Source organism: Geomicrobium sp. JCM 19039 (genome assembly GCF_000698145.1).
Taxonomy (GTDB): Bacteria; Bacillota; Bacilli; order Bacillales; family Marinococcaceae; genus Geomicrobium_A.
Genome location: NZ_BAXB01000018.1, coordinates 1 through 57,671 on the forward strand (window position 1 = coordinate 1; position 57,671 = coordinate 57,671).

Annotated in this window: 56 protein-coding genes, 1 tRNA gene, 1 rRNA gene, 8 pseudogenes and 2 riboswitches (1 of these 68 running past the window's edge); of the genes and pseudogenes, 53 read left to right on the plus strand and 13 right to left on the minus strand. The window is 43.5% G+C overall.

What is annotated here, in order from left to right; genetic code table 11:
* Window positions 1–751: 751 nt before the first annotated feature.
* The 24 genes and pseudogenes from JCM19039_RS26905 to JCM19039_RS22410 all read left to right on the plus strand — a co-directional run bounded on the left by JCM19039_RS26905 (window position 752) and on the right by JCM19039_RS22410 (window position 19,647).
* Window positions 752–1,882: a collagen-like protein gene (locus JCM19039_RS26905; protein WP_052398861.1), complete on the plus strand. Its 1,131-nt coding sequence runs from the start codon at window positions 752–754 to the stop codon at window positions 1,880–1,882.
* A 198-nt stretch (window positions 1,883–2,080) separates the two neighbouring features.
* Window positions 2,081–3,262, plus strand: coding sequence for a PD40 domain-containing protein (locus JCM19039_RS22400; RefSeq protein ID WP_193744266.1), 1,182 nt, complete (start codon window positions 2,081–2,083; stop codon window positions 3,260–3,262).
* Complete coding sequence (locus JCM19039_RS22405) at window positions 3,249–3,818, plus strand: S9 family peptidase (RefSeq protein ID WP_052398863.1); 570 nt, start codon at window positions 3,249–3,251, stop codon at window positions 3,816–3,818. The genes JCM19039_RS22400 and JCM19039_RS22405 overlap by 14 nt, the downstream gene beginning before the upstream one ends.
* A 123-nt stretch (window positions 3,819–3,941) precedes the next feature.
* Window positions 3,942–4,538: a TetR/AcrR family transcriptional regulator gene (locus tag JCM19039_RS15465; RefSeq protein WP_042428860.1), complete on the plus strand. Its 597-nt coding sequence runs from the start codon at window positions 3,942–3,944 to the stop codon at window positions 4,536–4,538.
* Window positions 4,539–4,720: 182 nt separating this feature from the next.
* On the plus strand, window positions 4,721–5,218 hold the full coding sequence (locus JCM19039_RS15470) for a small multi-drug export protein (protein WP_042428862.1): 498 nt from the start codon (window positions 4,721–4,723) through the stop codon (window positions 5,216–5,218).
* A gap of 318 nt (window positions 5,219–5,536) precedes the next feature.
* Entirely contained in the window at window positions 5,537–6,214 is a 678-nt protein-coding gene (locus JCM19039_RS15475; RefSeq protein ID WP_042428864.1) for a hypothetical protein, read from the plus strand.
* Between the two features lies 1 nt (window position 6,215).
* Complete coding sequence (locus tag JCM19039_RS15480) at window positions 6,216–7,412, plus strand: efflux RND transporter periplasmic adaptor subunit (protein WP_042428865.1); 1,197 nt, start codon at window positions 6,216–6,218, stop codon at window positions 7,410–7,412.
* Window positions 7,390–8,079: an ABC transporter ATP-binding protein gene (locus JCM19039_RS15485; RefSeq protein ID WP_042402806.1), complete on the plus strand. Its 690-nt coding sequence runs from the start codon at window positions 7,390–7,392 to the stop codon at window positions 8,077–8,079. Before JCM19039_RS15480 ends, JCM19039_RS15485 begins: the two co-directional genes overlap by 23 nt.
* A gap of 58 nt (window positions 8,080–8,137) precedes the next feature.
* A pseudogene (locus JCM19039_RS25825) lies at window positions 8,138–8,712 on the plus strand (ABC transporter permease); the annotation flags it as partial.
* A gap of 237 nt (window positions 8,713–8,949) precedes the next feature.
* Window positions 8,950–9,264, plus strand: coding sequence for an ABC transporter permease (locus JCM19039_RS28085; protein WP_373901073.1), 315 nt, complete (start codon window positions 8,950–8,952; stop codon window positions 9,262–9,264).
* 78 nt (window positions 9,265–9,342) lie between these two features.
* Window positions 9,343–9,501 carry a DUF1540 domain-containing protein gene (locus JCM19039_RS23305; RefSeq protein ID WP_081829352.1) on the plus strand — a complete coding sequence of 53 codons (159 nt, stop codon included), beginning with the start codon at window positions 9,343–9,345 and terminating at the stop codon, window positions 9,499–9,501.
* A gap of 191 nt (window positions 9,502–9,692) precedes the next feature.
* A riboswitch (FMN riboswitch) is annotated at window positions 9,693–9,841 on the plus strand.
* A gap of 166 nt (window positions 9,842–10,007) precedes the next feature.
* Window positions 10,008–11,099 (plus strand): bifunctional diaminohydroxyphosphoribosylaminopyrimidine deaminase/5-amino-6-(5-phosphoribosylamino)uracil reductase RibD, encoded by a 1,092-nt coding sequence (gene ribD / locus JCM19039_RS15495; RefSeq protein ID WP_042428867.1) that lies wholly within the window; start codon window positions 10,008–10,010, stop codon window positions 11,097–11,099.
* A complete protein-coding gene (locus JCM19039_RS15500) occupies window positions 11,080–11,685 on the plus strand; it encodes a riboflavin synthase (protein ID WP_042428868.1) in 606 nt (201 codons plus the stop codon). Before ribD ends, JCM19039_RS15500 begins: the two co-directional genes overlap by 20 nt.
* Window positions 11,669–12,856 (plus strand): bifunctional 3,4-dihydroxy-2-butanone-4-phosphate synthase/GTP cyclohydrolase II, encoded by a 1,188-nt coding sequence (locus JCM19039_RS15505; RefSeq protein ID WP_042428871.1) that lies wholly within the window; start codon window positions 11,669–11,671, stop codon window positions 12,854–12,856. The genes JCM19039_RS15500 and JCM19039_RS15505 overlap by 17 nt, the downstream gene beginning before the upstream one ends.
* 12 nt (window positions 12,857–12,868) lie before the next feature.
* Window positions 12,869–13,327 (plus strand): 6,7-dimethyl-8-ribityllumazine synthase, encoded by a 459-nt coding sequence (ribH, locus tag JCM19039_RS15510; RefSeq protein ID WP_042428874.1) that lies wholly within the window; start codon window positions 12,869–12,871, stop codon window positions 13,325–13,327.
* 153 nt (window positions 13,328–13,480) lie between these two features.
* A pseudogene (locus JCM19039_RS15515) lies at window positions 13,481–14,617 on the plus strand (PLP-dependent aspartate aminotransferase family protein).
* 85 nt (window positions 14,618–14,702) lie between these two features.
* Window positions 14,703–14,819, plus strand: a 5S ribosomal RNA gene (rrf, locus tag JCM19039_RS15520).
* 10 nt (window positions 14,820–14,829) lie between these two features.
* Window positions 14,830–14,906: transfer RNA gene (locus JCM19039_RS15525), tRNA-Met, on the plus strand.
* Window positions 14,907–15,503: 597 nt separating this feature from the next.
* Window positions 15,504–16,475: a thiamine-phosphate kinase gene (gene thiL / locus JCM19039_RS15530; protein WP_042428875.1), complete on the plus strand. Its 972-nt coding sequence runs from the start codon at window positions 15,504–15,506 to the stop codon at window positions 16,473–16,475.
* A gap of 14 nt (window positions 16,476–16,489) precedes the next feature.
* Entirely contained in the window at window positions 16,490–16,945 is a 456-nt protein-coding gene (tsaE, locus tag JCM19039_RS15535; RefSeq protein WP_042428878.1) for a tRNA (adenosine(37)-N6)-threonylcarbamoyltransferase complex ATPase subunit type 1 TsaE, read from the plus strand.
* Window positions 16,942–17,643 (plus strand): tRNA (adenosine(37)-N6)-threonylcarbamoyltransferase complex dimerization subunit type 1 TsaB, encoded by a 702-nt coding sequence (gene tsaB / locus JCM19039_RS15540; RefSeq protein WP_042428881.1) that lies wholly within the window; start codon window positions 16,942–16,944, stop codon window positions 17,641–17,643. The genes tsaE and tsaB overlap by 4 nt, the downstream gene beginning before the upstream one ends.
* Window positions 17,633–18,106: a ribosomal protein S18-alanine N-acetyltransferase gene (gene rimI, locus JCM19039_RS15545; protein ID WP_042428883.1), complete on the plus strand. Its 474-nt coding sequence runs from the start codon at window positions 17,633–17,635 to the stop codon at window positions 18,104–18,106. Before tsaB ends, rimI begins: the two co-directional genes overlap by 11 nt.
* Window positions 18,107–18,122: 16 nt before the next feature.
* Window positions 18,123–19,142 carry a tRNA (adenosine(37)-N6)-threonylcarbamoyltransferase complex transferase subunit TsaD gene (gene tsaD, locus JCM19039_RS15550; protein ID WP_042428963.1) on the plus strand — a complete coding sequence of 340 codons (1,020 nt, stop codon included), beginning with the start codon at window positions 18,123–18,125 and terminating at the stop codon, window positions 19,140–19,142.
* Between the two features lie 7 nt (window positions 19,143–19,149).
* Window positions 19,150–19,647, plus strand: coding sequence for a DUF1722 domain-containing protein (locus JCM19039_RS22410; RefSeq protein ID WP_052398864.1), 498 nt, complete (start codon window positions 19,150–19,152; stop codon window positions 19,645–19,647).
* Window positions 19,648–19,688: 41 nt separating this feature from the next.
* Here JCM19039_RS22410 and JCM19039_RS15560 read toward each other — a convergent pair.
* Together JCM19039_RS15560 and abc-f are read right to left on the minus strand one after the other, a co-directional pair.
* A pseudogene (locus JCM19039_RS15560) lies at window positions 19,689–20,863 on the minus strand (MFS transporter).
* Between the two features lie 78 nt (window positions 20,864–20,941).
* Window positions 20,942–21,041, minus strand: a riboswitch (purine riboswitch).
* 23 nt (window positions 21,042–21,064) lie between these two features.
* A complete protein-coding gene (abc-f, locus tag JCM19039_RS15565; protein ID WP_042428886.1) occupies window positions 21,065–23,008 on the minus strand; it encodes a ribosomal protection-like ABC-F family protein in 1,944 nt (647 codons plus the stop codon).
* A 145-nt stretch (window positions 23,009–23,153) separates the two neighbouring features.
* On the opposite strand from abc-f, the gene JCM19039_RS15570 reads away from it, so the two are divergent.
* From JCM19039_RS15570 to tatC, 3 genes are read left to right on the plus strand one after another with little or no spacing between them, the layout of a single operon-like run.
* The gene (locus tag JCM19039_RS15570; RefSeq protein WP_042428888.1) at window positions 23,154–23,795 is read left to right on the plus strand and encodes a redox-sensing transcriptional repressor Rex; all 642 of its coding nucleotides are present in this window, start codon (window positions 23,154–23,156) and stop codon (window positions 23,793–23,795) included.
* Between the two features lie 17 nt (window positions 23,796–23,812).
* Entirely contained in the window at window positions 23,813–23,974 is a 162-nt protein-coding gene (locus tag JCM19039_RS23310; protein WP_081829355.1) for a twin-arginine translocase TatA/TatE family subunit, read from the plus strand.
* Window positions 23,975–24,018: 44 nt separating this feature from the next.
* Window positions 24,019–24,789, plus strand: coding sequence for a twin-arginine translocase subunit TatC (tatC, locus tag JCM19039_RS15575; protein WP_042428890.1), 771 nt, complete (start codon window positions 24,019–24,021; stop codon window positions 24,787–24,789).
* A 139-nt stretch (window positions 24,790–24,928) separates the two neighbouring features.
* Here tatC and JCM19039_RS15580 read toward each other — a convergent pair whose 3' ends face one another.
* Together JCM19039_RS15580 and JCM19039_RS15585 are read right to left on the minus strand one after the other, a co-directional pair.
* Window positions 24,929–25,117 carry a DUF4305 domain-containing protein gene (locus JCM19039_RS15580; RefSeq protein ID WP_042428893.1) on the minus strand — a complete coding sequence of 63 codons (189 nt, stop codon included), beginning with the start codon at window positions 25,115–25,117 and terminating at the stop codon, window positions 24,929–24,931.
* Entirely contained in the window at window positions 25,114–25,857 is a 744-nt protein-coding gene (locus JCM19039_RS15585; RefSeq protein ID WP_042428896.1) for a CPBP family intramembrane glutamic endopeptidase, read from the minus strand. Before JCM19039_RS15585 ends, JCM19039_RS15580 begins: the two co-directional genes overlap by 4 nt.
* Before the next feature lie 263 nt (window positions 25,858–26,120).
* On the opposite strand from JCM19039_RS15585, the gene groES reads away from it, so the two are divergent.
* From groES to JCM19039_RS15615, 7 genes are all read left to right on the plus strand, one after another.
* Window positions 26,121–26,405, plus strand: coding sequence for a co-chaperone GroES (gene groES / locus JCM19039_RS15590; RefSeq protein ID WP_042402835.1), 285 nt, complete (start codon window positions 26,121–26,123; stop codon window positions 26,403–26,405).
* A 54-nt stretch (window positions 26,406–26,459) separates the two neighbouring features.
* On the plus strand, window positions 26,460–28,097 hold the full coding sequence (gene groL / locus JCM19039_RS15595; protein WP_042428898.1) for a chaperonin GroEL: 1,638 nt from the start codon (window positions 26,460–26,462) through the stop codon (window positions 28,095–28,097).
* Window positions 28,098–28,525: 428 nt separating this feature from the next.
* Window positions 28,526–28,657, plus strand: coding sequence for a hypothetical protein (locus JCM19039_RS26665; RefSeq protein WP_255343678.1), 132 nt, complete (start codon window positions 28,526–28,528; stop codon window positions 28,655–28,657).
* A gap of 17 nt (window positions 28,658–28,674) precedes the next feature.
* Complete coding sequence (locus tag JCM19039_RS15600; protein WP_152550237.1) at window positions 28,675–29,544, plus strand: glycerophosphodiester phosphodiesterase; 870 nt, start codon at window positions 28,675–28,677, stop codon at window positions 29,542–29,544.
* Window positions 29,545–29,753: 209 nt separating this feature from the next.
* Window positions 29,754–30,359 carry a poly-gamma-glutamate hydrolase family protein gene (locus JCM19039_RS15605; RefSeq protein ID WP_042428901.1) on the plus strand — a complete coding sequence of 202 codons (606 nt, stop codon included), beginning with the start codon at window positions 29,754–29,756 and terminating at the stop codon, window positions 30,357–30,359.
* A gap of 141 nt (window positions 30,360–30,500) precedes the next feature.
* Window positions 30,501–31,952, plus strand: coding sequence for an LVIVD repeat-containing protein (locus JCM19039_RS15610; protein ID WP_152550238.1), 1,452 nt, complete (start codon window positions 30,501–30,503; stop codon window positions 31,950–31,952).
* A 412-nt stretch (window positions 31,953–32,364) separates the two neighbouring features.
* Complete coding sequence (locus tag JCM19039_RS15615; protein ID WP_042428907.1) at window positions 32,365–32,568, plus strand: DUF3888 domain-containing protein; 204 nt, start codon at window positions 32,365–32,367, stop codon at window positions 32,566–32,568.
* A gap of 42 nt (window positions 32,569–32,610) precedes the next feature.
* On the opposite strand, the gene JCM19039_RS23315 is transcribed toward JCM19039_RS15615, so the two are convergent.
* Window positions 32,611–32,787, minus strand: coding sequence for a YfhD family protein (locus JCM19039_RS23315; RefSeq protein WP_081834569.1), 177 nt, complete (start codon window positions 32,785–32,787; stop codon window positions 32,611–32,613).
* A 203-nt stretch (window positions 32,788–32,990) separates the two neighbouring features.
* On the opposite strand from JCM19039_RS23315, the gene JCM19039_RS15620 reads away from it, so the two are divergent.
* From JCM19039_RS15620 to JCM19039_RS15680, 16 genes and pseudogenes are all read left to right on the plus strand, one after another.
* Window positions 32,991–33,665 carry a TrkA family potassium uptake protein gene (locus JCM19039_RS15620; RefSeq protein ID WP_042428910.1) on the plus strand — a complete coding sequence of 225 codons (675 nt, stop codon included), beginning with the start codon at window positions 32,991–32,993 and terminating at the stop codon, window positions 33,663–33,665.
* A gap of 54 nt (window positions 33,666–33,719) precedes the next feature.
* On the plus strand, window positions 33,720–34,292 hold the full coding sequence (locus JCM19039_RS26670) for a potassium transporter TrkG (RefSeq protein ID WP_255343679.1): 573 nt from the start codon (window positions 33,720–33,722) through the stop codon (window positions 34,290–34,292).
* Window positions 34,208–35,017, plus strand: coding sequence for a potassium transporter TrkG (locus JCM19039_RS26675; RefSeq protein WP_255343680.1), 810 nt, complete (start codon window positions 34,208–34,210; stop codon window positions 35,015–35,017). Before JCM19039_RS26670 ends, JCM19039_RS26675 begins: the two co-directional genes overlap by 85 nt.
* Window positions 35,018–35,210: 193 nt before the next feature.
* Window positions 35,211–36,213, plus strand: a pseudogene (locus JCM19039_RS28090) (substrate-binding domain-containing protein).
* A gap of 19 nt (window positions 36,214–36,232) precedes the next feature.
* Window positions 36,233–37,234, plus strand: coding sequence for a TRAP transporter substrate-binding protein (locus tag JCM19039_RS15635; protein WP_042428912.1), 1,002 nt, complete (start codon window positions 36,233–36,235; stop codon window positions 37,232–37,234).
* Between the two features lie 12 nt (window positions 37,235–37,246).
* Entirely contained in the window at window positions 37,247–37,741 is a 495-nt protein-coding gene (locus JCM19039_RS15640; protein ID WP_042428915.1) for a TRAP transporter small permease, read from the plus strand.
* A pseudogene (locus tag JCM19039_RS15645) lies at window positions 37,738–39,014 on the plus strand (TRAP transporter large permease). The gene JCM19039_RS15640 and the pseudogene JCM19039_RS15645 overlap by 4 nt, the downstream one beginning before the upstream one ends.
* A 21-nt stretch (window positions 39,015–39,035) precedes the next feature.
* Window positions 39,036–39,587 (plus strand): 6-phospho-3-hexuloisomerase, encoded by a 552-nt coding sequence (hxlB, locus tag JCM19039_RS15650; RefSeq protein WP_042428917.1) that lies wholly within the window; start codon window positions 39,036–39,038, stop codon window positions 39,585–39,587.
* Between the two features lie 20 nt (window positions 39,588–39,607).
* The gene (locus tag JCM19039_RS15655) at window positions 39,608–40,540 is read left to right on the plus strand and encodes a sugar kinase (RefSeq protein WP_042428918.1); all 933 of its coding nucleotides are present in this window, start codon (window positions 39,608–39,610) and stop codon (window positions 40,538–40,540) included.
* Between the two features lie 28 nt (window positions 40,541–40,568).
* A complete protein-coding gene (gene hxlA / locus JCM19039_RS15660) occupies window positions 40,569–41,201 on the plus strand; it encodes a 3-hexulose-6-phosphate synthase (protein WP_042428921.1) in 633 nt (210 codons plus the stop codon).
* The gene (locus JCM19039_RS26680) at window positions 41,194–41,436 is read left to right on the plus strand and encodes a hypothetical protein (protein WP_255343681.1); all 243 of its coding nucleotides are present in this window, start codon (window positions 41,194–41,196) and stop codon (window positions 41,434–41,436) included. Before hxlA ends, JCM19039_RS26680 begins: the two co-directional genes overlap by 8 nt.
* Window positions 41,437–41,492: 56 nt before the next feature.
* Window positions 41,493–41,824, plus strand: a pseudogene (locus tag JCM19039_RS26685) (bifunctional 4-hydroxy-2-oxoglutarate aldolase/2-dehydro-3-deoxy-phosphogluconate aldolase).
* Between the two features lie 1,045 nt (window positions 41,825–42,869).
* Window positions 42,870–43,175, plus strand: a complete 306-nt coding sequence (locus JCM19039_RS15670) for a metalloregulator ArsR/SmtB family transcription factor (RefSeq protein WP_042402866.1) — start codon at window positions 42,870–42,872, stop codon at window positions 43,173–43,175.
* 80 nt (window positions 43,176–43,255) lie between these two features.
* Entirely contained in the window at window positions 43,256–43,636 is a 381-nt protein-coding gene (locus JCM19039_RS26690) for a cation diffusion facilitator family transporter (RefSeq protein WP_052398865.1), read from the plus strand.
* Complete coding sequence (locus tag JCM19039_RS23320) at window positions 43,633–44,175, plus strand: cation diffusion facilitator family transporter (protein WP_052398866.1); 543 nt, start codon at window positions 43,633–43,635, stop codon at window positions 44,173–44,175. The genes JCM19039_RS26690 and JCM19039_RS23320 overlap by 4 nt, the downstream gene beginning before the upstream one ends.
* A gap of 193 nt (window positions 44,176–44,368) precedes the next feature.
* Window positions 44,369–45,517 (plus strand): DUF418 domain-containing protein, encoded by a 1,149-nt coding sequence (locus JCM19039_RS15680; RefSeq protein WP_042428923.1) that lies wholly within the window; start codon window positions 44,369–44,371, stop codon window positions 45,515–45,517.
* A 31-nt stretch (window positions 45,518–45,548) separates the two neighbouring features.
* Here the strand turns inward: JCM19039_RS15680 and JCM19039_RS15685 are convergent, their stop codons facing one another.
* The 3 genes from JCM19039_RS15685 to JCM19039_RS15695 all read right to left on the minus strand — a co-directional run bounded on the left by JCM19039_RS15685 (window position 45,549) and on the right by JCM19039_RS15695 (window position 48,156).
* The gene (locus tag JCM19039_RS15685) at window positions 45,549–46,484 is read right to left on the minus strand and encodes a YitT family protein (protein ID WP_042428926.1); all 936 of its coding nucleotides are present in this window, start codon (window positions 46,482–46,484) and stop codon (window positions 45,549–45,551) included.
* Between the two features lie 27 nt (window positions 46,485–46,511).
* Window positions 46,512–47,294 carry a YitT family protein gene (locus JCM19039_RS15690; RefSeq protein ID WP_238544758.1) on the minus strand — a complete coding sequence of 261 codons (783 nt, stop codon included), beginning with the start codon at window positions 47,292–47,294 and terminating at the stop codon, window positions 46,512–46,514.
* Between the two features lie 208 nt (window positions 47,295–47,502).
* Complete coding sequence (locus JCM19039_RS15695) at window positions 47,503–48,156, minus strand: TetR/AcrR family transcriptional regulator (RefSeq protein WP_238545095.1); 654 nt, start codon at window positions 48,154–48,156, stop codon at window positions 47,503–47,505.
* 119 nt (window positions 48,157–48,275) lie between these two features.
* On the opposite strand from JCM19039_RS15695, the gene JCM19039_RS15700 reads away from it, so the two are divergent.
* The gene (locus tag JCM19039_RS15700; protein WP_042428927.1) at window positions 48,276–49,016 is read left to right on the plus strand and encodes an SDR family NAD(P)-dependent oxidoreductase; all 741 of its coding nucleotides are present in this window, start codon (window positions 48,276–48,278) and stop codon (window positions 49,014–49,016) included.
* A 53-nt stretch (window positions 49,017–49,069) separates the two neighbouring features.
* Here JCM19039_RS15700 and ahpF read toward each other — a convergent pair whose 3' ends face one another.
* On the minus strand, window positions 49,070–50,611 hold the full coding sequence (gene ahpF / locus JCM19039_RS15705; RefSeq protein ID WP_042428929.1) for an alkyl hydroperoxide reductase subunit F: 1,542 nt from the start codon (window positions 50,609–50,611) through the stop codon (window positions 49,070–49,072).
* Between the two features lie 12 nt (window positions 50,612–50,623).
* Window positions 50,624–51,185 (minus strand): annotated as a pseudogene (gene ahpC, locus JCM19039_RS15710) (alkyl hydroperoxide reductase subunit C).
* Window positions 51,186–51,671: 486 nt separating this feature from the next.
* Here ahpC and JCM19039_RS15715 point away from each other — a divergent pair.
* A complete protein-coding gene (locus tag JCM19039_RS15715; protein ID WP_042428930.1) occupies window positions 51,672–52,949 on the plus strand; it encodes a helix-turn-helix transcriptional regulator in 1,278 nt (425 codons plus the stop codon).
* A 742-nt stretch (window positions 52,950–53,691) separates the two neighbouring features.
* On the opposite strand, the gene JCM19039_RS15720 is transcribed toward JCM19039_RS15715, so the two are convergent.
* The 3 genes from JCM19039_RS15720 to JCM19039_RS15730 form a co-directional block, all read right to left on the minus strand.
* Window positions 53,692–54,213: a BCCT family transporter gene (locus JCM19039_RS15720; protein WP_042428933.1), complete on the minus strand. Its 522-nt coding sequence runs from the start codon at window positions 54,211–54,213 to the stop codon at window positions 53,692–53,694.
* 98 nt (window positions 54,214–54,311) lie between these two features.
* Window positions 54,312–54,449: a hypothetical protein gene (locus JCM19039_RS24530; RefSeq protein ID WP_193744267.1), complete on the minus strand. Its 138-nt coding sequence runs from the start codon at window positions 54,447–54,449 to the stop codon at window positions 54,312–54,314.
* Window positions 54,450–55,354: 905 nt separating this feature from the next.
* Complete coding sequence (locus tag JCM19039_RS15730) at window positions 55,355–56,257, minus strand: DMT family transporter (protein WP_042428938.1); 903 nt, start codon at window positions 56,255–56,257, stop codon at window positions 55,355–55,357.
* 276 nt (window positions 56,258–56,533) lie between these two features.
* Here JCM19039_RS15730 and hutU point away from each other — a divergent pair.
* Window positions 56,534–57,671 (plus strand): annotated as a pseudogene (gene hutU, locus JCM19039_RS15735) (urocanate hydratase) (it continues 493 nt past the right edge of the window).

Genomic DNA, 57,671 nt, shown 5'->3' on the forward strand with positions numbered 1-57,671 from the left:
CCGTGCATTCTCTGCAAAACGCTCGATCTGGTTCCATAAACGCTTGTTTGGAAGCAGACGTCCATGGATTGGAAGCAGAATGAAGGAAAAAGGGCATCGATGGGGGATTCTGTTTCCAATCCAAGCGCTTTGGAAGCAAAACACGCGATCACAGGGAAATTGAATGTTCATCCATGCGAATCCCCTCGTAACACGCTTACGATGGGATTTGGCATTGAATCGCGGGGGAAGATCGTCCAAATCCCCCCGTAGCCCACGCACCGAGGCCGGGCGCGGTGCGAAACTTGCCCATAGCTCTCCTACGGGAAGGTTTGTCTTCTGTGCCGCGTTTCGTTGGTGCAAATCAACCCATAGATACTGGAAATCGCCTCATTGATGAATGTATGGTTTGATTTTAGCCAAACCAGCTTTCCAATCTCAGAAAATCCCACTATACCCTAGAGTCGCTCACGCATAAAAGCTTGTGTGATGCTTTCAATAAGCTCATCCTCCCTTAAGACCCCATATACATGATTACCCGTTGTTGAGCGATGATTCCAACTAGTCAAACCGGACATCCCACTATACAACTGTCCCAGGCCTTATCATTCCTTCATTCATTTTCAAATCTGCAGATATACACTACCTTTCTTCTACACGTACTTGTCTTGCATTAGTATCAATGTACTGCCAAATGAGAAGGCACACTCGCTGGGCCAATATCATAGAGTATGGGTAGGTGTAGGAATGTGAGATAAAGGGAGTGAATGCTATGGGTAAAGATGCTGAATATAATCACTCGTATCGACCTGCGAATGTTGGTTGTTACTGCGGGTCACGTCAAAAGCATCATTTAGGCGATAACCGAAAATGTTGGTGTGAGTACACGATTGAAATTGAAAATAATCTGATCAATGATATTACAGGCCTAGATATTCAGGTGTACGACCCAGCTAGAGCCAATGATTATTTGATTGGTCAGCTAATAAGCTATAACGGTAGATTATATCGAGTTATTATTAATAATCCTGGAGGAAATCCTGATGAAGTGCCGGGTGGTTATGAAATACTTGTCGATGGAGGAGGGGCAACTGGCGCTACGGGAGCAACTGGTCCTCCAGGAACAGGGACAACAGGACCTACGGGTATTGGCGTAACGGGACCGACCGGCGCTAGCGGACCAACTGGACCAACCGGACCAGGGGTTGGAGCAACCGGGCCAACCGGACCAACAGGTGCTCCCGGGGAAATTGGTCCTCAAGGACCAGTAGGTGACCCAGGCCCAGAAGGACCACCAGGTGATCCAGGACCAGAAGGCCCGCAAGGAGAAATTGGTCCAGAAGGACCCCAGGGTGAATTAGGACCAGAGGGGTCTCAAGGAGAGATCGGTCCAGAGGGACCCCAAGGGGAAATTGGTCCAGAAGGACCACCGGGTGACCCAGGCCCAGAAGGACCACCCGGACCAACAGGTCCAGGCGGGGGGTCAAGCATTAATAACGCCTACGGGGCGTCAATAAACGGGCAAGTTATTACATTATCTAGTGGCGTTGGAACAATTGTAGAAGTACCAGATGAGCAACTATTTAGCGCAGACTTACCGATGACAGCAGACTCTGTAACGGTTAACACACCAGGTAGATATCGTGTTTCCTATGCGATGAAGTTATTAACGTCGCGAGCAGTGTCAACGAGAATTCTCGTGAATGGTGTACCTGTACCTGCATCTATATTAAATGGTAATGAAACGGGCTCATATGTAGATTATGTTAATGAGGTTTCTCTTGATCTTGGGGCGGGAGATGTTGTTCAACTAGCTGTTACCGGTCCAGATGGTTCTACTTTAACGTTAGATCCAAATAACGCCGGTGCTACGCTTCAAGTCATTGGCTTAGATGTAACGTAAGCTTTTTGAATTGTAGATAATACAGATGTGCCGTTTAGGTGCATCTTCTTTTTATTTTCAAAGTGGAATGAATACGAAGAAGCTCACTATGATGATTTCTTGTGCGCTACGTGTAGGATTTGTTATTATTAAAGAAATTTTCTTAATAAGGAGAGGGTATATATTCAACTTCAAGAACGAATTCACAACTATTTATCTGTGCCATCAGTATCGTCACCTGTAGCTGTTAAAGACGGCATTCTATTCATTAGTGATGAAAGTGGTCTTCCGCAATTGTGGAAGTATGACTCATTAGAGAAAACGTACGCTCATTCTCTTGATACAGAAGACCGGATTCAATTTCTAGAAAAATTTCCTGAATCTGATGACTTAATTATCGGTATGGATATTCAAGGAAATGAACGTCAGCAACTATACCATGTGTCTGAGAATAAAGAAATAACCCGCCTCACGAAAGTGGATGATGCTATACACGTGTTCGGTGGTATTTCGAGTGATGGTCATCACGTCGCTTGGGTAAGTAATGAACGAGACGCTCGTTTTTATGATGTTTATACGATGAATATGAATACGAAACAACTTACTCGCGTTCTTGAAACTGATGGTACATTTCGAGTGTTAGGTTGGCGTCCGTCAGGGGATGAGCTCGTCATCCAAGAAGTATATACGAATTTGTACAACCGACTTGGGTTTCTCAACATACATACGAAGGACATTCGCTGGCTTCTTGACACTGATACAAACTCTTCGTACCATTCTCCTAAGTTTTCAAGTGATGGACAGGTCATTTACGTCTTGAGTAATTACGGGCGCGAGACGACTGGACTTGCACAAATGGACTTGGAAACGATGAAGTTAACTTGGTTGGACGAGCCAGATTGGGATATTGAAAATCTTACGATAAATCCAGACAAGTCAAAACTTGCATACACGACGAATGAAGGCGGGATTGATAAAGGGTGGATCCTGAATATTCATAGTGGTCACCGCGTATCGTTTGAGCTAGGTTTTGGCACGTTGACGGACCTCGGGTGGAATAAATCAAATGAGATTCATCTTATTTATAATGCACCAACACAACCGGCAGATGTATACGTACACTACATCGATACGGGGGTGAGTGAGCGTCTCTATTGCACTCCTACAACATCTGAATTTGAAGCTCAACTCATTGAACCTGAAGTTTATACCGTTCGCTCTTTTGACGGTCGGTCCATTCCATCGTTTCTGTATAAACCAAAAGAGTATAACAAAAATACTCCTGTTGCGTTTTGGGTTCATGGGGTCCTGAAGGCCAAACGAAGGCGACGTACCACCCGTTATTCAGTCACTCACATCTCTTGGATATGCCGTATGTGCACCAAATGTGCGGGGGAGTAAAGGATATGGAAAGACATATATTCATTTAGATGATGTGCGGAAGCGAATGGATTCGGTTAAGGACCTTATTGAAATTGCAGAAGCTTTAAAAGCAGAACCGTATGTGGATGAGAAGAAAGTAGCGGTCATTGGCAGAAGTTATGGTGGATTTATGGTGTTAGCTGCAGTGACCCATTATCCGCACATATTTACCGCAGGAATAGATCTCGTTGGCATTTCCAGCTTCCGAACATTCCTTGAAAATACAGGTCCGTGGAGAAGGAAGTTGCGAGAAAGCGAATACGGTACGATCGAAGCGGATGGAGAGTTCTTTGACGAGATTGATCCGATTCATCATTCCGAAAGAATCACCGCCCCATTGATGGTGTCACATGGAGCGAATGACCCGAGAGTTCCTATAGCAGAAACCGAACAGATAATCGAGGAGTTACGTGCAAGAAATCATCCCGTAGAATACATTCGATTTGAAGATGAAGGTCACGGCATTGTGAAAATCGAAAATCAAATTACAGCATATACAGCTATGGCCCAGTTTTTAGAAAAAATTTATAACTAAAAGTCTGGAATTAACGTAGGAACCTATAAAAAAATAAGTGTTGATTTGTAAATTGTGATGTAGTACATTATAAACTGATCGGTCAGTTTAGTAAATGGTGTTTTATGAAGGAGATCACTGATTATGGCACGGCCAGCAGGACAAGGAGAACAGACAAAAAGACATATTGCAGAAAAAGCAAAGCAGATCTTTGAGCGAAAAGGGTATGCAGCAACGTCCATGGAAGACATACGCGAGTATTCCCAAATTAGTAAGGGCAGTATTTATTATCATTTTACGAGTAAAGAAGAATTGTTTTTGTATGCGGTCGAAAAAGCCTCAGAGTCGTGGAGAGAGGAGTGGGAGAAACAAGCTGAACAACTTGCGACAGCAAGAGAGAAATTATACCTTCTTGCTCGGTTTTACGCTTCTGACATGCAGAATCCCATTTCAAAAATTGTACCGGAATATATGGGTACCCACAATATTGAAGAGATGGTGCAAGAAAAAATGCTTCACCTTGTACAACCAGAGTATGATGTATTTCTTCATATCGTAGAAGAAGGGGTGCGCTGCAATGAGTTCGTTAGTGACATAAGCTCGGAAGATTTAGCGTATATTCTTTACAGTACTCTCTCTGGGATTAGCATTACCCAGTTTTTAGGGTACGAAGAGAAGAAATTTTATCAACTCTACGAGCACGCTATTGATGTTTTTCTAAATGGTGTTACAAAAGAATAAATGATGAAGATCTACTTTCCCTACACATGAATATACAAGCTGAGACGGACTAGGTAGATATAAATCCTTTCAGAGTCCTCAAATTTGGGAGTTACAAAACAAGTCTGCCCGTTTTTCGGGTGGATATTTATTTACGATTAATTAAACCGAACGGTCAGTTAAATTAGGAAAGGAGGATATGTATGTCCCCGATTCTACTGTATGTTCTCGTTTTTCTTATATCCGCTACTCCATTTTTAGAATCAACACTTATTATTCCAATTGCCATTATTGCCGGACTTAATGTATGGACGGTTACTATTGTGGGTATTGGTGGGAATTTGCTTACATTTCTTATTGCAGTTGTGCTTGCTGAACGAATCGTTCAATGGAAGAATAAGCGAAGCAAAACAACAAAAAAAAGAAACGGAAATAAAATTAACAAAGCTAAAGAGCTATGGCGGCGCTACGGATTACCTGGTTTAGCGATTATCCATCCAGTGACGATCGGAAGTAGTCATGCGACTGCGCTTATTGCGCTCTCTCTCGGAGCGTCAAAAAAAGCGACGATAGTATGGGTAGGGGGGAGCGTAACGATTTGGGCAGTACTCTTTGCGATACTGTCGTTTATTGGCGCTGATTTTATCTACGTGCATCTAGATACGAACGGGTTTCTAAATCAGTGGTTCGACCTACCTTAAATTAAGAGGAATGTTGAGGCACAAGAAAGTATCCAAACTTCTTGTGCCTTTTGCGGCCTATAGAATGAAACTGTTCCACGACCGAAATCACCCTCTTCGTACATGGACTACTGCTCTTCATTAAGATCTTTGCAATACTATATGTGAAAGTAGTCGCAGGAAAATCACAAAAACTATGAAAAAATACCAAAAGTTGCTAGAATACGTCAAAGAATTTTTTAAGATTGTTGTTTAGAATGAGAAATCTGTCATAATAAGAAAGGATTAGTCTTGTCATTTTGACTCGGATCAGAGAAGTGGTTAATAGGAGGAAGAAGAATGATACATAGCGTGAAATTTTTGCACGGTCTTTTTAATACGAAGGCTCATTTCTCAACATTAAAAGAATCTGAAGCGACGAAAGGTCTGGCTTGGCGATTGACTGTCGGCGCTCTTATTATAGGACTCATTACAGTCTTGAGCCAATTCGCAGTACGAGACGATATGATGCAAGTCTATCAATCGATGCCTGGAGTTGGCGAGGCAGAAGCATCGGCAGTTGTCTCAATTATGATGGCTTTAGGTGGTGTGTTTGCCGTAGGCGCGAGCATCGTTGCCATTCTCGCCATTGCCCTCGTTTTTTGGCTCTTTTTTCGTGAAGTTGGTTTTAAGCGACTATTTATCATATTCTCATATTTTATTCCGATTTACATAATTGTAATGCTCGTTGACTTGCCTTATTACTTTTTGTTTGGAATGGAGCACCTGTACTCTGTGACCGGTCTTGGATATGTGGCGGCTTTACTTTTTGAAGACTCGTTTTTTACGCATTTCTTCGCACAGTTTAGTCTGCTCGTCGTTTGGTGTTTCATCGTTCAGCTGTTTGCTCTTCGCGTCGTTTCTACGAAGAGTACACGATATATTGTCATCACATCAACCGTCTTTTATCTATTATTAATGGTAATTTTAGCAGCAGTTATGTACATGTCGATGTTGCAAGCGCAAGGGGTGCAATAGTATGAAGAAGCGAATTGGAATACTTATTGGTGTTATTTTACTTGCCGGACTTATTGTTGGTAATTCATATATTTTAAACGAAGGGCTCATTAGTGATGATCCAGTTGTGGTGGACACAGTCACGGCAACGGAAGAAACTCTTTATGAATCAATCATTGCCAACGGCATTGTGGAACCGCTCGAGAACCAGTCGTATTATGAAGAGGCCCAACACGGGACACTGACGGACATTCATGTGGAAGTCGGCGATCAGGTTCAAGAAGGGGATTTGCTCATGACGTACGAAGATGAGGAAATGGCTCGTCAAATTGTGACGATGCGCAACAGCTTGGATCGTTTGATGCTTGAAATTGAGCAGTATGATGATCGCATCTCCTCCGTTGAGACAGATATTGCTAACGAACGAAATCAAGCAAATGATGAAGATGAAGAAGACCCATTTAATCAAAGTGATCAGTTGATTAGCCAATTGCAGTCTGAAAGAGATAATTTAGAATTTCAACGCAGGACAACGAACCTTCAATACAGTGAGCAGCAAGAAGAGCTGGAGTATTATGAAGGCGAAGAGTTCCACGAAGTGTACAGTGACGTGCCCGGAACGGTAACGAAACGAATTTCACCTGATATGGCTGCGGAAGGGGAATCATTAATTCACATCCAATCAGAGGATCAGTGGACAATTCAAGGAACCGTCACCGAATATGATCTCGTTCAGTTAACGGAAGGTATGGAAGTTGAGGTAGAACCGAATGTGATGCCAGGCGATCGGTTTAGTGGAACTCTTACAGAGTTAGGCACATCACCTGCGAGTGAGGATGATCCATTGCTTATTGAAGAAGCAAACGTGACCTCATATCCATACGAGATTCTTCTTGAAGAAGGTTCAGAGGAATTGCTCCACGGCTTCCACGTGAACGCGTACTTTGAAATTGAAGCGGAATCAGACGCAGTATTATTACCTGAACATGTCATTGAGTTAGAAGTGGATCCGTTCACACAAGAAGAAATGCAGTATGTATACGTCATTGTCGATGGATTGGCGATGCAACGTCTTGTAGAAACCGGTGTAACGAGTGAACAAGGTACACAAATGATCTCGGGAGTGACACCAGGAGATTCAGTGATTGATCCTTCAAATCTTGAGATGATTTATGAAGGAATGGAGGTCATTTTGGATGATTCACCTGAAGAATCTTGACAAAACATATAAAAATGGCGACCAGGTTCTTCATGTGCTAAAAGACATTGAACTTCTGATTGAAGAAAATGAGTTCGTTGCCGTCATGGGTCCTTCAGGGTCTGGTAAATCCACACTTATGAACATGATTGGTTGTTTGGATCAACCTTCGTCCGGTTCTTATTATTTGTCGGGTACAGATATTGCTGGGCAACCGCAAAAGACACTCGCAGACATTCGTAACAAAAATATTGGATTTGTGTTTCAACAGTTTCACCTTCTTCCTAGAATTAGTGCACTTAACAATGTGGAACTGCCACTCATCTATGCAGGTGTAAAAAAGAAAGAACGTCAAGAACGGGCAAAAGAAGCACTTGTGAAAGTAGGGTTAGAAGAGCGGGTATCCCATTTACCGAATCAGCTTTCCGGTGGTCAGAAACAACGTGTAGCGATTGCCCGGGCATTAGTGAATCGCCCGAGTCTCATCCTTGCCGATGAGCCAACGGGTGCTCTCGACACGAAGTCTGGAGAGCAGATTATGGGGCTATTTGACACGTTGCATGAAGAAGGCGCCACACTTGTCGTCGTCACACACGAACAAGAAGTTGCGGACTATGCGAGACGGATTGTGACGTTTAGAGATGGAGAAATTATCGAAGATCGGAGGCGAGACCGTGTCGTTCTTTGATAGTTTTAAGATGGCGTTACGCTCTATTTGGAATCACCGGCTACGTTCCATGCTGACGATGCTCGGTATTATTATCGGTGTAGGCTCTGTTATCACGGTTGTAGCCATTGGTAAAGGTGGAGAAGCATTGCTAACCTCCCAATTTGCAGGTGGCGGAAACAATACGTTTGAAGTGTATTATATGCCTCCAGAAGAATCGTTAATGGATTATGATGCGTACACAGAAGTTTCGTATTCTGAAGAAGACTTACGGGCCATTGAGTCGATGCCTGCAGTGGAGCAGGTGATTGCTTATGCACTAACGTCATCCAGCGTATACCGTCACCGAGAATCTTCTGGAGCACAACTGCTTGCCATTAACGAGAGTTACTATGAATTGAATGAGTTCATGGCAGAAAGCGGTCGACTTTTGAACGACCGCGATGTCGAGATGGGCCGGAGAGTTACGACAATTAGCCTGGACTTGCAGAAGAGTTGTTTTCATCTGAAGAAAATCCGATTGGTCAAACGGTAAATATCGAAAATATCCCTTTTGAAATTGTCGGGATTCATGATCGTGCGAACCAAAGTTTTTTTGAGTTTCAAGTCGATGAAGCACTGTTACCACAATCGGTCTGGCCAATGCTCTATGGCACCGATCAAATGGACATGTTGAATGTGCAGGCAACGAGCGCAGATACGATTCAAAGTGCAGGAATCTCAGTTACGGGTTATTTAAATGAAACAACAGACCGTACGGGTCACTTTGAAGTCATTAACATGGAAGAGATCCAAGAAGGTATTTCACAGATCACCAACGTCACGACGACCATTATTGGTGGAGTAGCTGCTGTTTCGCTACTCGTTGGTGGTATCGGTGTTATGAATATCATGCTCGTTTCGGTTACAGAACGAACGAGGGAGATTGGTTTACGCAAGTCATTAGGGGCAACGAGGGGTAACATTCTCCTCCAATTCCTTATTGAGTCGGTCACCTTAACGACAATCGGCGGTGTGATCGGCATTGCGCTAGGTGCCGGAATTGCGAATACGGTATCCATTTTCGCTGATTGGCCGTTTCTCGTCTCTGTACCGGTCATGCTTATCGGTGTTGGTTTTTCAATGGTTGTGGGTGTGGTCTTCGGGTTACTTCCAGCCAATAAAGCAGCCAAACTTGATCCAATTGAAGCCCTTCGTTATGAATAAGATGCCCACTTAGAATTTCTCCATGCACGTAAGTTCTCTACGGTTTTTGGCTATACTAGCGGGCAAGGGGGAATGAACATGGCACAAGAAATATTATGTGAAGTAAACAACTGTGTCCATTGGGGCGAAGGGAACCATTGCGAGGCCGACCGAATCTATGTTGTCTCAAATGCCGACAAGATTACGACCGAGCAAGAGGAAACCGATTGCCACACATTTTCACCTAAGATGCACTAGATGGGAACCGTTGCACAAATTTGTGCAACGGTTTTAATTTTGGATTGGGGTTAGACAACGAACGTTCTAGAACGACTATTTCTTTAAGTACGCCCTTGTCTCATCCTCAAACAAGTGATCTTCTAACAGTAACGATATGTTGAAAGGTGAGAAGCTTTGTGCTAAGATTCGTTACATAACTAAATACAAATCTGATACTTCGGGGCAGGGTGAAATTCCCTACCGGCGGTGATAAGGTCGTTTACCTTTTAGTCCGTGACCCGTGACAACAGTAGTTGAAGCGGTGGATCTGGTGAAATTCCAGAGCCGACAGTTAAAGTCTGGATGGGAGAAGTGAGGATAACAGCAGCAGTATGTCGTTTTGTAAATACATACGTGTCTTTGCTATCCGTAAAAACATATGCCAATGGCGTATGTCACTTTAACAATCTCTAAAAGCTACCCGTGGTTTTATCTTCGGGTAGCTTTTTTTCGTGTGTCAATGAGTATTGGAGAAGGGAGAGAAGATGACAACGGATCAAAGCTATATGAAAGTTGCGTTACAGCTGGCGCGTTTAGGAAGAGGTCAAACGTCTCCAAATCCTATGGTAGGGGCGATTGTAGTATCTGATGAAGGTGTTATTGGACAAGGAGCCCACTTGAAAGCGGGTGCTGAGCACGCTGAAGTTCATGCGCTCAACATGGCAGGAGAGAAGGCTAAAGGAGCGACATTGTATGTAACGCTCGAACCTTGTTGCCATTTTGGACGCACAGGGCCTTGTACGGACTTCATCATAAAGTCAGGAGTTACCCGGGTCGTCGTAGCTTCTGTAGACCCTAGTCCTCATGTACAAGGTAAAGGAATTGAAATTTTGCAAAGGCATGGCTTATCTGTTCAAACGGGAGTTTATAACGAAGAAGCTCGAGCATTAAATCGTAGTTATTTTCATTACTGCAAAACAGGTGAGCCTTACGTAACGTTGAAATTTGCAAGTTCCCTGGATGGAAAAACAGCAACAGTATCAGGAGAAAGCAAGTGGATCACGAGCAAAGAAGCCCGAGACGATAGCCATGAAGAAAGAGCCACTCATGATGCAATTCTAGTCGGAATTAACACCGTTCTTGCTGATGATCCTAAGCTCACTGCTCGGGGAGCGGGCGATAGACGCAATCCTATTCGGGTCATTATGGATCGCAAACTTCAAACACCAGAGCAGGCTAAAATGCTTCAAGAACCAGGCGAAACTTGGATTTTCACTGAGGTTGATGGCAAGGGAGGGGGAACTGATGTGGCAAAGATTATTTGGCAAGAACGAGTGACCGTCCCATCGGTATTGGCTGAGTTAGGGAAAAGAGGAATCCGGTCATTGCTCGTAGAGGGGGGTGCTGAGATTCATGGAGCTTTTCTGAAGGCGAGGCGGTGCGAGCGGGTAATTTCATATGTCGCTCCGGTCATGATTGGTGGAAAAGAAGCGACGGGAATGGTTGCAGGTACAGGCATTGCTGAACTAGATCAAGCCGTTAAATATCAGATACAGAACATAAAGAATGTTGGGACTGATATAAAAATTACATCAGTAAGGAAAGGAGAATCAAGCAATGTTCACAGGAATTGTTGAAGAAGTCGCTCGTCTTATATCTATCGAAAAGAAGGAAGGGGGTTGTTCACTAGAAATCGAGGCACGCACAGTGACTGAAGATGTACGCATCGGTGATAGTATTTCTGTTTCAGGTGTTTGCTTGACGGTTACTTCGTACAACAAGCAATCCTTTACCGTAGATGTGATGGAAAAAACAATGGAGGATACGACCATGGGTACGCTTGAAGTTGATGCGCCGGTTAATGTGGAGCGAGCCGTTCAAGCAGGGGGAAGGTTTGATGGTCATATCGTAACCGGTCATGTAGACGGTGTCGGTCAGGTTACGAACAGAGAAGAGAAACGAAGTTCAACCCAATTCACGATCACGCTCCCAGAAAAACTCATGCGATACATGATTATGAAAGGCTCAGTCGCTGTGGATGGCACGAGTTTAACAATATTCGCGGTAGAAGAAAATGAAATAAAAATATCGATCATCCCCCATACACATAAGGCAACGAAGTTTGCATTTTTACATGAAGGAGATGCCGTCAATATAGAATGCGATATGGTTGCCAAATATATTGAAAAGTTCACGGAGGTTAACGATGAAAAGCACGATTGATCAAGCGATTGTTCAGCTTCTAGCAGGTGGCATGGTAGTCGTATGTGATGACGAAGATCGGGAAAATGAAGGTGACCTTGTGGCACTTGCGGACCGTATATCCGCAGAAAGTATCAATTTTATGACTCTGCATGGACGTGGACTCGTTTGTGCACCGATATCAAAAGAGATTGCTGAACGACTACAGCTCGATTTGATGGTTAGAAACACATCTGATCCTCACGAAACAGCGTTTACGGTAAGCGTCGATCACGAATCGGCAACAACAGGCATCTCAGCGGCAGAACGAGCGAATACGCTTTTACAACTCACAGTGCCTAACACGACACCTGAGCAATTTCAACGACCTGGACATATTTTTCCGCTCATCGCAAAGGAGGGTGGCGTGTTCACTCGGATGGGTCACACGGAAGCGACTGTAGATCTTGCTAAGCTTTGTGGCGCAAGGGAAGTGGGTGTGATTTGTGAGATTATGAACGAAGACGGATCGATGAGCAGATATCCAGAGTTGTTGGACTTTGCGAAGGAATATGACTTGCCTCTTATCACGATTGAAGACTTAAAAGAATATCGCACTCGTACAGAAAATTTGATAAAGGCTGAAGCGGCAACGATGCTTCCGACTGAATACGGTACATTTCATATTACGGTCTTTAAGACAAAGTTAGACGATGAAGAGCATGTTGCGATTGTAAAGGGAAATGTTTCCGTTCCAGAAGCAGTGTATACGAGAGTTCATTCGGAATGCTTGACTGGAGATGTCTTTCACTCAAAACGATGTGATTGTGGACAGCAGCTAGAAGACGCATTGCGCACACTTAGTGAACGAGAAGCCGGAGTATTATTGTACTTGCGGCAAGAAGGTAGAGGAATTGGCTTGTTTGAAAAGATTAAAGCGTATCAACTACAAAGCGACGGGCTGGACACTGTAGAAGCGAATGAAGCATTGGGATTTAAAGACGACGAACGTGAATTTACGGTTGCCGCTGTTATGCTCGGTCATTTAGGTGTCAGTAAAGTGTCTCTCGCTACGAATAATCCGGAGAAAGTGAATGGCTTACAAAAATCTGGGATTATTGTAGAAGAGATCATCCCTTTTGCACCGACTGTATATGAGGAAAACGAACGTTATATGAATGCAAAAAAAGAAAAGCTTGGTCACTTAATATAGGGGGTCATTGAAATGGAGAAGACGTACAGAGGAACGTTGGACGGAAGAGGATTAAAGATTGCGATTATAAAAGCTAATTTTAATGAAATGATTACAAATTTACTTATGGCAGGGGCAAAAGAGACGTTAGTGAAGCTCGGCGTCAAAAGTGAAGATATTCATATCGTTGAAGTTCCAGGTGCATTTGAAATCCCGTTTGCCGCCCGTAAGACGGTAGAAAGCCAACGCTATAATGGTGTCATTGCACTCGGGGCCGTAATACGGGGAGAAACATCACACTATGATTATGTGTGCCAAGCAGTGACGAGTGGTGTAAGCTCACTTAATGTTGAGTCAGATATTCCGATCACTTTTGGTGTATTAACGACGGATACGAGTGAACAAGCTTTGGCTAGAACGGGGATTAAGCATCCAAACACAGGAAATGAAGCCGCGCGCACAGTTGTTGAAATGGCGACATTGGAAGTGTAAGGAAGCAAATTTTTGGTTCTGACTCTAGACTAGCGAAGTATAGAGTCAGAATTGAAATGAAAGAATACTATGTCATATTTTCTCACAGATTTCTTTTTAGTCATCGTTTCCGACATTCGACTGTGATAAACTCGAAAAAAGGAGTGAGTCACCATGAAGCATTTCGACTGGAGAGTTATTCATCAAGAGTCTGGGAAAAAGAATCATTTACATAGTAAAGCAACTCCGATTTATCAGACGTCAGCCTTCGCTTTTTCAGATTTAGACGATTTGGAACAGTTTTTCTCTCCTGAAAATGAACGGTACATGTATACGCGCTATGGAAACCCGAATACAGACGAGTTAGCAGATCTTGTTGCTGGTTTGGAAGAGGCGCCCTCAGGTGTGGCTACGTCATCAGGAATGTCCGCGATCCTTGCAGGTGTGTTAGCTGTCGTAAAACCAGGAGATCATATGCTCATTCCAGAAGATGTGTACGGGGGGACGTATGACCTCTTTCACAACTTTCTTTCGGACTGGAATGTTCAAATAAACACGGCCTCTTTTGCGATAAGAACAATATCGTTGATGCATTAACAGAAAAGACAACGCTCATTTTTGGAGAGACTGCAGCCAATCCCCTTCTAAGTTGAGGATATTGAGCAACTCGTGCAAATTGCAAAGGGTCGCGGCGTCAGGGTCATGATTGATAACACGTTTGCGACGCCATATTTTGTTAAGCCTTATACATTAGGGGCAGACTTGGTCGTACATAGTGCAACCAAATATATTGGTGGGCACAGTGACGTTACCGCGGGCGTCCTTGTCGGAGAACCATCGTTAGTTGAGCAGGCGAAGAAAAAAGTCATTCAGTTAGGCATGAATGTCAGCCCCTTTGAAGCATGGCTCACGACACGAGGATTAAAGACGATCTCCGTTCGAATGAATCAACAAAGCCAAAACGCGGCAGAAGTGGCAACATTTATGCAAGAGCAACCAGGAGTGAAGGTGTACTATCCAAACACCTTAAGTGATCATGGTAATGGAGCGATGGTAAGTTTCGACCTCGGCCATCAATTTGATGCGTATACATTTTTTAAGAGCTTACAATGGATTCGAATTGTACCCACATTGGCAGGAGTAGAAACGACCGTTTCTTACCCGCTAAAAACATCCCACCGCAGCATTCCGAGTGATTTGCAAAAACGTTTAGGCATAACCGAAGGACTTGTGAGAATGTCTGTCGGCCTAGAAGATCGCGGGGAAATTATTGAAGAACTGCGCCTTGCTTTAGCGGCTGCAAAAAAATAAATAAACTTTTTTTCTAGATGCCTTGCATTATCTTTTTTTCCATGATATATTATTACACGTGGCGTTGAGAGACACCACAAACGAATCTGGTGACATTGGCAAAGAGGTCACACCCGTTCCCATGCCGAACACGGAAGTTAAGCTCTTTAGCGCTGATGGTAATTGGGGGGCAGCCCCCTGTGAGAGTAGGAAGTTGCCAGGTTTTTTCACATCGCGGGATAGAGCAGTCTGGTAGCTCGTCGGGCTCATAACCCGGAGGTCGGAGGTTCAAATCCTCCTCCCGCAACCAATTTTACTCTCGACACTACGTCGGCTAAACTTCGAAGCAAGAGAGGATTGTAGTACTCGGAGAGTGCAACCAAATTACTTTCGACACTACGTCGATTTTTTTCTTCTCTGCGAGAGAGGATTGTAGTGCCTGGAAGGTGCAACCAAAATTACATAGCTCAGTTAAACATACAAACGACAAATCGTTTGTTTTTTTGTGTTTAAGCGAACCTATTCATGTGACGATGCTGTAGATTATTATTGTTCAACAAAAGCATAAAGTTAAGCAACTGGGCATGTTTGCTATAGTGATCCACCACATAGAAGTAACAACCACAAACAATTAGCGTTCACAATGGGTCGGGCTCTGCTCGATAATGTATGTGGGGATTTCACTTAATATTTTCCAGAACACTTACGAAAATCCATCGTGAACGCGCTTATGTTGGCATTTACGGTTCTTATGTGGGGATTTTGGAAAAATGAGAGAAGTTCTTCCTCCAAATCCCCTCATGAACCGCATTTTGGGGCAGTTTTACAATGCGTGTACTTTCGTGTACGTGCACCAATTGTATGCTAGAATATTGGTTATGAGCCTTGACTTAAAGGGGTATAAATGATGGATGAATTTCGCTTAATTGAACAGATTCATAATACAATTGAAGATAAACAGCCAGGTGTGCGTGTCGGAATTGGAGATGATGCAGCTGTTATTCAGCTAAATGTTGAATTGGAGACGATCTGTTGTGTCGACACGCTATGCGAAGGTGTACATTTTAAACGATCAACGATGAAACCGGCAGACATTGGCTATAAGGCGCTCGCTGTAAACATTAGTGATGTAGCTGCAATGGGTGGAAAGCCTAAATACTATCTTGTATCGATTGCCGTTCCTCGTGGTTGGTCTGATGATGAAGTGCTTGAAATCTATGAAGGGATGCAAAGGCTAGCACAGCAACAAGGGGTTCATCTCATTGGCGGTGACAGTGTGACGTCAAAAAGTGAACTATACATATCTGTGACGGTTCTCGGTGAAGTGGCAAAGGGAAGGGCGTTACTTCGAAGCAGTGCACACGTGGGTGATGTTGTTTTTGTTACGGGTTCATTAGGAGGTTCAGCTGCAGGTCTCGAGCAGTTATTAGATGAAGATGCTAACCCGAACAAAGCATTTGTTGAGACGCATCAACGACCGACGATGCATACTGGGGTTGCGCAAATGTTCACCGAGAATTCAACGAGAATGGCATTGAATGACATCAGTGATGGTTTATCGAGTGAAATATGGGAGATTGCTGAAAGTAGTGGCGTTCATATTGAACTTGAGGAAAGCAACATCCCGATGCCAGAGTTGATGGAAGAGACGTTTGGGCGTGAACGATCTTTACGGTTTGCCTTTAACGGTGGTGAGGATTTTCAATTACTAGGTACGGTTGCGAAAGAGGATTGGCCACGTATTGCTGAAGAGGCAAAACGTATAGGAGATCCACTTACACTAATCGGTCACGTCGTCGGAGAAGGTGCAGATGTGACGTTGAACTCGACCACACAGAAAAGACGGCTTTTACGTGAAGGATATACACATCGTTCTTGAATAGAGGTGAGAGCATGCGAGAATACGAAATATTGACGAATGATACAGAAGAAACGATGCGACTAGGGGAACAGCTAGGGCAAGTGGCCAAAACAGGGGATGTTTTTACTTTGGACGGGGATTTAGGTGCAGGGAAAACGCATTTTAGTAAAGGCTTTGGAAAAGGACTGGGTGTTAAAGGGAATATCAATTCTCCAACATTTACAATTATCAAGGAGTATGAAGGAAGACTTCCTTTTTACCATATTGACGCGTATCGCTTGGATGAGAGCGGTGAAGAGGATCTCGGTCTCACTGAATTTGTTGATGGAGACGGAGTAACAGTCATTGAATGGCCATCACGATTGAGCGTACCGTTGCCTGAAAATACCGTTCACATAACCCTTCAACGACTTGGAGAGAAAGAGCGACGCTTAAAAATCAAAACGAATGCTTTGCATTATACATCTGTGTTGGAGGTGTATGAATGATGATTCTTTCTATGGACACATCCACGTATGTGTTAGGCACTGCAATCGGTACAAACAGTGAGATTGTTGCAGAGTGGACGACGTACAAAAAAGAAAATCACTCTCTTCGCCTCATGCCAGGCATTGATGAGGTGATGAATCAAGCAAATCTGGAAATGAAAAATCTAACCGGTATTGTTGTGACGACGGGTCCTGGATCATATACAGGGGTTCGCATCGGTGTCGCTACGGCTAAGGCGATGGCGAGTTCATTGGGCATCTCCTTATATGAAATATCGTCACTTGAGCTGTTAGCCCAAAATGGGAAGTATACGAACACCGTGATTTGTCCGTTTATTGATGCTAGACGAGGGCAAGTATATGCTGGTTTGTATGAAGCGAATGATGGAGACGCTTCTCAAATGCGTGAGGACGAGCTTGTGCTAATGAGTGATCTGCTAAAAGAACTGGCCACGCTCGATCGCAATGTTCTTTTTTTAAGTTTAGACCTAGAAAACCATAAAGAACAAATCCAAGAAGTTTTAGGCGAACGAGCAATATTTGGAGGGGCTACAGACAACCGCACGAAGCCAAGTGAGATGATCCATTTGGCAAGTAAAAAAGATGCTGCAACGAATGTAGACAAGGTTGTCCCCCGGTATTTGCAATTGGCAGAAGCGGAGAAGAATATCCAGAAAGAATCTCGCGATGATGGGTAATGGTGCTCGCGAATCGGTGAACATTAGACGGATGACGGTTGATGACATACCGGCAGTGCTCGTCGTTGAACAGGACGTATTCACGATGCCGTGGACAGAGCACGCATTTGTTAATGAGCTTGTGAAGAATCCGTTTGCTCATTATTTCGTGTTAGAGATAGACGCGCAAATTGTGGGGTACGGTGGCGTTTGGTTAGTCATGCAAGAAGCGCATATCACGAATTTTGCTATCCATTCCTCTCTGCAAAGGCACGGGTATGGTGAACAGTTATTTCAAGAAGTTTTGGAGACGGCCAAGCGATATGATACGAGAAAAATGACGTTGGAAGTTCGCACGAGCAACACGGCGGCACAACGGTTATATGAGAAATTTGGATTTGTGAAGACAGGGATCGAAAAAGGATATTATACGGATACAAAAGAGGACGCTTTTGTTATGACGCTTGAAATGGAACCTAGTTAGAGAGGAAGATGAAGCATTGTTAACCCCTACAATTCTTGCTATTGAGACGAGCTGTGATGAGACAGCCGCAGCAATCGTTCGAGGTGGAAAAGAGATCTTGAGCAATCAAGTAGCGTCGCAAATTGCGATTCATGAACAATTTGGAGGCGTTGTGCCAGAGGTTGCCTCTCGTCACCACGTTGAAAATATGACAACGGTGATCAAGCATGCACTAGCTGAAGCGAACCTTACGTATGATGATGTTGATGCTGTGGCGGTTACTGAAGGACCGGGTCTAGTAGGAGCTCTATTAGTCGGTGTGAATACTGCTAAAGCGGTCGCGTATGCACACAACCTACCGCTGCTTCCTGTTCATCATATTGCAGGCCATATTCATGCGGCGAACTTGGTTGATACGATTGAATACCCTGCGATGGCACTTGTTGTTTCAGGTGGACACACGTCTTTAGTCTACATGGAGACAGAGGGTAGTTATGACGTTATTGGCGAGACAAGAGATGACGCTGTTGGTGAGGCATACGACAAGGTAGCTCGCACCATTGGTCTACCGTATCCAGGCGGACCTCACATTGATCGGCTCGCCAGAGAAGCGGAACCAACGATCAATTTTCCTAGGTCATGGTTAGAGGAAGATACGTATGATTTTAGTTTTAGTGGATTGAAGTCATCGGTATTAAACTATGTGCACAATCAAAAGCAAAGAGGCGAAGACATTCACGAAGAAGATATTGCAGCGAGCTTTCAAGCAAGTATTGTTGAGGTCCTCGTAGAAAGGGCAGCGCGAGCGGTGCTTTCTTATGACACGAAACAACTTATTGTTACAGGTGGAGTGGCTGCAAACCAAGCGATTCGCAGTGCTATGAAAGATAAGATGGAGCGTATCGGTGTGCAACTCATCATCCCACCTTTATCTTTATGTACGGATAATGCAGCCATGATTGGTGCAGCTGCGTTTGTAGAATGGAAAAAGAAGAACGTTGCTGATTTGAAATTGAATGGGGTACCGAACCTCCCTCTTACTACACATGTGAGGTGAAAACAGAATGTCACGGATTACTTCTCGAAAGGCGGTATCTAAAGCCGCTGAAGCTGTATGGGCAGCAAATAAATATTTCGTCCTTGCTTGTTCACAATCAGCATATCGGGACATTCGCTATCATTTACGCCCGAACGAACGCGATGTGAATGCTGCGTTTCTACGATTAAAAGAAATCGACAGGACGTATAGAGGATTGCCGTCCGCGGACTTGCCTGAGCTGTCCAATGCGCTCTACCACCTGCTCGGATACTTTAAATCTGATTTACTCACCGAAGAGCGTCAATATCTTCATACTCGAGTAAAAGAAGATCCTGAGGAAGTTCTCGAGAAACTGGAGACGTACACATTTGAGTATGATAAGACGTATTTAAAAAGTTGCCGCCTATGGCAACGTGATCGTTCTTTCTCCCTTGTCCCTGTTGGTTTAAAGATTGAAGGAGAGCTAAGCGAAGCTTACGTTTGGGACTGGCAAGGAGATTATATTTGCGATGATAATCGATAAAAAAGCCAGCCTATAGGTCGACTATAGGCTGGCTTTTTGTGTCACTTTACTTCTGCTGACTGTTGAGTATAGTTCAGTTGTGGTCTGCGTAATGAGACGACTGCAAAACCAAACGCAATTAGAACGAGAATTGCTCCGAAGCTTGCGAGCTCATTACTGTTCCTGTAAATGCAAGTACGAGTCCTCCAACTGCTGAACCGATGGAGATTCCAAATTGCAAAGCGGAAGTGTTTAAACTTTGCTGGATGTCGGATGTTTTTGGCGCCGATTGAATTAAATAGTTTTGCATTGCCGGAGTGAGTGCCCAGCTTAGGCCACCCCATAATGCGGTAAACACGAGGAACATTAATAGATATCCGGTCGTGAAAGGGATGACGAACAGCACGACGGCAAATGTGGATACGACAGCAAGTATGGACGTTCTTGATCCAAACTTGTCACTGAGTACACCGCCGAGTGCATTCCCTCCAATAGATGCTACACCAATGATTAGATAAGAAATGCTAATCCATAGCGGTTCCATCTGAAACGCTTCTTCAAGAAATGGTGTGAAATACGCATAAAGCACGTAGTGACCGGCGAGCATGAACAACGTAACTAAATGAGCAGTGCTAATCTTGATGCTTTTCAACGATTGTACTTGCTCACGGATCGGTACAACTTTCTCCACAGGCATCTTCTCAATGAGCAAGCTCACAAGAATAATTGAAAGCAAAGATAAAAGGGCGATGCCTAAAAAGACCGTTCTCCAATCCAATACTTCTGTTAGGAATATTCCTACCGGGACACCAAAAACGAGAGAAGAGCTAATTCCCATAAACACAAGGCCAATTGCTTTTGCACGGTGACTAGGTTTTACAATTTTCGCTGTTATGGTTAACGATAAGACGACAACTAGAGCCGTACTCATGGCTGTAATAACACGGGCAATCATAACGAGAGCGAAAGTCGTACTAAAATACGTCATGATATTTCCAAGGGTAAAGATAATGAGTGCAATGATATATAATTTCTTTCGTTCAACCTTCGCAGTTATTGAGATTAATACAGGTGCTGAAATTGCGTAAACAAGGGCAAACACGGTAATGAGCTGACCAGCAGATGCAATGGTGACATCCAAATCAGCAGCAATGACAGGCAGTATACCCCCAACGATTAACTCCACGAGACCGACTGAAAAAGCTGCGGCGGCGAGAATGTACACTCTCCAATTCATACAAACAACCTTCTTCCTGTTTAGTAGTGATGGCGTTCATCATCGTTCAGGAAGACATAAAAAATTCCTGATTACAAAAATGAAAATAGCCATTTTTGTAATCAGGAATTATCGGTTCCTGGTAGAGACCCTCAAACCATATCATTGAGGTTATACAACAGTTGATTATGTTAGCATATGTCTTAAGCATTGGCAATCCCTTTATAATTGCAATTCCTGCCATTCTTCCAGGAGTTCTTCAATCTTTCGTTCATTTTGTTCAATATCTTCTTGGATCTTTGCCGCCCGAGCGAAGTCTTCGTATACGTCGGGCTGGAGAATAAGTGCTTGTAATTGTTCGGTGTCCGCCTCTAGTTGTTCAATTGATTCTTCTAACGTATCAATCTGTCTTTGACGTTTGCGCGCTTCTCGTTTATCTTCTTTGCCTTGCATAAAATCTTGTTTTGCAGTTTGCGACGATTCTGGTGTGTCAGCATTCACTACTGGGTCGTCAGGAAGTTCAGCAAGTCGCAGTCGTTCCCGCTCTGCTTCTTCTTCTTTTTTCTCTAAATAATAGTCATAGTTTCCGAGGTATTCAATAAGGGAGCCTTCATGAAATTCTAGTGTTCGTGTAGATAAACGGTTTAAGAAATAACGGTCATGCGAAATGAATACGCTCGTCCCTGGATAATCCAACAACGCTTCTTCAAGCACTTCCTTACTGTCGAGGTCCAAATGGTTCGTCGGCTCATCAAAGAGTAGCAAGTTTGCCTTTTTCATCATCAGTTTAGAAAGAACAAGTCGAGCTTTCTCCCCGCCACTCAGACTGTGGACAGGCTTTAGCACATCCTCTCCACTAAATAAGAACCGTCCGAGAACCGTACGGATGTTCCGTTCATACACATGGGGATACTCGTCCCAAAGTTCTTGAAGCACGGTTTTACTCGCGTTCAAGTCACGCTGTTCTTGGTCGTAATACCCTACAGTCACTTTGCTCCCGTGCAACACATTTCCGTTCTCGGCTTCAAGACGCCCACCGAGAATCTTCAAGAGCGTCGACTTCCCTGTGCCATTCGGTCCAATCATCGCAACACTCTCACCGCGTGTAATTGCTAGATTCACTCCGGTGAGAACGGGCAAGTCACCATACGAAAATGAGAGGTCTCTCACACTTATTACATCATTTCCGCTCTTTTGTTCTATATCAAAAGCGATCGATGCACTCTTTTGATCAGAGAGGGGAGCGTCAATTCGATCCATTCGTTCTAATTTTCGGCGACGGCTTTGTGCACGTTTCGTCGTAGAAGCACGAACGAGGTTTTTTTGGACGAAGGTTTCAAGCTGTTCAATTTCTTCTTGTTGTTTGTCATACGCTTTTTGTTGTAATTCTCGACGTTTATCGCGCTCAATGAGGTAATCTGTATAATTGCCTGTAAAGACGGTCGCTTGCAAATGGGCAATTTCATATACTTTTGTTACGATTCGGTCAAGAAAATAACGGTCGTGGGAAACGACGAGAACAGCGCCATCATAGCCGTTTAAGTAATTCTCTAGCCAAGATAGTGTATGAATGTCCAGATGGTTCGTCGGCTCATCAAGAATGAGCAAGTCTGGTTTTAATAAGAGAAGTTTGGCGAGTGCCAATCTTGTCTTTTGACCACCACTAAGCGTCTGAACTTTTTGGCTGTAATGTAAGTGATCGAAATTTAACCCAGATAGAATGCTGCGAATGTCTGCTTCATAACGGAAGCCACCCTTGTTTTGAAAGGCTTCTTGTTTGTCGTCGTATTCTTTCAACGTCTGTTCATACCGCTCTGGATCCTCAAACACTTTCGGATCAGATATTTGTTCTTCAAGTGCTCGGAGCTCATGTTGAAGCTTAATGACAGCTTCATACACGGTAAGCATCTCGTCCCAAATGCTGCGTGTAGAGTTCATGCCCGTATCTTGGGCGAGAAAGCCGACGCTCACCGATTTGGGCATAATCACTTCACCGCTGTCATAAGACATTTCACCGGTAATAATTTTGAGTAGTGTTGTTTTTCCACTACCGTTGCGGCCAACGAGGGCAACACGTTCTCCGCTTTTGATTTCCATTTTTATATCTTGTAATATGGAGTCGACTCCAAATGATTTCGAAATTCGGTCACATTGCAGTATGATCAATGCTCATCCTTTTACGCAGACATCTGCGAGACTGTTTAGTCTAACGTTATAAGACAACGTCGGATAGGTCAAGCATACAGCGACTTTGGTGAAAACATGTTATAATACTAGCTGTAAAGAGAAGACTGATCGTGAGGGAATGCCTATGGAGGAACAACAGAAAATACCCCAGGCAACAGCCAAGCGCTTGCCTTTATATTATCGTTATCTTGAGAACTTATATGGTTCTGGTAAGTTACGCGTGTCCTCAACAGAATTGAGCGAAGCGGTGAAGATTGACTCGGCGACGATCCGAAGAGATTTTTCGTATTTTGGCGCTCTTGGTCGTAAAGGATATGGCTATGACGTTCATTATTTGTTGTCATTTTTCCGCAAAACACTCGATCAGGACGAGACGACACATGTTATATTAGTGGGTGTTGGGAACTTAGGCAAAGCGTTGCTTAACTATAACTTTGCCAAAAACAACAACACGCAAATCGTTCGAGCATTTGATAATGACCGTGCACTTGTCGGACACGAGATCGGCGGGGTCACCATTAGTCATATGGATGAACTAGACGAAAAGGTAACAACCGACATTAAAGCGGCAATCCTCGCAGTTCCATCAGCTGTGGCACAAACGGTAGCAGACCGCTTGGGAAATACAGGGATTCAAGGCATTATGAACTTTACTCCTACGAGACTGAGCGTTCCTGATCACATCCGTTTGCATCACATTGATCTATCGATTGAATTGCAATCTTTAATATACTTTCTCAAACATTACCCTCTACAAACAAAGTAAATAAAGGAGGAGACACTATGAATATTGGATTTGGCAGTATACTCGTAATCCTCATAGCTGCACTCATCGTGTTTGGTCCAAATAAGCTTCCTGAAGTGGGGCGTGCGACGGGCAGTGCCGTACGAGAGTTCCGAAAGGCAACTCAGAACGTTCTTAACGATACGAAGAAGAATAAATAGATGGAGAACACAATGATTATGATTTGGATGAAGGACGGGTGTAGATGAAACAACAAGACATGACTTTTCTCGCCCATTTTGAAGAACTGCGCAAACGATTAATTATCGTTGCGATTTATCTTGTTGTCGGTATGGCTGGAGGATTTCTAGCTGCGCCTACGGTCATTGAATACTTACAAAACATCCCACAAGCCCAAGACTTCCCGATGAACGCCTTTCAGCTTACTGACCCGCTGCAAGTGTATATTAACTTTGCCTTTGTCATCGGTTTAATCTTGATTGTGCCAGTCATTTGGTATCAAATGTGGGCGTTTGTTTCCCCAGGTTTGGCGGATAAAGAAAAGAAGATTACGTTATCTTATATTCCACTTGCGGTTTTGCTTTTCCTCGGTGGTATTGCCTTTTCTTATTATATCCTCATTCCTTATCTATTAGAGTTTTTAGCTAGTATCGGGGACCGACTCAATATTACAGAGCAATACGGAATTAAAGAATACTTTTCTTTCCTATTTCGGTTAACGATTCCATTTGGGTTCTTATTCCAGCTGCCGGTGCTCATTATGTTCTTAACCCGGCTCGGTCTTATTACGCCGATGTTTTTGCACCGAATTCGGAAGTACGCTTACTTCGCACTTATTGTTATTGCAGCGTTTATTACGCCACCGGAACTGATTTCTCACCTTATGGTTACCGTGCCGTTATTGCTACTTTATGAATTAAGCCTCGTCATCTCTAGGGCGGTTTACAAGAAACGATTAAAAGAAGAAGCTGAAGCACAACGGCAGATGGCAGAGTCAGACACATACTCAGAGTAAACCTAAAAAACTGAGCTCATTCTACGTGAAATGGGCTCAGTTTTTATTTTTGTAAAATCATACGTATGTACAGCTAACGACTGTGAAAAGTGAGATTCGCCCCAATCGCTCGTGATTAGGGCGAATCGAAAAGCATTTGTCACTCATTGCTCTGGCTTTGTTTTCGTTTTTGCAAATTGTGCCAGGCGAGCATGTAATCAGCCGCGGCAATGCCTATAAATAAAACCGAAAAGAATTCCCAGCCTTCCGTTTGTACATGAACGATCGCAAACATGACAAACAAATTCCCGACTAAGAAATACAATACCGCTAGAATAAGCGGATTCATGAGAAGAACACGCCAATCAACGGTGTAATGAACTGCGTCATCTGCTCAACGTTTTCCATCATTTCCAAAACGTCATAGCCTAGATACTCAAGAAGGATTGGCAATGAGGCGACGGCGTTCATGAGACAGTGTGCAATGATTGGAACAATAATGCGGTTGGACATCACATAGACGAAAGCAAAGGCAAAACCTGCGCCTGCATAGACGAAAATATTGGCAATCTCCATGTGAACAATGGAGAAGGCTAAGGAACTCAATCCAGCAGCAAAGAAGAAGTTCATATGTTTGTATAACTTGCCGAAAATCACTTGTCTAAACAAAATCTCTTCCATGATCGGACCGAAAATGACAACCGCAAGCAACATAATCGGAACCGAACTCATCACTTCTAATAACATCATCGTGTTCTCAGATTCCCGGGGTGCTCCGTATAACCCAGACTGAATAGCAAACCCGAGGTTCTGACCAATGAGCGCAAGAGCGACACCGGCAAAAATCCAACCAATTGTTGGCCCTATATTCGAACGGGGTTTCTCCGGTCTCATGAGCGGATGTGCGTTTCGAATAAGCAACATCATCGTAACTGCACCGAGGAAAAACGGAATGATGACAGCCATTGACATGGCGGTTTCTAAACTCATGTTAGAAAATAAACCAAACACAATGCCCAACGTCAGCGATAGCACTTGGGCAACAATAAATGCGATCACAATGAGCCAGTATCGTAGCGTGTAACTCAAGGAACAAAACTCCTTTAGGTTCGGGAATTAAGAAAAAGCAATTCTATTGTAGCATGTCACAACACGTGTTGTCTGAAACAACATTCGTAACAAAAAAATTTCGTCAACCACTTGCAAATTTTAGGTGAAACTTTTATTATTGAAAGTGGAATTAGCACTCGTTGTGAGTGAGTGCTAATAAAACCATTGTGCAGTCCCTGAACCCAGTATAACAACTGAAGAAGTGACGTGCTTACAACATAACTCAAAGGAGGTTGTTTTCCTTGTTAAAACCATTAGGTGATCGTGTTGTTATTGAACTAGTTGAGCAAGAAGAACAAACAGCAAGCGGGATTGTACTTCCTGACTCTGCTAAAGAAAAGCCACAAGAAGGTAAAGTTGTAGCTGTTGGCACAGGTCGTGTCACTGAAAACGGTGAGAAAGTAGCTCCAGAAGTAAGTGAAGGCGATGCTATTATCTTCTCTAAATACGCAGGAACAGAAGTAAAGCACGGAGACAATGAATATTTGATCTTACGTGAAAGTGATATTTTAGCCGTCATCGGTTAAGGAAGTTTCTCTTAGGCTCACTGCCTAGATACATTTATTTAGGAGGTAATTTCAATGGCTAAAGATATTCGTTATAGTGAAGACGCACGCCGCGCAATGTTAAGCGGTGTTGACCAACTCGCAAATACAGTTAAAGTTACACTCGGACCAAAAGGACGTAACGTTGTTCTTGAAAAGAAATTCGGCTCACCACTGATTACAAATGACGGTGTAACGATTGCAAAGGAAATTGAGCTTGAAGACAACTTTGAAAACATGGGTGCGCAACTCGTATCCGAAGTTGCGAGCAAGACAAACGACATTGCCGGTGACGGTACAACGACGGCAACGGTTCTTGCACAAGCGATGATCCAAGAAGGACTTAAGAACGTAACATCTGGTGCAAACCCAATGGGCGTTCGTCGTGGAATCGAAAAAGCTACAGCAGTCGCTGTTGAAGAACTTCAAAAGATTTCCCGGGAAATCGAAGGTCGCGACTCAATTAAGCAAGTCGCATCTGTTTCTGCTAACGACGAAGAAGTTGGCGAATTTATCGCTGAAGCGATGAGCCGTGTTGGAAACGACGGCGTTATTACTGTTGAAGAATCAAAAGGTTTCACAACAGAGTTAGAAGTCGTAGAAGGGATGCAATTCGACCGTGGATATGCATCACCATACATGGTTACGGATAACGAAAAGATGGAAGCAGAGCTTGAGAATCCTTACGTCCTCATTACAGACAAGAAGATCTCAAACATTCAAGAAGTTCTTCCAGTTCTTGAGCAAGTTGTTCAACAAAACCGCCCAATCCTCATCATCGCTGAAGATGTGGAAGGCGAAGCACTTGCAACACTCGTGCTTAACAAACTTCGTGGAACATTTAACGCTGTCGCTGTGAAAGCACCAGGTTTTGGTGATCGTCGTAAAGCAATGCTTGAAGACATCGCAGTTCTTACAGGCGGAACAGTTCTTACAGAAGATCTTGGACACGACTTGAAGTCAGCAACGATTGACCAACTCGGTCGCGCATCTAAAATCGTTGTTACTAAAGACAACACAACAGTTGTTGAAGGTGCAGGAGCTCCTGACCAAATTACAGCTCGTGTAAACCAAATCAAATCACAAGCAGAAGAAACAACGTCTGAATTTGATAAAGAAAAACTTCAGGAGCGTCTTGCGAAGCTTTCTGGTGGGGTTGCTGTTCTTAAAGTAGGTGCAGCTTCTGAAACAGAAATGAAAGAACGTAAGCTACGCATTGAAGATGCTCTGAACTCAACACGTGCAGCGGTTGAAGAGGGCATGGTTTCCGGTGGTGGTACAGCATTTGTTAATGTGTACAACTCTGTTAAAGCGATTCAAGCTGAAGGAGACCAAGCAACAGGTGTCAACATCGTTCTTCACGCACTTCAAGCACCCGTTCGTCAAATTGCACACAACGCTGGCCTTGAAGGGTCTGTCATTGTTGAGCGTTTGAAGACAGAAGAAATCGGTGTTGGTTACAACGCGGCAACAGACGAGTGGGTAAACATGTTCGACGCAGGTATTGTTGACCCAACAAAAGTAACGCGTTCAGCACTCCAAAACGCAGCCTCTGTATCTGCCTTGTTCCTAACAACAGAAGCAGTCGTTGCTGACCACCCAGAGCCAGAAGGCGCCGGCGGCGGAATGCCTGACATGGGCGGCATGGGCGGCGGAATGCCAGGAATGATGTAGTTCCGGCATTCGAGCCTAAATAAATTCAACCCCGAGCTAAATTCTATGAATTTAGCTCGGGGTTTTTTTACTGTTTCAAAGGTTAACTTGCAGGTAGTGAGGTGGGCGAGGGCGGATTGTCGAAAGTGCGCGCACCTGTGTCGAGAGCGTGCACTTGGTATTGTACCCATGAGGTAGACACATACTGGTGTATAGTTGACACACGTCGATGCGAGGGACGTACATATGGTGTAACCGTTATACTCATTCTTTTATTAAATCCGGCTAAAATGCGGGGCTTTGTTCAAGTTACCTGTAACAACAATAGCTGACGTCACTTATTCTCCATATATCAGCATCAACTCTTAGTTGCAGAACGAGTAGTTTTCTACTAGTATTTATTGTGTTTAAATCATACTAAATATATTTTACATCAGGAGGTTTTGCACATGAGAAAGCCATGGCACATGGGTATTGGGACGGTCAGTTTAGTTGCATTAATGACGGCTTGCAATACTGATGAAGAGAAAGCAGATGTTGAAACAGGGGATGGCAAGAAACAGAGGAGACAGCAGAAGTAGATGAAGACGAAGAGGCAGTGGATGCAGATGAAGAAGTTGAGCAAATAACGGATCCAGATGATTTCGCCGTTATTGCTCACCGCGGGGCGAGTGGGTATGCTCCGGAAAGTACTGAGCATGCCTTTAATCTTGCACTAGAAATGGACGCAGATTATTTAGAGTTTGACGTGCAAATGACCGCTGATGGCGAGCTTGTTGCTTTTCATGATGATGAAATAAGCCGAACGACAGACGGAGAAGGAGCGATTGGTGATTATACGCTTGAAGAGCTAAAGGAACTAGATGCCGGCTCTTGGTTTAATGAAGAGTATCCAGAGTATGCAGATGAGGCGTATGAAGGCGCAGAAATTCTCACTGTCGAAGAGATTATTGAGTTGTATGGACCTGACGAGAATTATTACATTGAAACGAAATCACCAGAAATTAACCAAGGAATGGAAGAGCCACTCGTTGAGATTGTAGAAGAGGCAGGGCTTGTGGACAACGGAACGGTGCTTTTGCAGTCATTCAGCCCGGAGAGTTTGAAAATGATGCATGAACTTAATGCCGATATTCCACTCATACAACTGCTATGGTGGGAAGTGGATGAAGAAACAGGAGAATTAGAAGAGTGGCTAGATGTCACACCCGCTCCAGTAGATATGACAGATGAACATTTTGAAGAGATCGGCTCATATGCCGCAGGTATTGGCGCACATCTCGACTATTATGATGGTACAGAAGTAATTGATGAAGCATTTGTTCAACAGTCATTGGACCATGGATTTCATTTTCATGTGTATACGGTAAATGATCAAGACAATATGCAACGTCTCGTCGATTGGGGCGTAACCGGGATTTTCACTGATTTCCCTGACCAGCTTCATGAAGTGCTAGAGAATGGATGAACAAGTGTAGAATAGAATGAAGAAACCGAGCATATTAGCGTGTATGCTCGGTTTTCTTGGGTTTTAAATGAAAATGCGATAAAATCCCATCATACACTCAGATCGTAAAGAGACAAAATAAACGATAAAAAGAGTACTGCTTCTGCGTTAATTATGCTATCTTGCCAATGGAGAAGTAACTACTTATAAACGATATAAGGGGCCTGACGATGGATCGATATGAAACGTATGATGAACTTAAAATGCAACATATGAAAGGGCAAGACTACGATATTCATGTAAGTGCCAAGCAGCGGATGATTATTGCGCCCCATGGTGGGGGGATTGAACCAGGTACGAGTGAATTGACGAGGTTGCTCGCAGAACGCACGGGTATGGGCTTCTACATATTTGAAGGTAGGCAAAGATCAGGTAACGCGGATATGCACATCACATCGACCCATTTTGATGAACCGACCTGTGTACACGTGGTGGGCGAATCAACAACAACACTTGCTATACATGGGTATCTTGGTAAGCCTGAACAAAGAGAGACAATTATTGGGGGACGTGATGAACAGTTAAAAAGGGAGACGCTATGCGCGCTACAAACCGCAGGGTTTACTGCACGTATTGCAGAGCAGGGAACGCTGTTCTCGGGTCAATCACCAAGAAACATCGTCAATATGAATCGGTGTTTGAAAGGTGTGCAATTAGAGATTAGTCTCGCGCAGCGGATGATGTTTTTTCACAACTTTACACTCCCACACCGAATGGAATCGAGGACTGGGGAGTGTTTGTCGTACGTCACTGCCTTGAGTGAAGTGTACCGTTGATTTCTATAATATAGAAGATCGATGCAGCGGTAAACTAAATCAAAGAATTAATAATTAATAATTTTATAAAAACAGACTATTTCATTAAAAAAAGTAAAAATATTACAATTAAAGCGATACTTAATTGAGGAGGGATGGCTTTTGTTGTATAGGATGTTTAAGCGTACTGCCATTGTAGGAGGCGCAGCAATGCTTGCGCTCGGTGCACCTGTTGCTCATGCGTGTAACCTTGGCCCAGAGGAGCATGGGCAGGGGATCGTTAAACCTGTTGAACCTGGTCCTTCGCACGCGAGCGGAGAAGCGTCTATTACAGTTCAGCAAGGGCAATTCACTAATGTCACTGAAGTTGCAGCTGTTGAACTAAAGGAGATTGATGGGCAGAGTGTGACGACTGCAGACGTGTATGCGCATAAAGACCATGCATACTTAGGAACACACCGGGGGGCAAGATCCAATGAGGGCGTTCGTGTGTTTGATATGACGGACCCAGAAAATCCAGAAGAGGTGAGTGTATTTGCAAATGATATTCCGGGTACTTGGCAGGAAAAAGTCATTGTCAAGTCGGTGGACACACCCCATTTTACAGGGGACTTAGCTGTCGTTAGTCTACAAAAATACAATCAAGATGAAACCGAACAATCTGGTACGGCGATTTATGATGTTACCAATCCAGAAAGACCCGAAAAACTTGGCTATTATGAGCTTCCTGCTGACGTACTAACAGGCACGCACGAGTTGTATTTGACGACGCAAGAAGACCGAGCCATTCTTCTTACGGCGAACATTTATGCGGATTTTTATACCGAAGGTGACTATCATGATTTCACTATCGTTGATGTGAGCGACCCCGAGAACCCAGAGCACCTTTACAACTGGGATCCGAGGGAATTGATTCGTGCTAATGATTTTGATGGAATGAATTACACGGATGAAGAAGGGGCCGAACGTTCCGCATTTGCTCATAGTGTCATTACCGATCAGGCAGGTGATTATGCATACATCTCTTATTGGGATTTAGGTACTGTTATTATGGATATTCGCAATCCTGAAGCGCCGGAAGTAGTGGGTCATACGAGTTTTGAGCGAGATGTCCAAGGTGCTGCTCACTCCGCCGCGCTCGCTCATGATGATACGATTCTCGTAGAGACAAGAGAAGTATTTGAGCCAGATCCAGACGATCCAGAATTCGAAAGAGGATGGGGATACACCCGAATTTATGACATCTCGGATAAATCAAACCCAATTCTCATAAGCGATATTCGTTCAGATAATTCACAAGAACAAATTGATCCAGAAGAAAGGGAGCGAGGAACGTATACCGTACATGACCCTAAAGTTGAGGGAGATAAGCTGTATCTCTCCCACTATTCTGATGGAATACGCATGATTGACTTATCAAACCCCCATCATCCGAGAGAAGTAGCGTCTTATGTACCCGATGCGGCCAATGTGTGGGGAGTGTTCATTTACGGAGACTACATTCTTGGTTCCGATATGGGCAGTGGATTAAAGGTGCTTGATGTGAACTGGGGCAGTGCCCTGGTGGGCCGCCGACATATACGACCCCTTTTACAGCCAAAGCATCTGAACTAGAATCTACATTAGGCGTAAAGCCTTTCGTCTTTGCAAAAATTCAACAGATCTTACCGTTTCACTAGAGTAGTTCAGCAAACATAAGGATTAACTGGTCATTTCATTGATGTAAAACGCCAACGTCCATTTTGAACGTTGGCCGTTTTTGTGATTCACCTAAGAGGCCGACACTTCTAAAATCACATGGGGCGTCCATTTCTTACGAGTCGGTGCTTCATTTAGCAAAAGGGTAATTTTAACTTCGATAAAAATGCTCGCTTTCGGGAAAATTAACCGCTGAGGTGAGTGCGGATGAAAAACTGCAAGCTGTTTTTTTGGCTATCGTTGTATGTATGATGACTACAACATTGGCTAAAGCAGAGGAAGATGTATACGAATCGGTCATTACCCATATGCTGAAGAACTGCTTGGCATGGGTGAGCAGCACCATGATTTGTTAGCTTTAGAAACGAAAAACGAAGATAACGAATTCGTGACGGTTACAGCCACGTATTTAACCTACTACGGCGACCACGATCCGCCGAACACGATTGATACGATCACGTTTATTGTAGAGAATGAGGACGTTGAAGTGGTTGATCATTCGTCAGAAGTGGTCTGTTATACGAAATCGTAGCCAATGCGCACACACAATGATGAGCGTGTGCGCACTTGGCGATTAATGGCTCCGCTTTTCAGCTTCTTCAGCGCGACGTTTTGCAACAAGGTCATCATGGTCAGCCAGCTCTGAAGAATATTCTACATCTTCTCCATCAGTTTCTTTAAGTGCTTCAGGGGTTTGAGATAGTTTGGATTTGTCTTTTCGTTTGTTGTTTTTCGATTGTCCTCTCGTCATAGGAGCCTCCTTTCATGAATAGGCTGTCAAACTGCTGAACATTTATGCAAATAGCTCTTGACTTACATCGAATAACGTTTATAATCACTTGTAATACATAGCTGTTTTTTGGTGGAGCCTGTCAATCTGGGGGAATTTATGCCCTTTTGACAGGTTTTTTTATGTACCATTTGCATAGTGTAAAAAGGATAGGAGGCAGTCACTTGAAAAGAAAACAATTTGTCGTCATCGGTTTAGGGAGATTTGGCGTTAGTGTAACAAAAACTTTGATCGGCAATGGTCATGAAGTGCTGGCCATCGATATTGATGAACACAAAGTTCAAGAAATATCAACAGATGCAAGTTATGCTGTTCAAATTGATGCAACCGATGAAGTCGCGCTGGAACAGCTTGGCATTCATAAATATAGTCATGCGATTGTCGGTATTGGAGAAGACCTACAAGCAAGCATCCTCATTACATTATTGCTCAAGGAAATGGAAGTTGAAAAGATTACCGCCAAGGCAAAAGATGAGCACCACGGTAAAGTACTTACAAAAATTGGTGCAGATCAAGTTATTTTCCCTGAAAGAGATATGGGTAGGCGTCTAGGCAATCTTATCGGGTCAAATCATCTCGTTGATTACTTGGAACTGTCAGATGATTATCACGTCGAGGAAATTCTCGTGCAAAAGGGGATGAGTCATTGGAAGATTGAAGATTTAGAGGTCAACCGCAAATACGGTTGTACAATCGTGGCCATTAAAGATCGAAAGCAAAACATCGACATCTCCCCTAAGCAAGATCGAGTGCTTCGAGAAGGGGAGATATTAATTCTTATTGGAAAACCAAAGTCGATTCAAAAAATGCAGAAGGATTACGATAAGACAGTAAAGTAGAGAAGGTGCACAGGTGAGACTCCACAATAAAGATATTCACATTAATCCCCCTCAGTGATCATTATCGGATTTCTCTTCTTAATTATGATTGGGACGGTGCTTCTGCTGTTGCCATTGTCTTCTGCAGGTCCAACAAGTATTGGATTTACTTATGCGTTGTTCACCTCCGTATCGGCAGTTTGTGTGACTGGTCTGGCGGTCGTTTCTACCGGTTCGGACTTATCTATGTTTGGGCAAACGGTCGTTATGGTTCTCGTTCAACTCGGTGGACTAGGGTTTATGGTGTTTGGTATTTCGATAGCGATTCTACTTGGTAAAGTGACGGGTTTAAAGTACCGACAATTGCTTCAGACGACAACGAATTCCCTGTCTGCGAGGGGATTGTTACGAATCGCAATGATTGTCTTACTGTTTGCCCTTTTATTAGAAGGGGGAAGTACACTTGTTCTAACGTGGAGATGGCATGAAGAGTTAGGCTGGCAGATGCCTTCTATTATGCATTGTTTCATTCGGTTGCAGCATTTAATAATGCCGGTTTCTCCTTGTTCGATCAGAGTATGGAACAGTTTGTGGGAGATCCTACCGTTAACCTTAGCCTCTCCACGTTGTTTATTGTCGGTGGTTTAGGGATTATGGTCATTGCCGACGTATACAAAACGAGGAATTTCCGCTTTTTGTCTCTACATTCTAAAGTCGTACTTACGACGTCAGCTTCACTTCTCGTCTTTGGTTTTGTGGCGTTATTTCTTTTAGAGCTATGGAATCCAGCTTCGAACGGGTTATCTGTATCGGAGCGGTTATGGGCTGCTTATTTTCAAAGTGCCACCCCTCGTAGTGCGGGGTTTAATACGGTAGATATTGGCAGTATGCTCGTTGCCTCACAATTTCTCATCATTGTGCTCATGTTTATTGGTGCATCGTCTGGTGGTACAGGTGGGGGAATAAAAACGAACACGTTTGTTGTTTTGTTGTTGGCCATGTTCAATACATTCCGAAGTGGCAATCAAGTGCATGCGTTTAAGCGAACGATTGCGATGGAAACGATCATGAGAGCTCTTGCAGTCGTTGTGAGTTCACTTGCGTTTATTATTGTTGCGACGCTCATTCTTACTGTAACGGAAGGGATTAATGACGTTTATTTCTTAACCGTACTATTTGAAGTGGTATCCGCATTTAGTACGACAGGCTTGTCAATGGGCTTTACAGATGAGCTTTCAACAGTTGGAAAAGTAGTCATCATGATTACGATGTTTGTTGGCCGCTTAGGGCCGCTAGCATTGGCGTACGCTCTCACCTATCAACAGACGGTAAGTCGAGCAAGCTACCCGAAAGATCAAGTATTGATTGGATAAACCTGAACAGCGTGACGCTCATTGGAGAGAGCGTCACGCTGATTTTTGTGGAAATCTTAAATAATATGTTGTAAAACCGCTTTCATCAAGCTACAATATAACGGAATCATAAATCGATTTAGTTTTAAGCGTTTCTTTGGATGCGCTTCCTTTTTTACACAGAGATAAATCGGTTTAGTTATGGAGGTGTTTGATGGGTAAAGTGACGATAGCGGACGTTGCCGCGTTAGCGGAGGTGTCCAAAAGCACCGTTTCACAATATATGAACGAACGTTTTCACTATATGAGCCATGAGACAAAAAAGAAAATCGAACGAGCGATTGATGAGTTGGAATATAGTCCGAATGGTGTTGCGCGAAGCTTGCGTCAGAAGAAAACGCGAACGATCGGTGTGATCGTTGCGAATATTTTGCACGAATTCTCTACTGGAATCGTTCGGGCAATTGAAGATACGTGCCATGCGAATAATTTCCATGTGATCGTTTGCAACGCAGATGACCAACCGGAAAAGGAGAAGCATTACATTGATATGCTTCGGGCAAAGCAAGTAGACGGTCTAATCGTCCTTCCAACGAGTGATAATCAAGCATTGTTCACACAATTAGTGGAACAGCACTACCCCCTCGTTTTTTTAGACCGATTGATTGAAGATGTTGAAGTCAATGCGGTCTTATCCGATAACTTAGAAGCCGTTAGGCTTGCTGTGGAGGAGCTAGTCGGAAAAGGGTATGAGAAAATCGGCTTAATTACTCAACCGATCAAACATCACATTACCCTCGGGTGGAACGTAAGGATGCCTATTATCAAGTGCTAAAAAGTTTAGGGGTCCATGTAGATCAGGCACTTGTGCGAAGCGCTGAGGTCGATGACGTACAGAAGGAGATGCAACAAATGATGAGTGAATCTCCCCCAGATGCTGTCATTGCCGGAAATGATCGGGTGCTTCAAGAGATTCTCAAATACATTCAATCTGAAAAACTGTTCGTTCCAGAAAAGCTCGCTGTGATTGGTATCGATGATGTTTCCTTTGCAGAATTCTTTAATCCGCCTTTAACAACGGTTGCGCAACGACATTTGAGATGGGTAGAAAAGCTGCAGAGCTACTTTTAGCAGAGATCGAGAACGGTGAACAATGCGTACGAGAAAAGAATACGTACCGGCTACAACCCGTATTGAAACGTCGATTATCTTGTTAACGGACAAGGAGGAGAATGCATGAAAAAGTTCGGATTGTTGAGTTTAGTATCGGTGATCGCATTAGCAGGTTGCCAGTCAGAAGATGTGGCTGGAGATCCAGGGGATCCTAAGAAACTCATTCTTGCTACGCAGTTGGATGAAAGTAGTCCGTTTGCTGTTGGATTTCGAGAATTCCGCGATGCAATTGAAGAGACATCGAATGGCGCAATTACAGCAGAACTACATACAAATGGATCGCTAGGAGGTAATGAGGACACGTTGTTGCAAAGCATCGCCACCGGAGGCGTCGATATGACCGTTGTGTCACCAGGGTTTATGACACAAGTGCAGCAAGAAGTTGATTTGTTTTCTATGCCATATTTATTCACAAGTTATGAACATTGGTTGGCCGTTGTCGATGGGGACATTGGTGAAGAGATGAGCCAGATGGTAGAAAGCGAGACGAACCTCCAAGTCCTCGGATACTGGACAGCAGGAGTACGTCAATATTACGGGGCACAGCCAGTGGAAGAGGTGGAGGACCTTCGCAATGTGAGCATCCGAACCCAAGATTCACCTGGTATTCAAGACAGTTGGTCTGCACTTGGCGCGCTCCCCGTTAGCGTTGCTTGGGACGAAATGTATCAAGCGTTGCAAAACCGTGTTGTTGATGCTTCAGAAAATGACTTTACGAATGTTTATCAGTCTAGTCACCATGAAGTGACGCCCTACATCTCTCTTACTGACCACGATTTTACGACGCGTTTCTTTTTAACGTCTGACGTTGTGATGGAGAGATTTACGGATGAAGAACAAGAAATGATTGAGATCGCTGCTGAGGTTGCTACAGAAGCGGCAAGGGAAGCGGATTTACAACTCGCAGAATCTTCTTTAGAAGCACTAGAAGATGAGGGTGCAATCGTGAATGAAGTAGATATTGAACCATTCATTGAGCAGACACAGTCGGTACGGGAACGAATCGCAGAAGAGCTCGATGCAGTCGAGCTATACGAAGCGATTCAAGAGTTGGCCGACCAATAAGGAGGATTGGAAATGAAAACATTACTGAACGGCATTGAATACGTATTTATGCGTGCGGCTGCTCTGTTTTTTATCGTGTTTGTCGTTTGCATATTTTTACAGCTGCTCTCTCGCTATGTTCCGACCATCACGTTACTTTGGCCTGCAGAAGTCGCAACGTACGCGTTTATTTGGATGGTTTTTTTAGGAGCAGCGGTGATGGTCTACCATCAAGAGCATTTTAAAATTGATTACTTATTTGAAAAGCTACAAGGTGGTGCGCTCCTGACGATAAAGATGATTAGTCATGCACTTATTGGAGGATTTGGTTTGATGATGATCGTACATGGCTCTCGTCTTGTACAGTTGTTCTGGGAGTGGACAGTGAACACGTTACCGGAGCTTCAACAAGGGTATTTGTGGCTAGCACTTCCGGTTGCAGGGTTAGGAATGCTACTCTTTTCTATTGGAAACGCGATCGAAGACGGCAAAGCTTATCAGCTTGAGAAGGGAGGAGAGACCGGATGACCGGCATCATTCTCGTTGCACTTTTCATTTTATTATTGTTTTTAGGTGTGCCAATTGCCTTTACGCTAGGGATTGTTGCATTTGTTGGGATTTGGATGCTAGATTCGTTGCCACTTCAAGTGGTGATGCAAAGCATGTTTTCTGGTCTTGAATCGTTTATCTTGCTTGCGATTCCACTCTTCATACTCGCAGCAAACATTATGAATCAAGGAAAAATATCCGAAAAACTTATTAACTTAGCTGTTTCGATGGTTGGACATATCCGTGGTGGGTTGGCGCAAGCGAACATCGTGGTGTCCATGTTCTTCGGAGGCATTTCAGGTTCTGCTCAAGCGGATACAGCTGGTGTTGGTAAGATTCTCATTCCGAGCATGATTAAAGAAGGATATAGCAAAAGTACCGCCGTTGGTACGACGGCGGCCTCATCCACGATGGGGATGTTAATTCCACCCAGTATTCCGATGGTCGTCTATGGAAGTGTCACAAGTGTATCTGTCGGTCAGATGTTTCTCGGCGGTGTGATTCCAGGACTGCTTATGGGCGTGGCAATGATGGCCCTTGTTGGCTTTATTTCAAAACAGCAAAACTATCCTCGTCATGAACGAGTGAGCATGAAAGATATCGGGAAGAATTTTTTGACGTGTATCCCTCCGTTGTTAACACCAGTGATTATTCTTGGCGGGATTATTGGTGGATTTGTCACTCCTACAGAAGCAGCGATTATCGCTTGTGGTTACGCACTTATTCTAGCGATGTTTGTTTATCGCACGATTACACTCAAAGATATGCCGGCAATTGTGTATGATACAATTCGTTTAAGCTCTCTCACGTTATTTGCATTAGCTACAGCAACAGCCTTGGGGCATCTATTCAGTTACTACCGGGTTCCTGACCTTATTGCTGGATTTTTTGAAGATAACTTCTCTAGTGTTGGCTTTTTCCTTATCGCGGTTATCCTTTTGTTCTTGTTTGTCGGGATGTTCTTGGATGCAATTCCAGCGATGATTCTTTTCGTACCGATTGTGTTGCCTGCTTCAGAGGCACTTGGTGTAGACCCGGTACACTTTGGATCGTCATTGTGATGTGTCTCGCAGTCGGAATGATTACACCGCCGTATGGTTTATGTATGTTACTCGCTAGCTCAATAGCAAAACTAAGCGTAAGCAAGTCGATTGTTGCCTTGCTTCCATACGTAGCTGTTATCCTTGTCACGATTATTATTGTTGCATTTTTACCAGAGATTGCTTTATGGTTACCAAGCTTTATAGAATAGAAAATTGAGAAGGAGGCGCTTATGTCTACATTTCAAGAAGTAGCCTTATCGTGTGTAAAGGAAGTACAATCTGTCGTTAGCAATGTGAAAGAAGAACAGATGTCCACGTTTGCGTCGGCCATCAAAGGCGCTAAACGAATCTTTGTGAGTGGGGAAGGTCGCTCTGGTCTGATGGGTAAAGCGATTGCGATGCGGCTCATGCATGCAGATTACACAGTTTATGTGGCGGGAGAGACGATTACTCCGAGCATTTCGAACGGCGATCTGTTAGTCATCATATCAGGATCAGCATCGGGGACACAGTCATTTATTTCAAAAGCAAAACAAGCCGGTGCTTCAGTTGCTCTCGTTACAGCGAACCCCGAACAGCAGATATATTCTGAGGCAGATCACGTGTTGCTCGTACCCGCAGCAACGAAAAAGCGTCTCGGCCATGAGCCTGTAACGATTCAACCACTCGGCAATCAATTTGACCAAAGTGTACACGTATTATTGGATGCAATCATTGTGAAACTGACGACAAACCAACATGAACAAATGACCGCAAGACATGCAAACTTAGAGCAGTCTTAACAAAGAAGGGGGTAGACACGATGAAAGATGTAATTACGATTGGGGATGCGATGATCACGCTCAATCCAAGTTCAACAGGGCCGATGAAATTCGTGAATTCTTTTGAACGCCGAGCGGGAGGCGCAGAGTTTAATTTTGCGATCGGTTGTGCGAGGCTTGGACTTGAAACCGGATGGATCTCTCGTCTCGGTAAAGATGAATTTGGGCAGTACATTCGCTCATTTGCCCGCGGAGAAGGCATCGATACGACCGAGGTGAGGTTAGAGGAAGGGTATGCAACCTCACTAAATTTTAAAGAGATCCAAGCAAGTGGAGCGGGACGCACGTTTTACTACCGCCACCCTTCTCCAACCGAAAAAATGACGGCTGAAAACTTGTCAGCTGATTACGTGCAATCGGCACGACTATTGCATATTACCGGTGTCTTTCCAGCAGTCGTTCCAGAAAACTTGGAAGTGACAAAACGAGCAGTACAACTAGCAAAAGAAGCCGGTATGAAAGTGTCACTCGACCCGAATATTCGTTTGAAATTATGGACTGCAAAACGAGCAAAGGACGCTTTATACCCGTTACTAAAAGATGTGGACTTGCTTTTGGCAGGTGAGGAAGAGCTAGAGATTATTTTAGGAACATCAGATCCTAAAGAAGTATTTGCTCGAGCAAAAGAGCTAGGCATTGAGTTTGTAGCGATTAAAAAAGGTGAAGAAGGAGCGATTGCTTCTTACCGGGGCGAAGTACTAGAAGTGCCGGCAGTGCCTGCCCAGAAAGTTGTAGATACGGTTGGAGCAGGCGACGGTTTTGATGCTGGAATCGTTTATGGATATTTGAACGGATGGACGTTAGAAAAGACAATGACGTTTGCTGCAACAATTGGCTCTATGGTTGTTGAAGTGGTCGGTGATAACGAAGGATTACCAGTCCTTGAAGATGTAGAACAGCGTCTTGGTTCATAGAGCGCATCGAACGATAAGGAGGGGACCGATGAAGCTACAATTGGCGTTGGATCGATTGGATTGGGATGAATGTTTTCGCATTGTGTATGAAGTTGATGAGTACATTGATATTGTGGAAATTGGAACGGGTGTCATTAAAGAGTATGGAATGAGTATCGTACGTGAACTAAGAAAAGCATTCCCTCACCACATTCTTTTGGCAGACATGAAAATCTGTGATGCAGGCCGTCATGAAGCGACACAAGCATTTGCATCAGGAGCAGATATTGCTACAGTCATGGCGTTTGCACCTCCAGCTACGATACAAGAAACCATCGTTACCGCACGCGAACATGGAGCGGAAATGATGGTAGACCTACTCGGTGTTAGCGAGCGAAACAAGGTGGAAGAAATCAATGAATTGCAGCCAGATTATTTAGGATTACACGTCGGTAAAGATGAACAAAAGGCCGGTAAAACTTCGAATTCCCCTTTTGCATTTGTTGAAGGGATGACGTCTAAAAAAGCCATTGCAGGTGGAATCACTCTGGAGACATTGCCAGAAGTCAGTCGTCATCATCCAGACATTGTCATTGTTGGAAGTGCGTTAACGAAAACAGCGAACCCGAAACAAGTGGCAAAACAAATGAAAGCGATCCTAAAGGAGAATGAAAATGGCTGATTTTACAACGTTACTCACTAAATCGAGAGTCGTGGCAGTTATGCGCAAGCTTCCTTTTGCAGACATCGAAGAAATCGCAGGAGCGCTCGTTTCAGGAGGCGTGAACGTACTGGAAGTAACGATGGAATCGGACCGTGCAACCGAGCAGATTGCTCGGTTGCGAAATCGTTTTGATCAAAGGGCGGTAATTGGTGCAGGAACAGTGTTAAATGTAAACGACGCAAAATCAGCCTAGAAGCGGGCGCTGATTTCATTGTTTCGCCCATTCTGGACGAGCAGACCGTGCGTTTTGTGAAGGCAGAAGGAAAGACGATGATTCCAGGAATCTTTACGCCAACCGAAGCTTTTCGAGCGTATGAGTGGGGGGCGGACATCGTAAAAGTGTTTCCTGCGGATGCCCTTGGACATTCGTTTCTAAAAGGGTTGCAAGGACCGCTAGGCACATCCCAATCATTCCGACAGGCGGAATTGATTTGGACAACCTTGTCTCATATCGACAAGCGGGTGCAATGGCCATTGGAGCCGGTGGCTCATTGTTACAGAAAGTACTCATTGAGACAAAGGATTGGGCACAGCTTACAAAACATGCAGAGAGATTTGTTGAAAAATCGCTTTCTGTATAAAATACTAGGTGCAGAATGTAGAGATTACATCATCATTTCCTACGTTGTGACCGATATGACAAAAATGTCTTCGCGTAGCGGAATCACTCCAATGGTGTTATACCGAGTGAGGCAGGGCGTAGTGCGCATTGTGCGCGCTAGTTTACCCTTTCTGCGATCATGTCTGTTTTTTTAGCGGTTTTACCGTTCATTTCGTAAAACTTGCGCGCAGATTGGGCTAAACCTAACACCTTACGACTGGTCGGTCCCAGCGGGACCGAAGCGAAATCGGTCTCGATTCGGAGCGACTTGCGCCGACAGAAGTTATGCGTATTCAACTGTGCGACACAATAAACATCGCTTTGGAACTAGATTGTTGTTCAATTTCTATAAAGTGTTGAATCTAATTCCATAGACGGACGTTTGGAACTAGATGTCGATCGATTGGAATCAGAAAGAGGCAAAATGGTCACATATGAGTGAATCTGATTCCAATCGATAATCTTTGGAACCAGTTCCTCCGTTCCACGTTCAAAACCTCGCAGCTCAGAAAAACACACATTACTTTTTAAGCTTCTCGTTAACCGAAATCAATGAGTCCCTTTTATGCGAAGGTTCGGGCAATAGGGCGCGGTGCAAATGTAAAAAATCCCATAATATAACCGTTGATAGGGAATTTTCAACAAGCGAAAGTACTAGAAGACGTCTTCCTATTTTTCTTTGCATCAACCGCCTTGGACACTTAGCAGAGTGTAAAGCGTAAATCTTACCATAGGGCTTTCTATGGTAAGATTTCTTTTGTTTGACGCACCCATTTGTTGCAAATCCCACCATAGAAACTGCAAATCTTACCATAGAACAAAGAGTGGTAAGATTTCAGCTAAATCGGCTTGCCAATTGACAAAATTCTTACCATAGCCATGATCTTCCTATATACGAGCAGTCCCCATTAATGCCAAGGGAAACCTGTTCTTTAACAACGCTAGTCATACTGACAGAAATTTGTTGAACTTATAATCATTATATGCTAATATGAACATATGATCATATTTATAGGAGTGGAAAAATGAATCATTCATACATAGACCTCGATGAGGAAACGCTATTTATCGTATCGCAAACGTTTAAAGCGCTTGGTGATCCGACGAGAATAAGAATACTTCATCTTTTAGCAGAAAAAGAATGCTCGGTCGGTGAGATTGTCGAACATCTTTCGCTTGGTCAATCCACCGTATCTCATCAGCTTCGTTTTCTAAAAAATTTACGGCTCGTAAAATCAAGACGAGCAGGCACTTCGATGTACTATTCACCTGAAGATGAACACGTATTAAAGATATTAGAGAAAACGATACAACATGCGACCCACGATTAATGACGAATGTGGGTGCGTCGTTTATCAATACACTTTATATGTGCATATGATCATATAAGAAAAACGGAAGGAGGCTAACCTTGGGACACCATCATCATCACCACGGACATCATCATCATCACGCCACAGGTGAGGCAAATAAGAAAAACCTTCTGTACGCAATGCTCATTATCGGTAGCTGGATGGTTATTCAGTTACTTGGCGGACTTTGGACGGGCAGCTTAGCATTACTTGCGGATGCTGTACATATGTTCAACGACTTTGCGAACCTGCTCATTAGCTTCTTTGCCATTGTGCTCGCTAAGAGAGCAGCAACCGCTACTCGCACGTTTGGAAATCATCGGTACGAGGTGTTATCTTCACTTTTAAATAGTGTCATGCTTCTCGTGATTGCATTTTTTATCATTCGCGAGGCGATCCAGCGATTTGTTGAGCCACAGGCGGTGATGGGCGGCGCATGATCGTTATTGCCTTTATCGGGCTAATTGCCAACGTTGGTGCATTGTTCGTCTTAATGCGAGGGGACGTGAAGAACAATTTAAACATGCGCGGGGCATACCTTCATGTTCTTTCGGACACATTGGGCTCAGTCGCTGCAGTCGCCGCCGGCATCATTATCTTGACGACTGGTTGGTATTATGCTGACCCGATACTCAGTATTGTCATTGCGCTGATGATTGGGCTGTCTGCCTTTCGTTTGCTCAAAGATACCGTACACGTGTTGTTAGAAGGTACGCCAAAGCATCTCGATTGTGACAAAATATCGGCTGACCTGTTAGCGATCGATGAGGTTGTTAGTGTGAACAACTTGCATGTATGGACGATTACATCGGGTATGGAGAAGCTCACTGTGCACCTTGTACTGCAGGGTAACTCAACCCAAGCTTACGAAGATGTATTAGAAAAAGCTAAACATTATGTGCAACATTCCTTGCACATCGAACAATCAACCATTCAGATTGAACGGGAAGCAGATGGAGAGAAAGATAGGGTAGATTAACTGAGAAGAGATTTGTATGCACAGTTTTTGGAAGTGTTCGGATAAAAAGGCTGAGGAAACTATGGTTACAAACTGCTTTTTATGTACTAAATGAAACGCGTTACTTTCCCATTTCCACCACTTACGCGTTGAAATATAAAAATAACCCACTTGTTGATTATGCTAAATGGACTAACAATAAGTGGGTGATTGTATGAACTCTGCTTCTCGTCTTCACATTCTCGATTTGTTACGAGGGGTTGCTATTGTCGGCACACTTGCAACGAATATTTGGATATTCTCTAATCCAGGTTCTGCCACACTTATGCCGATGGATCAAGGACAATCCGTAGTTGAAGTGCTTCAATCCGTTTTCGTTAATGGGAATTTCTTAGCGATGCTTACGATCCTTTTTGGAGTCGGACTGTATATGAAATATCAAAATAGTAAAGCATCTGAAGTTCCATGGATCCCATTTTATTTGTTGACGATGTTCATTTTATTTATTGAAGGCTTATTTCACTTTGTATTCATCTTTGAGTATGACATTTTGATGACTTACGCTATAACTGGAGCCATTGTAGCATTTTTAGTCCAGTTAAAAACAAAAACGATAACAATTTGGGTTATTGTCACATTGTCTTTACACACATTCGGCATCCTTATCTATTATATGCAAACGTATATTGCTTTTTCGGACCCAACGTTGTATACCGCTATTCAACAAATTGCTTTGGAAACAACTTCTTTATATCAGTTTGGGACGTATTTTGAACAGGTCCTCTATCGAATTGAAAATTTTTTTCTTTTACGTTCAGAGGCGTTTTCACTAATCTATGGATCCATTGGATTGTACTTGATTGGCATTCGCTTATATTTAGCAGGCGCGTTTAACATGGATAAGAAGGGCATATTGATCCAAAAAAAATTAATGTTTTGGGGATTTGGTATTGGACTTCCATTAAACCTGCTTTCCCTAGTTCCAGGAGGTTATTTTGAGATACCGGTACGCTTCTTGTTTGCGCCAGTTCTAACAATTGGGTATATCGGATTAATTGCCTGGCTCATGAACCGTGGGGCATTACGATGGATTCAGAAGCAGTTCGAGGTGATTGGTCGAACTGCGCTAAGTTGTTATGTATTGCAAAGCATACTTGCGAGCCTTTACTTTTATAGTTTTGGCCTCGGATTTATAGGCGTTGATGGCATATTGGCTGTAGTTGTTGGTGTTGTATTAATTAGCATCTGCATGCTCGGTTTTGCTCACCTTACATTGAAGACTTTCGGAGTTGGTCCCCTAGAGTGGCTTTGGAAGACACTTTCCAAGATGCCATTCAAAAACAGAAGGTATTCAGCTAAATAAAAATGCCGGAAGACTCTCTCCCAGCATTTTTTTAAACAACTGGAGGAGGGTCCTCTTGACTTTGTTTTCGCTGATGATTATCGTTGTTTTCATCCTCAGTAAGGGCCTCGACTTCTTCTTCAATTTCTTCTTCTGTCGTTTCCACAGGGGGTGCAAAAAATGTTCCGCCAGATACATCTTTTACATTATGTACGACGACAAAGGAATTTGGATCGACTTCGCGTATTAAACGTTTTAACATGAGCAGTCGGTAACTTGGAACGACGACGTATAGAACGTAGTGTTCCTTTTCCGTAAATGTTCCGGAGCCGTTGAAATACGTGGCACTGGAGGTCATGTTCACCGTAACACGCGTGGCGATTTCTCGATATTCGGGGGATACGATCGTTACTGCTTTTTTCGCATCAAAACCACCAATTACGTAATCACTCGCCAGCTTTCCAATAAACAGAGCGATGATCGTGTATAGCGTGTAGAGCGGACCGATAATGAATACACCTGCAAATACGATAACGGCGTCCATAATAAAGGTCGTTAAAATGACATTACATTCGTACCTTTGAGCAAGTAGTCTTGCAATGGTGGACGTCCCGCCAATTGAACTGCCGGCTTGAATAATAAACCCGAATCCAATACCCATCGTAAGTCCAGCAAAGATCGCCGCAACGAGGGGATCACCTAATGGTGTCGTCACCATGCCTTCAGTTGTAAAAATGAAAAGGGAGAGCAAAGGAACATTGATCATCGTTTTCATAAACATCGTACGAGGTAAGAATTTAAAACTCACGAGTTGTAGCAAAATAAAAGAAATAAACGTAATCACACCTGGCGACCAGCCAAATGCATAGAACAAAAGGAGGGCGATTCCCAAGATTCCGCCGTCTGCGATCTGGTTAGGCATGGCAAAAACGGTTACCGAGAGCGCGCATAGTGCGGTTCCAAATACGACAAATATTGCTTGTTTCATAGTCAACCTCCAAACATGACAAGCGACTTATGAAGGGTCTGCTTGTTTTTCATAATATTCTTGTTCGTTCTCTTCATTGTGGAAAGTTTTTTGAGCGGGATCATGTGCTTCTGCGAAACTTCCTCCTGAAACATCTTTGACTGTATGCACGACGGTAAACGCATTTTCATCGACTTGACGAACAATTTTCTTTAAGTAAAACAGACGTTGCTTAGGAATCGCAACATAAATTAGATTTTCCTCAGAATTTTCTTTGTCGTTCAGTCCTTGAAGAATCGTTGTGTGGGCACCAAGACTGAGCCGGATGGCTTCTGAAACTTCAACTGTTTTCGGTGTGAAAATATGGACGACTTTTTTTGATTCGAAACCTTCCAGTACGTAATCCGTAACTTTTTTACCGACAAACAATGCAAGTACGGTATACATCGTCATGAGTGGACCAATGATGAAAACACCTGTCAGCACGATGATTGCGTCTAAGACGAAATTCGTTCCGGTCAACTCCCAACCAAATTTATAGTTGAGCATACGTGCAATCGTTGACGTACCACCGGTTGTACTACCTGAACGAAAGATAAAACCAAACCCAATCCCTGAGAACAATCCGGTGAATAGGGCGGCGAGTAACGGATCAGGAATTCCTTGTCCCATTCCTTCAAAGATAAAAATAAACAATGAGAACAGCGGGATGGTGACGAGTGATTTAATAATCATATCTCGGGGTAAATACCGATAACCGATGGCAAGTGTAACGGCGTTTACGATAAATGTAACGAGAGAAGGAGAAATCTCAAACCCATGATATAACAATAGTGCGAGGCCGGGAACACCGCCTCAGCTAAATTATTCGGCATCGCGAACAGCGTCACCGATAGCGAGAAAAATAAGATTCCGATAACGAGTAATGCATAATTTCTCATGAAAACACCTACCTACTTTTTGTGCGTGATCGAGCACTTCCTATGTTTCCCAGTAACACCGAGAATAACACATGAAAAACGGGGGCTAGCTATGCCAGTCAGACCGAAACATCGTCATTTTTTACATATGTGAGTATCATCTCTTTTAATATGAGCTGTTGCTTGTGTGGCGCAATGTCTTCTTCTAAATACGTAATGGGGGATTTTAATGTAATGTTACTTCCAAACGTCCCATAGCTATTGATGGCAGTAATGATCGTCTCTTTCAAAGGTACGTCTGTTCTCAGCGATCCGTCGCGCTCACCGTCAGCAATGATGATCATGATTAAATCCGCGATTTGCTTTTGCGTGGCAATATAGTCGCTCATCGTATCAAGTTCCTGAACAGCAAATGAAGCATAACTTTCAAAGGCTTCGCGAAAGGCGGCACTTTGACTTAACGTATCGTCATCACCAATCGTTAGCAGATCAAAGATCTCTTGCAATCGTTCAAATGCGGTAGTTGATTTGTTCACAATTTCTGTAAATGATTGGATGTGTTTTTCCAAGTTGTAGACGGCTACAGCTACGATCAGTCGATCTTTTTTTGGGAAATAGCGAAATAGCGTCGCAATCCCAATCCCTTCAAAGTTAGCAATTTCTTGCATTTGCACCCGTTCTAACCCTTTCTCTAAAAAAAGTTGTTCAGCGGTTTGAACAATACTCTCATAGCGCTTCGTTTTGTGTTGTTGTCGTTTTCCAATCGATGTCATAAAAATGGTCCTTTCATACAAAATAAGAAGGCGTAAAAATTGCAGACGTACGTTCGACATTGTATACTTAAGATGATAGTCTGACTATCATTTTTTTATAAAACAGGAGGCCCTTAAAAATGAGATTACCTAATAAAATCGCGCTCATTACAGGTGCAGGTAGTGGTATGGGGGAAGCAGAAGCGCTACGGTTTGCTAAAGAAGGAGCGACCGTTATCGCAACAGACATCAATGAAGAAGCTGTAAAGAACGTCGTTACACAAATTACTGAGTCTGGTGGCAAGGCGGTATCCCATAAACATAATGTCGCTTCACATGACGATTGGCAACAGATTATGGTGGATGTTAAGAAACGTTACGGTCGGTTGGATATTCTCGTAAATAATGCTGGCATCTCGTTGGCAACGCCTTTTGAAGAGCAAACGGAAGAAGACTGGGCACGGACGTATGGAATTAACATTAATGGAGTTATGTTTGGGATGCAACAGGCAATTCCACTTATGCAAGAACATGGGGGTTCCATCGTCAATATTTCCTCGATTTCCGCACTCACAGGGATGGCTGGCGCAGGTGCATATACCGCTTCTAAAGGTGCGGTTCGATCCATTACAAAAGCGGCAGCGGTCGATTACGGCAAGCAAAATATTCGTGTGAACTCTGTGCACCCGGGGTATATCGTGACACCGATGAGTGCGCCTTCTATGGAACAATATAAAGATTATTTCTTGACGCAAGTCGCTTTACCCGAGCTTGGAAATTCAGATGAAGTGACAAACGCTGTTCTTTTCTTAGCTTCCGATGAAGCGAGCCATATTACAGGGATCGAGCTTCCTGTTGATGGGGGTGTCACCGCCAAGTAATGATCCGTTTAGCAATAGAAAACCCTTGGTCCAATGACCAAGGGTTTTGCGCTTTAAACAGGAACTGCGCTACGGATCAGGTGATCAAAAGCGGCGAGGGAGGCATTCGCTCCTTGTCCCATTGAAATGATAATTTGATTGTACGGTACATCTGTGCAGTCACCAGAAGCAAAAAGCCCAGGGACGTTCGTTGCGCCAGATTTGTCCGTAATGATTTCACCCATTTGATTGCGATCTGCGAAACCGTCGAGCCAATCGGTATTAGGGATTAACCCAATTTGTACGAAGACGCCTTGCAGGGCGACGTTCTTTTCTTCACCTGTCGACTGGTCAAGATAAGTGATGCCGTTCACATGATCATCACCGGTAATTTCAGTCGTCTTTGCATTTGTAATTACATCGACGTTTGGAAGAGTTTCAATGCGTTGTTGCAACACTTCATCGGCCTTCAACGTTGGACCGTATTCGATGACAGTAACATGATTTACGATACCTGCTAAGTCGATCGCTGCTTCAACACCCGAATTTCCACCGCCAACGACAGCAACGTCTTTACCTTCAAAGATAGGCCCATCACAATGTGGGCAATACGCCACACCTTTGTTTTTGAACGCGTCTTCTCCCGGTACGCCAAGCTGGCGCCAACGTGCACCGGTGGAAACGATAACGGTCTTACTCTTCAATACGCCACCGTTTTCCAATTCAACTTCAAATAGCTCGTTTTTGCGTATATCACTGACACTTTGCAAGTTCATGATGTCGATGTCATATTCTTTTGCATGCTCTTCGAGACTTGCAGCGAATTGAGGACCTTCCGTTTTCTTCACACTAATAAAGTTCTCAATACTCAACGTATCAAGCACTTGACCGCCAAATCGTTCTGCGACAATGCCGGTGCGGATCCCTTTTCGAGCGGCATATATCGCTGCGCTTGTTCCCGATGGTCCGCCACCAACAACGAGCACATCAAAAGGATCCCGCTCGTCAAACTCAGATGCGTCAGCGCCGCTGCCCATTTGGTTGAGCATTTCGTCGAGTGTCATTCGACCGCTACCAAACGTTTCACCATTCATCCTCACTGTTGGAACAGCCATGATATCGTTAGATTCTGCTTCTTCTTTAAATGCCGCGCCGTCGATCATGGTGTGTGTGATGTTCGGGTTTAGCACACTCATTAAGTTTAACGCTTGAACGACTTCTGGGCAGTTATGGCAAGAGAGGCTTACGTACGATTCAAAGTGGAATTCGCCTTTAAGGTTTTGAATTTGCTCAATCACCTTATCTTCAACTTTCGGCGGTCGTCCGCTTACTTGTAAAAGCGCAAGAACGAGTGATGTGAATTCATGACCTAAAGGAACACCGGCGAATGTTACACCGGTGTCTTCTCCAATTCGATTCACAGAAAAACTAGGTGTTCTTGATAGGGCGGCCTTTTCCACAGTGATCTTTGTAGACATTGAAGACAACTCATCGAGTAGTGCAACCATATCCTTTGACGTATCGTCATCAGCGGCGTTCACTTTAATGACAATGTCTTGTTCCAATAACTGCATGTATTGGTTTAATTGATTTTTAATCTCTGCTTCAAGAACCATTGATTACACCCCTTAAATTTTGCCGACAAGGTCAAGGCTTGGCTTTAATGTTTCAGAACCTTCTTCCAGTTAGCTGGGCATACTTCACCTGGATTGTTCCGAACGTACTGTGCAGCTTTAATTTTGTTCACAAGCGTACTTGCGTCACGGCCGATGCCGTCTGCACTAATTTCTACGGTTTGAACAATGCCATCTGGGTCAATGATGAACGTTCCACGATCTGCAAGACCGGAAGCTTCATTAAGAACCTGGAAGTCACGAGAGATTTGTTGAGAAGGTCACCGATCATCGCATACGTAATCTTGTTAATCTTCTCTGATGCATCGTGCCAACCTTTGTGGACGAAATGAGTATCTGTAGATACAGAATAAACTTCTGTACCGAGTTCTTTTAGTGCTGCATATTGATTTTGAAGATCTTCAAGTTCAGTTGGGCAAACGAAGCTAAAGTCTGCAGGATAGAAGCAAACAACGCTCCATTGACCTTTAAGGTTTTCATCGGTAACCTCGATGAATTCACCATTCTTGTATGCTTGGGCTGTGAAAGGTTGTACTTCTTTTCCGATAAGTGACATGTAAAAACATCCTCCTGATATTCTTTGTTGATAATTATTATTAACACATACTCATTATTAATATACGCATTTCATTTGTCAAGAAATCTATTAATGGAATCGATGAGTTGTGTTGTGAATGAAACCCATCCCGTATTTTAAGGGAAAAAATAAGTATTTTCAAATGATAAAAGGGTGAAGGAAAAAAATTGAAAAATTTTTTTGATTTTCAAAAAGTAATGATGATATAATTGTTGTATAGAACATTTCAACAATTCTCATCTGAGTTATAATTATTCTCAATTCTAAACAATGTAAAGTTGGGGGGCAGACGAAGGTGTATCAAATTGTCATCGCCGACCGAGATCAACAAGAAGCTGAAGGCTCCAATGGCTCATCAAGAATAACGCATTTCCTGTCCATACAATCAGTACATGTCATACGCTCTCTAGTTTTGTAGATCTTGTTGAAACGCAAATTCCCGACATTGTCTGCATCGAGTTAGATATGATTCCAGCGGATAAATGGGAAGTGATTCGCCCATTTATACAACGAGTAAGCCAAGTGATTGTTATTACAGCAGAGCCAACGTTCCAAAAAGCGATGCAAGCGCTAGAGCTTGAAGCAATTAACCTTTGGATGAAACCGTTATCGTTATCTATGATTCGTCATGATATGCAGTCAGCGTTTCGCAAGCTCTCAAACCAGAATGACGTGGAAGAACGTACCGTTTCGTATGTGGACTATGAATCGTTGTTTATCGAAAGTGATGAAGCGTTTTCTTATCCAGTCTTTTTACTAGAAGTTGAAGATTTAAAAGACTTGCCTCATTTACGATCATTTGTGAAGCAATATCCGTTTTCCGTTCGGCCTCAAGTATTGTCGACGAGTGAGCGAATTGTGCTCGTATTTGGCTCACATTTTCATGACGAAGTGGAGCGAGCAAGAACGTTACTATACGAATGGTCGTATGTTTCACATACGCCAATGGCAATTGCAGTTCATACAAGGCAACAAGATCAATCATTACAAGAGATTTATATTGATTTAATTCAAGCGATGGAGCTTACGTTCTTCACAGGGTATAACCAAGTATTTGAAACAAAAGATGTAGGGACTTGGCGTGATTTTGATCCTTTTCTATCCGTTAAAGAGCAAAACGAATGGATCGACATGTTAAGTGAGGGGGATCGTCACCGGATTCGACGGTGGCTTCGAACGGAGTTTTTTGCATTTACGAGTCCCTATCCCGAACCCGGATTGTTGCGAACGAGGTTGACGAGCATTTTGGCGCAAGTTCGTCGCTACATGTTAAAAAGTCAAATGACCGATGATAAGTATGAAAAGCATTATAAAAGCACTTTTGATCATATTTTATATGGATCCAATCTTTTTCGAATCGTTCAGGAAATGATTCTATTTATCGTTCGACTCGTAGAAACTGTTAACAATACGCCAGTGAGTCACCGAGACGCCGTTGATCATGCACTGGCCTTTATTCGAAAAGAATACAGAAACAAGACGCTTACCTTAAGTCAAGTCGCAGATCAAGTTCAATTAAGCTCAGCGTATGTAAGCGACTTACTATCCAAACAATACGGCCGGTCCTTTTCTGAAATCGTTTTGAATTACAGAATTACTTATGCAAAAGAAAAGTTACTCAGCACCGACCTTAGTATTTCAGAAATAGCAGAAGCCGCTGGTTTTCATCAAGCGAATTATTTTAGCCGGGTGTTTAAGGAGAACATCGGGAAAACTCCCCGAGAATTTCGGAAAACAACGTAGCGATCATCCACTGCACAAGAAACGGTTGCTCAGCAGGAGATGACTCTCAGCAAAGAGCACCATCTCCCGTGACTATATAAGTTGAACGAAAGAATTTCACGTAATCCGATGACCGAGATCGGTCTTTACAGGCAAACGCCTACCGATCGTCTGTTGAAGTTCATCTCACTTCGATGTCGATCGTTGTTCGTTACTGCAAGGGTTGTGGGAAACACAGACGACGTTTACTGAATGGTAAAAAGACGTGACCGATGGTCACCACCTGACGCAAGCGTGTGATCTCCTGTCACGTATGTGACAATCCAGCCCTCAAACCGGGCGCTTTCGGTCCTCAACGGTCACATAGATCGCGATTTGTGACCGTTGGCTCCGTTTATGTGCGCATCCACGTTTAAAATGATGATTTTTCATTCTCAAGTGTCACATTTATGAATATATGGGGCATTTGGGCTTCTTTCCCTACCGTGATCAGTAGGCAGAAACGTGAACCGTGTTGCGGGAGTACATAGAAAACACGGTGGACGTCTTTTGGCCACCGATGTTGACCTTATAGTCTGGACTACATAGAAAACACGGTGGCAGATGTTTCGCCACCGCTGTTGCCCTTGTACTCCGGAGTGCAACCATCCGCCTGTAGTGGAAAGCAACAACAAACTGTGCAATCAGGAAAATGCTAAGTTCATCCTATATAGTTCCCAATCTCACCACTAAGATTCACTTGTCCGTATTGTCTTTTCTTAATCTAAACTTCCAATTCGTTCGTTTGTCTTGCTGCTTTTTTAATTGCCGTTAACTCTCTCTGCTCATTTCGTTGTTTCACGTCAGTTCGTGTTCTTTCAAAGCGCAGAGATTTGATTAATAAAAACACCATCAAAAGCAAGATAATCGAGAACGGAAAGGCTGCAATGATCATGACGTTTTGCACAGCTTGTAATCCACCGCTGTATAGTAATGCCATGGCGGTAACAGACAGTGCAAGTCCCCATACAAATTTGATACGGTTTGGCGGATTATTAGAACCGTTTGTAGAATGCATGCCTAAAACGAAGGTGGCAGAGTCTGCTGAAGTAATGAAAAAAACGGCGATGAGAATAATGGATACGATGGATGTGAGTGTACTGACCGGCATCGTACTAAGCATGCCGATAAGCATTTCTTCATCTGTTAGGGCACTCAAGTTGATGATATCGTTAAATTCGAGTGATATAGCAGTACCACCGACGAAGGAGAACCAAATAAAACCAACATTTTTCATCGGGTTCATGTATAGAGGCAGTTAATAGGGAAACATAGCGGCGTTCTGTAGTTGAACGGCAACATCCGGACCTATACGTATAGGTCCGGATGTTTATGCAACTTCACCTAGCGATCAGTTATACAGTTAAGTGTCGGAAGGTGGCTGGAAGTGCGACGAATCAGAGGAGCACGGCTCATTCGAACGAGCATATACCAAAGGACAAGTTCCAACAGTTCAACAGATAGGATCACTTGAATGGTCATAACGCAAACCCCTTCCTAATGGTTAGCTTACAAAATTTATTTGTTACGTTTAGTGTTTCCAATTTATGAATTTTTATTATAGTTTAAGAAATGAATATGAAATACTAAAGGTTGTCCAAATTTTTGCCGGCAAAACCGTGCAGAAATTTGATATATGATCCTTTCTTAACTAGAACAAATGCGGAACTTGAGCGAAGCGCTTGTCACAGCTCAATAAAAGGTTTGTCCTTTATAAGGGGCATAAAAAAAGATGTCTCATTATGAGAGCATCTTCAGGCTGTTAAGATGTTTAGATGTTGTTTATATACAGCTCTTGAGGTAAACAGGGTTGAAGTTCGTCATAGAGCGCCCAGTGTGAGGTAAACTGCGGTGTTCTAAAGTGATCTAAATCACTGATCTCCTAGAAATCCCCAAAAATTAGCGGTCATCGCCACCGCCGGATCTGAAGATCGTGTATCTCCTAATCATTCCCAAATATAATGCAGCTAGAGGCTTATGTGAGCAAAAACCACCTTAACTTCGGTAGAGAGTAAAATCAAGCTTCTTCGTATTCTTGGATTTCGGAAATTCCTGCTAGCATTGCTCGCTCAGCTCGATGCAGAAGCGAACATGACGAGCTGTGTAATTTTATCACGTTGAAAAAATTAAGTTCGATACATATATAAGTTGAAATAAAGATTTCTTCAAGAACCAATGGTAAACCAACCGTTAACGCCAAAATTTTCAACGCCATCAAAAATCGCTGTTATTCGTTCACAGTAGATGCACCAAAAAAGAGAACCAGCATTACTGCTTTCAAATTGTCTCCTCACGGAACACCCGTTTTTAACAAAGTAGTAATGAACAAGCACGCCATCAACTGTTTTCAAAACAATTTCAGCGAACGAGAATGGAGATGCGACCTTCTATACGACTCGAGCAGAACGCTGCCTGCTTCTGCTCCTTCTCGTCACCAGAACTGCCGAAAATAACACACTAAGGATACCCACACCTTGCCAAACTGCTAATGTATCATTCAGAACGAGGACTCCGGTTATGACAGCCACGATTGGCTCAATGGTAGCGAGAATTGATGCTTTACTCGCTTCAAGGTGTTTCAATCCGGTAGTATAAAAAACATATCCGGCAACGGTTGAAACGAGGGCGAGCAGTACACTAGAAACGAGCACGTCTGCGTATGTAAATAACCTCACTTTAGCGGTCACGTCACTTGCTATTAGCATAAACACACTTGTGTATAAAAACGTATACGTCGTAATGGTGAGTGGCGAGTAGCGATCGGTAATCGGTTTTGTGAAGATGCTATACAATGCGTAAAAGAATCCTGAAAGAATGCCCATGCCGACAACAGATAGTGGCAAGCTTGAGGAACCATAAGGGAGCAGCTCTACAACGAAGGCACATCCAATCACAGCGAGACCAAGCGCAATCATCTTTGTTTTTGTGAGAGCTTCTTTAAAGAAAATTCTCGATAAGATTGTAACGAATAAAGGGCCGGTATAAAGCAGGGTAACAGCGAGTGAGATACCAGCTTGGGCGAACACTTCAAAGTAGAAGTAATTAAAAAAAGCGATGCTAATGATGCCTGCACCTGCAAACACAAAGTGATCACGCAACTTTGTAGCGAGGTGTTTACGGAAAAATAACATCATTAATAAAAACATGAAAACAAACGTGAAGACGCCACGAATCGCGACGACTTCCCAAGGCGTGAATCCGCGATCATACAGAGGGGATACGAATACGCCAATTAACCCCCAAGCGGATGCACCAACAATGGTATATAAGTATGCTTTTCCTCTAGCCATACAGATGTTTCCTACCCCTCTTTTTCTTCCAACCATACCACGAAACATTAAGAAGATAAAAAGTTTTCAAAGTAATTGTAGGCTCAAAACCGAAAATTATATCTTTTATAAAATAGTTATCTTTTTGTAAACGGTTTCTCGCGAATAATTGAAAATAACTATCTTTATTCAAAAGATTCTTGTCTGTAATGCAATTGTGCAAGTTGATACGATGTAGCAAATACGAAAAAGACAGCAGGAGGAGATTTGAATGGCTAAAGAAACGAAAGTGAAACAATATCAGGCACTGAACTGCACACAAAAGGGTGGATTCAAGAAGCCGCACTACGCATGCTCAGTAACAATCTCCATCCAGATGTTGCTGAAAACCCTGACGATTTGGTTGTCTATGGTGGCATCGGAAAAGCAGCGCGTAACTGGGAAAGCTACGATGCGATTGTAGATAGTTTAAAGACATTAAATGATGATGAAACATTACTCGTTCAATCGGGTAAGCCAGTAGTCGTATTCAAAACACATAAGGACGCGCCAAAAGTGTTAATTGCCAACTCCAACCTTGTACCTGCTTGGGCGAATTGGGATCATTTTCATGAGCTTGATCAAAAAGGACTCATGATGTATGGACAAATGACAGCGGGGAGCTGGATTTATATCGGTTCTCAAGGCATTGTCCAAGGGACGTACGAGACGTTTGGTGAGTTAGCGAAGCAACATTACGATGGCAGCCTCGAGGGTACAATTACCGTCACAGCTGGTCTTGGTGGAATGGGTGGAGCACAACCGCTTGCGGTAACACTCAACGGGGGCGTGTGTATTGCCATTGAAGTGGATCAACATCGCATTCAGCGCCGATTAGATACGAAGTATTTGGACGTTTCCACCGATTCAGTTGATGAGGCATTACGTATGGCTGAGGAAGCGAAAGCAAAGAAAGAAGCATTGTCAATTGGATTGTTAGGGAATGCTGCAGAAATCCTACCTGAATTCATTGAGCGGGGATTCACACCAGAAGTCCTTACAGACCAAACGTCTTCTCATGATCCGCTAAACGGTTATGTACCTACAGGTCTAAGTCTAGACGAGGCGGATGAACTACGCGCTCGTTCAGCAAAAAGTTATACAGAGCAATCAAGAAAAAGCATTGCTGAGCACGTAAAAGCGATGCTCACTCTTCAGCAAAAAGGATCGATTACGTTTGATTATGGCAACAACATTCGACAAGTGGCGAAAGACGAAGGAGTCGAAAATGCGTTTGATTCCCAGGATTTGTGCCGGCATATATTCGCCCGCAGTTTTGCGAAGGAAAAGGACCTTTCCGCTGGGTAGCCTTGTCAGGAGATCCGGAAGACATTTATAAAACTGACGAAGTGATTCTACGTGAATTTAGTGACAACGAGCATTTGTGTAATTGGAT

Bases quoted from the DNA above. Each gene is read 5' to 3' on its own strand.
- JCM19039_RS26905 (WP_052398861.1), top strand. From the start codon at position 752: ATGGGTAAAGATGCTGAATATAATCACTCGTATCGACCTGCGAATGTT.
- JCM19039_RS15465 (WP_042428860.1), top strand. From the start codon at position 3,942: ATGGCACGGCCAGCAGGACAAGGAGAACAGACAAAAAGACATATTGCA.
- JCM19039_RS15470 (WP_042428862.1), top strand. From the start codon at position 4,721: ATGTCCCCGATTCTACTGTATGTTCTCGTTTTTCTTATATCCGCTACT.
- JCM19039_RS15475 (WP_042428864.1), top strand. From the start codon at position 5,537: ATGATACATAGCGTGAAATTTTTGCACGGTCTTTTTAATACGAAGGCT.
- JCM19039_RS15480 (WP_042428865.1), top strand. From the start codon at position 6,216: ATGAAGAAGCGAATTGGAATACTTATTGGTGTTATTTTACTTGCCGGA.
- JCM19039_RS15485 (WP_042402806.1), top strand. From the start codon at position 7,390: ATGATTCACCTGAAGAATCTTGACAAAACATATAAAAATGGCGACCAG.
- JCM19039_RS28085 (WP_373901073.1), top strand. From the start codon at position 8,950: ATGCTCGTTTCGGTTACAGAACGAACGAGGGAGATTGGTTTACGCAAG.
- JCM19039_RS23305 (WP_081829352.1), top strand. From the start codon at position 9,343: ATGGCACAAGAAATATTATGTGAAGTAAACAACTGTGTCCATTGGGGC.
- ribD (WP_042428867.1), top strand. From the start codon at position 10,008: ATGACAACGGATCAAAGCTATATGAAAGTTGCGTTACAGCTGGCGCGT.
- JCM19039_RS15500 (WP_042428868.1), top strand. From the start codon at position 11,080: ATGTTCACAGGAATTGTTGAAGAAGTCGCTCGTCTTATATCTATCGAA.
- JCM19039_RS15505 (WP_042428871.1), top strand. From the start codon at position 11,669: ATGAAAAGCACGATTGATCAAGCGATTGTTCAGCTTCTAGCAGGTGGC.
- ribH (WP_042428874.1), top strand. From the start codon at position 12,869: ATGGAGAAGACGTACAGAGGAACGTTGGACGGAAGAGGATTAAAGATT.
- thiL (WP_042428875.1), top strand. From the start codon at position 15,504: ATGGATGAATTTCGCTTAATTGAACAGATTCATAATACAATTGAAGAT.
- tsaE (WP_042428878.1), top strand. From the start codon at position 16,490: ATGCGAGAATACGAAATATTGACGAATGATACAGAAGAAACGATGCGA.
- tsaB (WP_042428881.1), top strand. From the start codon at position 16,942: ATGATGATTCTTTCTATGGACACATCCACGTATGTGTTAGGCACTGCA.
- rimI (WP_042428883.1), top strand. From the start codon at position 17,633: ATGATGGGTAATGGTGCTCGCGAATCGGTGAACATTAGACGGATGACG.
- JCM19039_RS22410 (WP_052398864.1), top strand. From the start codon at position 19,150: ATGTCACGGATTACTTCTCGAAAGGCGGTATCTAAAGCCGCTGAAGCT.
- JCM19039_RS15570 (WP_042428888.1), top strand. From the start codon at position 23,154: ATGGAGGAACAACAGAAAATACCCCAGGCAACAGCCAAGCGCTTGCCT.
- JCM19039_RS23310 (WP_081829355.1), top strand. From the start codon at position 23,813: ATGAATATTGGATTTGGCAGTATACTCGTAATCCTCATAGCTGCACTC.
- tatC (WP_042428890.1), top strand. From the start codon at position 24,019: ATGAAACAACAAGACATGACTTTTCTCGCCCATTTTGAAGAACTGCGC.
- JCM19039_RS15580 (WP_042428893.1), bottom strand. From the start codon at position 25,117: ATGAATCCGCTTATTCTAGCGGTATTGTATTTCTTAGTCGGGAATTTG.
- groL (WP_042428898.1), top strand. From the start codon at position 26,460: ATGGCTAAAGATATTCGTTATAGTGAAGACGCACGCCGCGCAATGTTA.
- JCM19039_RS26665 (WP_255343678.1), top strand. From the start codon at position 28,526: ATGAGAAAGCCATGGCACATGGGTATTGGGACGGTCAGTTTAGTTGCA.
- JCM19039_RS15605 (WP_042428901.1), top strand. From the start codon at position 29,754: ATGGATCGATATGAAACGTATGATGAACTTAAAATGCAACATATGAAA.
- JCM19039_RS15615 (WP_042428907.1), top strand. From the start codon at position 32,365: ATGGGTGAGCAGCACCATGATTTGTTAGCTTTAGAAACGAAAAACGAA.
- JCM19039_RS23315 (WP_081834569.1), bottom strand. From the start codon at position 32,787: ATGACGAGAGGACAATCGAAAAACAACAAACGAAAAGACAAATCCAAA.
- JCM19039_RS15635 (WP_042428912.1), top strand. From the start codon at position 36,233: ATGAAAAAGTTCGGATTGTTGAGTTTAGTATCGGTGATCGCATTAGCA.
- JCM19039_RS15640 (WP_042428915.1), top strand. From the start codon at position 37,247: ATGAAAACATTACTGAACGGCATTGAATACGTATTTATGCGTGCGGCT.
- hxlB (WP_042428917.1), top strand. From the start codon at position 39,036: ATGTCTACATTTCAAGAAGTAGCCTTATCGTGTGTAAAGGAAGTACAA.
- JCM19039_RS15655 (WP_042428918.1), top strand. From the start codon at position 39,608: ATGAAAGATGTAATTACGATTGGGGATGCGATGATCACGCTCAATCCA.
- hxlA (WP_042428921.1), top strand. From the start codon at position 40,569: ATGAAGCTACAATTGGCGTTGGATCGATTGGATTGGGATGAATGTTTT.
- JCM19039_RS26680 (WP_255343681.1), top strand. From the start codon at position 41,194: ATGGCTGATTTTACAACGTTACTCACTAAATCGAGAGTCGTGGCAGTT.
- JCM19039_RS15670 (WP_042402866.1), top strand. From the start codon at position 42,870: ATGAATCATTCATACATAGACCTCGATGAGGAAACGCTATTTATCGTA.
- JCM19039_RS23320 (WP_052398866.1), top strand. From the start codon at position 43,633: ATGATCGTTATTGCCTTTATCGGGCTAATTGCCAACGTTGGTGCATTG.
- JCM19039_RS15680 (WP_042428923.1), top strand. From the start codon at position 44,369: ATGAACTCTGCTTCTCGTCTTCACATTCTCGATTTGTTACGAGGGGTT.
- JCM19039_RS15685 (WP_042428926.1), bottom strand. From the start codon at position 46,484: ATGAAACAAGCAATATTTGTCGTATTTGGAACCGCACTATGCGCGCTC.
- JCM19039_RS15695 (WP_238545095.1), bottom strand. From the start codon at position 48,156: ATGACATCGATTGGAAAACGACAACAACACAAAACGAAGCGCTATGAG.
- JCM19039_RS15700 (WP_042428927.1), top strand. From the start codon at position 48,276: ATGAGATTACCTAATAAAATCGCGCTCATTACAGGTGCAGGTAGTGGT.
- ahpF (WP_042428929.1), bottom strand. From the start codon at position 50,611: ATGGTTCTTGAAGCAGAGATTAAAAATCAATTAAACCAATACATGCAG.
- JCM19039_RS15715 (WP_042428930.1), top strand. From the start codon at position 51,672: ATGATTCCAGCGGATAAATGGGAAGTGATTCGCCCATTTATACAACGA.
- JCM19039_RS15720 (WP_042428933.1), bottom strand. From the start codon at position 54,213: ATGAACCCGATGAAAAATGTTGGTTTTATTTGGTTCTCCTTCGTCGGT.
- JCM19039_RS24530 (WP_193744267.1), bottom strand. From the start codon at position 54,449: ATGACCATTCAAGTGATCCTATCTGTTGAACTGTTGGAACTTGTCCTT.
- JCM19039_RS15730 (WP_042428938.1), bottom strand. From the start codon at position 56,257: ATGGCTAGAGGAAAAGCATACTTATATACCATTGTTGGTGCATCCGCT.